General features: G+C 55.0%; 43 protein-coding genes and 1 riboswitch (1 of these 44 running past the window's edge). Of the genes, 23 read left to right on the top strand and 20 right to left on the bottom strand.

Annotation, left to right across the window (positions count from 1 at the left end):
* The 6 genes from DX909_RS11925 to DX909_RS11900 form a co-directional block, all read right to left on the bottom strand.
* Positions 1-268 carry the start of an RluA family pseudouridine synthase gene (locus DX909_RS11925; protein ID WP_128545411.1) on the bottom strand. Its footprint begins 458 nt before the window's first position, so only the first 268 of its 726 coding nucleotides appear in the window; its start codon is at positions 266-268; its stop codon lies beyond the left edge, outside the window.
* Between the two features lies 1 nt (position 269).
* Positions 270-1088, bottom strand: coding sequence for a 3-methyl-2-oxobutanoate hydroxymethyltransferase (panB, locus tag DX909_RS11920; RefSeq protein ID WP_128545410.1), 819 nt, complete (start codon positions 1086-1088; stop codon positions 270-272).
* A 94-nt stretch (positions 1089-1182) separates the two neighbouring features.
* On the bottom strand, positions 1183-2607 hold the full coding sequence (locus DX909_RS11915; RefSeq protein WP_128545409.1) for a murein hydrolase activator EnvC family protein: 1425 nt from the start codon (positions 2605-2607) through the stop codon (positions 1183-1185).
* 22 nt (positions 2608-2629) lie between these two features.
* Entirely contained in the window at positions 2630-3475 is an 846-nt protein-coding gene (lolB1, locus tag DX909_RS11910) for a lipoprotein insertase outer membrane protein LolB1 (protein WP_128545408.1), read from the bottom strand.
* Entirely contained in the window at positions 3468-5216 is a 1749-nt protein-coding gene (locus tag DX909_RS11905) for a tetratricopeptide repeat protein (protein ID WP_128545407.1), read from the bottom strand. Before DX909_RS11905 ends, lolB1 begins: the two co-directional genes overlap by 8 nt.
* 190 nt (positions 5217-5406) lie before the next feature.
* Positions 5407-6051: an AlbA family DNA-binding domain-containing protein gene (locus tag DX909_RS11900; protein WP_128545406.1), complete on the bottom strand. Its 645-nt coding sequence runs from the start codon at positions 6049-6051 to the stop codon at positions 5407-5409.
* A 194-nt stretch (positions 6052-6245) separates the two neighbouring features.
* Here DX909_RS11900 and DX909_RS11895 point away from each other — a divergent pair, with 194 nt between their 5' ends.
* Positions 6246-6692 carry a sterol desaturase family protein gene (locus DX909_RS11895; protein ID WP_128545405.1) on the top strand — a complete coding sequence of 149 codons (447 nt, stop codon included), beginning with the start codon at positions 6246-6248 and terminating at the stop codon, positions 6690-6692.
* A 68-nt stretch (positions 6693-6760) separates the two neighbouring features.
* Here DX909_RS11895 and DX909_RS11890 read toward each other — a convergent pair whose 3' ends face one another.
* Positions 6761-6982 carry a DUF2795 domain-containing protein gene (locus tag DX909_RS11890; protein WP_009284883.1) on the bottom strand — a complete coding sequence of 74 codons (222 nt, stop codon included), beginning with the start codon at positions 6980-6982 and terminating at the stop codon, positions 6761-6763.
* Positions 6983-7176: 194 nt separating this feature from the next.
* Here DX909_RS11890 and DX909_RS11885 point away from each other — a divergent pair, with 194 nt between their 5' ends.
* Positions 7177-7905: a copper homeostasis protein CutC gene (locus DX909_RS11885; RefSeq protein ID WP_128545404.1), complete on the top strand. Its 729-nt coding sequence runs from the start codon at positions 7177-7179 to the stop codon at positions 7903-7905.
* Positions 7906-7964: 59 nt separating this feature from the next.
* Here DX909_RS11885 and DX909_RS11880 read toward each other — a convergent pair whose 3' ends face one another.
* The 4 genes from DX909_RS11880 to purU form a co-directional block, all read right to left on the bottom strand.
* Entirely contained in the window at positions 7965-9560 is a 1596-nt protein-coding gene (locus DX909_RS11880) for a sodium/sugar symporter (protein ID WP_128545403.1), read from the bottom strand.
* Positions 9561-9690: 130 nt separating this feature from the next.
* Entirely contained in the window at positions 9691-10734 is a 1044-nt protein-coding gene (locus DX909_RS11875) for a DUF4421 domain-containing protein (protein ID WP_164851270.1), read from the bottom strand.
* The gene (locus tag DX909_RS11870; protein ID WP_128545401.1) at positions 10731-13565 is read right to left on the bottom strand and encodes an AsmA family protein; all 2835 of its coding nucleotides are present in this window, start codon (positions 13563-13565) and stop codon (positions 10731-10733) included. The genes DX909_RS11875 and DX909_RS11870 overlap by 4 nt, the downstream gene beginning before the upstream one ends.
* Positions 13566-13661: 96 nt before the next feature.
* Complete coding sequence (gene purU / locus DX909_RS11865) at positions 13662-14501, bottom strand: formyltetrahydrofolate deformylase (RefSeq protein WP_128545400.1); 840 nt, start codon at positions 14499-14501, stop codon at positions 13662-13664.
* Between the two features lie 191 nt (positions 14502-14692).
* Between purU and DX909_RS11860 the strand changes: the two genes are divergently transcribed.
* Positions 14693-16507, top strand: a complete 1815-nt coding sequence (locus tag DX909_RS11860; protein ID WP_128545399.1) for a glycosyltransferase — start codon at positions 14693-14695, stop codon at positions 16505-16507.
* Positions 16508-16608: 101 nt separating this feature from the next.
* Here the strand turns inward: DX909_RS11860 and DX909_RS11855 are convergent, their stop codons facing one another.
* Complete coding sequence (locus tag DX909_RS11855; protein ID WP_128545398.1) at positions 16609-17973, bottom strand: DUF349 domain-containing protein; 1365 nt, start codon at positions 17971-17973, stop codon at positions 16609-16611.
* A gap of 72 nt (positions 17974-18045) precedes the next feature.
* Between DX909_RS11855 and ettA the strand changes: the two genes are divergently transcribed.
* Positions 18046-19713, top strand: coding sequence for an energy-dependent translational throttle protein EttA (gene ettA / locus DX909_RS11850; protein ID WP_128545397.1), 1668 nt, complete (start codon positions 18046-18048; stop codon positions 19711-19713).
* 45 nt (positions 19714-19758) lie between these two features.
* On the top strand, positions 19759-20577 hold the full coding sequence (locus tag DX909_RS11845) for an aminotransferase class IV (protein WP_128545396.1): 819 nt from the start codon (positions 19759-19761) through the stop codon (positions 20575-20577).
* 52 nt (positions 20578-20629) lie between these two features.
* On the opposite strand, the gene DX909_RS11840 is transcribed toward DX909_RS11845, so the two are convergent.
* Entirely contained in the window at positions 20630-21184 is a 555-nt protein-coding gene (locus tag DX909_RS11840; RefSeq protein WP_128545395.1) for a KdsC family phosphatase, read from the bottom strand.
* A 105-nt stretch (positions 21185-21289) separates the two neighbouring features.
* Here DX909_RS11840 and DX909_RS11835 point away from each other — a divergent pair, with 105 nt between their 5' ends.
* Positions 21290-22495, top strand: a complete 1206-nt coding sequence (locus tag DX909_RS11835; RefSeq protein WP_128545394.1) for an AGE family epimerase/isomerase — start codon at positions 21290-21292, stop codon at positions 22493-22495.
* A 16-nt stretch (positions 22496-22511) separates the two neighbouring features.
* On the opposite strand, the gene DX909_RS11830 is transcribed toward DX909_RS11835, so the two are convergent.
* A complete protein-coding gene (locus tag DX909_RS11830) occupies positions 22512-23324 on the bottom strand; it encodes a Rossmann-like and DUF2520 domain-containing protein (protein ID WP_128545393.1) in 813 nt (270 codons plus the stop codon).
* Positions 23325-23471: 147 nt separating this feature from the next.
* Between DX909_RS11830 and DX909_RS11825 the strand changes: the two genes are divergently transcribed.
* On the top strand, positions 23472-25019 hold the full coding sequence (locus DX909_RS11825) for a cellulose synthase family protein (RefSeq protein WP_128545392.1): 1548 nt from the start codon (positions 23472-23474) through the stop codon (positions 25017-25019).
* Positions 25020-25034: 15 nt separating this feature from the next.
* Here DX909_RS11825 and DX909_RS11820 read toward each other — a convergent pair whose 3' ends face one another.
* On the bottom strand, positions 25035-26714 hold the full coding sequence (locus tag DX909_RS11820; RefSeq protein ID WP_128545391.1) for a hypothetical protein: 1680 nt from the start codon (positions 26712-26714) through the stop codon (positions 25035-25037).
* Between the two features lie 226 nt (positions 26715-26940).
* Entirely contained in the window at positions 26941-28341 is a 1401-nt protein-coding gene (gene lpdA, locus DX909_RS11815) for a dihydrolipoyl dehydrogenase (RefSeq protein WP_128545390.1), read from the bottom strand.
* Positions 28342-28599: 258 nt separating this feature from the next.
* Between lpdA and prfB the strand changes: the two genes are divergently transcribed.
* Both prfB and DX909_RS11805 read left to right on the top strand, forming a co-directional pair.
* A protein-coding gene (prfB, locus tag DX909_RS11810) for a peptide chain release factor 2 (RefSeq protein ID WP_128545389.1) occupies positions 28600-29677 on the top strand; the annotation gives its coding sequence in 2 pieces (ribosomal slippage) (positions 28600-28659 and positions 28661-29677; 1077 coding nt in all).
* A 36-nt stretch (positions 29678-29713) separates the two neighbouring features.
* Entirely contained in the window at positions 29714-30472 is a 759-nt protein-coding gene (locus DX909_RS11805) for an alpha/beta hydrolase (RefSeq protein WP_128545388.1), read from the top strand.
* On the opposite strand, the gene DX909_RS11800 is transcribed toward DX909_RS11805, so the two are convergent.
* A complete protein-coding gene (locus DX909_RS11800) occupies positions 30469-31146 on the bottom strand; it encodes a TVP38/TMEM64 family protein (RefSeq protein ID WP_128545387.1) in 678 nt (225 codons plus the stop codon). The genes DX909_RS11805 and DX909_RS11800 overlap by 4 nt on opposite strands.
* A gap of 64 nt (positions 31147-31210) precedes the next feature.
* Between DX909_RS11800 and DX909_RS11795 the strand changes: the two genes are divergently transcribed.
* Positions 31211-32350, top strand: coding sequence for a cystathionine gamma-synthase (locus DX909_RS11795; protein ID WP_128545386.1), 1140 nt, complete (start codon positions 31211-31213; stop codon positions 32348-32350).
* A 44-nt stretch (positions 32351-32394) separates the two neighbouring features.
* On the opposite strand, the gene DX909_RS11790 is transcribed toward DX909_RS11795, so the two are convergent.
* Positions 32395-34791 carry a TonB-dependent receptor gene (locus tag DX909_RS11790; protein WP_128545385.1) on the bottom strand — a complete coding sequence of 799 codons (2397 nt, stop codon included), beginning with the start codon at positions 34789-34791 and terminating at the stop codon, positions 32395-32397.
* Between the two features lie 110 nt (positions 34792-34901).
* Positions 34902-34999: riboswitch (TPP riboswitch) on the bottom strand.
* Positions 35000-35129: 130 nt separating this feature from the next.
* Between DX909_RS11790 and DX909_RS11785 the strand changes: the two genes are divergently transcribed.
* The 6 genes from DX909_RS11785 to gldJ all read left to right on the top strand — a co-directional run bounded on the left by DX909_RS11785 (position 35130) and on the right by gldJ (position 42511).
* Complete coding sequence (locus DX909_RS11785) at positions 35130-36071, top strand: ring-cleaving dioxygenase (RefSeq protein WP_128545384.1); 942 nt, start codon at positions 35130-35132, stop codon at positions 36069-36071.
* A 113-nt stretch (positions 36072-36184) separates the two neighbouring features.
* Positions 36185-36850, top strand: a complete 666-nt coding sequence (locus DX909_RS11780; RefSeq protein WP_128545383.1) for an alpha/beta hydrolase — start codon at positions 36185-36187, stop codon at positions 36848-36850.
* Positions 36851-36862: 12 nt separating this feature from the next.
* Complete coding sequence (locus DX909_RS11775) at positions 36863-37159, top strand: muconolactone Delta-isomerase family protein (protein ID WP_128545382.1); 297 nt, start codon at positions 36863-36865, stop codon at positions 37157-37159.
* Entirely contained in the window at positions 37160-37597 is a 438-nt protein-coding gene (locus tag DX909_RS11770; protein ID WP_128545381.1) for a barstar family protein, read from the top strand. It abuts the gene before it with no gap.
* A gap of 147 nt (positions 37598-37744) precedes the next feature.
* Positions 37745-41158, top strand: a complete 3414-nt coding sequence (gene mfd / locus DX909_RS11765) for a transcription-repair coupling factor (protein WP_128545380.1) — start codon at positions 37745-37747, stop codon at positions 41156-41158.
* Positions 41159-41248: 90 nt separating this feature from the next.
* Positions 41249-42511, top strand: coding sequence for a gliding motility lipoprotein GldJ (gene gldJ, locus DX909_RS11760; protein WP_128545379.1), 1263 nt, complete (start codon positions 41249-41251; stop codon positions 42509-42511).
* 48 nt (positions 42512-42559) lie between these two features.
* Here the strand turns inward: gldJ and DX909_RS11755 are convergent, their stop codons facing one another.
* Positions 42560-43270, bottom strand: a complete 711-nt coding sequence (locus DX909_RS11755) for a ComF family protein (RefSeq protein ID WP_128545378.1) — start codon at positions 43268-43270, stop codon at positions 42560-42562.
* Positions 43271-43425: 155 nt separating this feature from the next.
* Here DX909_RS11755 and DX909_RS11750 point away from each other — a divergent pair, with 155 nt between their 5' ends.
* The 6 genes from DX909_RS11750 (at position 43426) to DX909_RS11725 (ending at position 54271) form a co-directional block, all read left to right on the top strand.
* Entirely contained in the window at positions 43426-43794 is a 369-nt protein-coding gene (locus tag DX909_RS11750; protein WP_128545377.1) for a hypothetical protein, read from the top strand.
* A 130-nt stretch (positions 43795-43924) separates the two neighbouring features.
* Positions 43925-47419 (top strand): DUF4175 family protein, encoded by a 3495-nt coding sequence (locus DX909_RS11745; protein ID WP_128545376.1) that lies wholly within the window; start codon positions 43925-43927, stop codon positions 47417-47419.
* 178 nt (positions 47420-47597) lie between these two features.
* Entirely contained in the window at positions 47598-49460 is a 1863-nt protein-coding gene (mnmG, locus tag DX909_RS11740) for a tRNA uridine-5-carboxymethylaminomethyl(34) synthesis enzyme MnmG (protein ID WP_128545375.1), read from the top strand.
* A gap of 4 nt (positions 49461-49464) precedes the next feature.
* Positions 49465-50355, top strand: a complete 891-nt coding sequence (locus tag DX909_RS11735) for a class I SAM-dependent methyltransferase (RefSeq protein WP_128545374.1) — start codon at positions 49465-49467, stop codon at positions 50353-50355.
* A 59-nt stretch (positions 50356-50414) separates the two neighbouring features.
* Positions 50415-52019, top strand: a complete 1605-nt coding sequence (locus DX909_RS11730) for an Ig-like domain-containing domain (protein ID WP_128545373.1) — start codon at positions 50415-50417, stop codon at positions 52017-52019.
* Between the two features lie 467 nt (positions 52020-52486).
* Positions 52487-54271 (top strand): tetratricopeptide repeat protein, encoded by a 1785-nt coding sequence (locus DX909_RS11725; protein WP_128545372.1) that lies wholly within the window; start codon positions 52487-52489, stop codon positions 54269-54271.
* A 31-nt stretch (positions 54272-54302) separates the two neighbouring features.
* On the opposite strand, the gene thrC is transcribed toward DX909_RS11725, so the two are convergent.
* Positions 54303-55607, bottom strand: a complete 1305-nt coding sequence (thrC, locus tag DX909_RS11720) for a threonine synthase (protein WP_128545371.1) — start codon at positions 55605-55607, stop codon at positions 54303-54305.
* A gap of 159 nt (positions 55608-55766) precedes the next feature.
* Here thrC and pruA point away from each other — a divergent pair, with 159 nt between their 5' ends.
* Positions 55767-57398 (top strand): L-glutamate gamma-semialdehyde dehydrogenase, encoded by a 1632-nt coding sequence (gene pruA / locus DX909_RS11715; protein WP_128545370.1) that lies wholly within the window; start codon positions 55767-55769, stop codon positions 57396-57398.
* Positions 57399-57671 lie beyond the last annotated feature (273 nt).

Below are 57671 nucleotides of genomic sequence, written 5' to 3'. Positions count from 1 at the left end.
CCTGCCGTTTCCGGAACACCTCGTTCATGCGCTCCAGCGCCTTCGAGGTACGGGCAAACACGACCAGCCCGCTGACGGGCCGGTCCAGCCGATGAACGGTTCCGAGAAACACGTCTCCCGGTTTATTGTACTTCTCCCGGATATAATCCTTGACCATATCCAGCAGGGTCCGATCGCCCGTCCGGTCGCTCTGCACGAGCACACCGGGCTCCTTGTTGACCACGATCAGGTGATTATCTTCGTATACGACGACGTATTTCTTTTTCATTTCAGTAAGCTTCTTCCGGACTCGGAAACTCCCGGTCCTTGATGTCATCCACATAATGGCCGATGGCATCGGTAATGACCGTGTGCAAATCGGCGTACCGGCGCAGAAAACGCGGTTTAAACTCCTTAGTGATGCCCAGCAGATCGTGGAGTACCAGAATCTGGCCGTCGGCATGCGGGCCGGCCCCGATCCCGATGGTGGGAATGGTCAGGCTTTCGGATACCTGTTTCGTCAGGGCCGCCGGTATTTTTTCCAGCACGATACCGAAACAACCAATTTCTTCCAGCATTTTGGCGTCGTCGATGAGCTTCCGGGCTTCTACCTCTTCTTTGGCCCGGACCGCATACGTTCCGAACTTGTAGATCGACTGCGGGGTCAGGCCCAGATGCCCCATCACCGGGACGCCGGCGCTCAACACCCGCATGATCGACTCCTTCACCTCCAGTCCGCCTTCCAGTTTGACCGCGTGCGCCCCCGACTCCTTCATGATCCGGATGGCCGACCGCAGGGCCTCCGAGGAATTGCCCTGATAGGACCCGAACGGCAGGTCCACCACGACCAGTGCCCGCTTCACGGCCCGAACCACCGAGGTGGCATGGTAGATCATCTGGTCGAGGGTGATGGGGAGGGTGGTTTCGTAGCCGGCCATCACGTTGGAAGCGGAGTCGCCCACCAGAATCAGTTCCACCCCCGCGGCATCGACCAGCCGGGCCATCGAATAATCATACGCCGTCAGGGCCGATATTTTTTCTCCTTTATTTTTCAGCGCCTGGATGACGTGGGTAGTGATCCTTTTGATATCCGGGTTATGAACAGACATGATGATAGTAGACGGTTGGCTGAACTGACGATTGAGGTCTTCGGCTGGCAATATGGAGTAAACCAAAGTAAGCTCAAAAAGATTCTGACCGGGGTCAGCGGTCGATGAGCCACGACTCCGGGTTCATGCGGCTGGTGTTTTTCCAGACCTGGAACTGCATCTCGGCGACCCCGTCCTTATCGGTGGCGACGATACCGATGGCATCACGTGCCTTCACCCGCTGGCCGACCTGCACCGAAACGCTTTTCAGCTTGGCATACACGGTGTAATAATCGCCGTGCTGGATAGCCACGATGTTGTTCATCCCCGTCACATAAGTCGTATACTGAACGATTCCGTCATACACCGTCCGGACCGGTTCGCCGGGGTTGGTCTGGATGTCGATTCCGGGATTGTCCTGCATAACGCCTTTCAGCACCGGGTGTGGTTTGACTCCGTAGTGGTCGGAGATAAAACCCCGGGATACCGGCCAGGGCAGGCGGTTTTTGGATGCGGCAAAGGACGACGCCAGCGCCGATTCTTCCTCACTCAGCAGGGTGTTCCGGCGTTCGTCGGGTTTGCGGGAGGCCACTTCCGCTTCCGGTTCGGCGGCTTTGGGCTCGGCGGCCGGCTTGTCGGTCGTGGTTTTCCCGGCATCCGACTCGGCCGTAGCCGGTTTATTGGCTTTGGCCGCGGCTTCGGCGGCTGCCCGTTCGCGGGCGATCCGTTCGCGTTCGGCCCTCTCGCGGGCCAGACGGGCCAGTCGTTCCCGTTCTTCCCGTTCGCGGATTTCGCGCCGGATCATTTCCGTAATGGCGGATTCGAGGCTTTTCACCGCCCGGCGACTTTCGGCCAGTTCGGTCCGGAGTTCAAGCTCTTTGGCGCTCAGCTCCTCGGCTACGCGGTTTTTCTCCTCCTTGAGCCCTTCGAGCCGGGTGGTTTCCTTCACCTGAACGACCAGCGTATTCTGCTGCTGCTGTTTCTTGTTCTGGGTGGCCTGCTGTTTGGCCAGAATCTCGCCCCGTACCTTTTCGATCTGCCTTCCCTGACTTCGCCGGGCTTCCGAATATTGCTGGAGGTATTTATAGCGGGCCACCAGCTGGTTGAAGTTCTCGGAAGAGAACAGAAATCCGAGCGGATTCACCTGCTGCCGGCGCTTATCCGCCGAGTAAACCATTTCACCGTATTCGGCTTTCAGTTTTTCCAGGTCTTTCTTCAACTGGTTGCCCGTCCGCTGCAGCTCCCGAATCTCGGAGTTCATCAGTTTGACGTCTTCCTTCAGGAGGTTGATCTGTTTGGACTGGGTGGAAATCTCCTGATTCAGCGCTTTCAGCTGGCCGAGGGTTGCCTGTTTCTGGGAAGACGTCTTCTTGAGGATCGTCCGGATCTGCGACATTTTCTCGATGTTCTGCCGCTTTTCCTTTTCCAGCTGCTGACGACTCCGCTGCTGGGCCATTGCCCCGCTGCAGGCCATCCAGCACAATACGACCGGAAGGACACACCATTTCCAACCTTCAGCCCGAACCACTCTGTACTTCATATGCGTTGTGAACGCCGGGCCGTCAGGGCCTCCGCTGGTATTTGGGCGGAATGCTGAACGGGAAACCCGGATTTTTTTCGGTAAGCTCTACTTTTGTATGCCGGATCCGCAGCACCGTCTGGTACGGCATCCCGTCGTTTTCAGATTTGTAGTTGACGGTGACCAGACTGGTATACGGAAACAGGAAATTATTCAGGGCGTTGAAATCCTCATAGTCGAGGGTGAGGGTATTGCGGGTCGGCTGTTCGACCACCAGCAGCTTTTTAAGCTTCCGGTTCTCTTCCCCTATATAATTCTCCACCAGCACTTTGCCTTCCCGCTGGCGCAGAAGGAGATAGTCGTTTTCGTTTTTAACCCGCTGGGCCGGCTTCTGGGGCAGGGGCAGATTTCCCACCAGCAGCGACTGAATCAGGTCGAACGTCAGGTTGAAGTTGAACCGTCGGCTGAGGGTCGGGTAATCGTACACGGAATATTCCCGGTGAACCCGGTCGGTCACGACGACCGAATCCTTCGTGATCAGTGCCCGGGCCACTTCAACGCCGACGCCCGATACCGACAGCCAGATCAGGCTGTCCTTGGCAATCCGGAGGTTGACGTTGGCGTTGTTGATGTCCTGCTCCTTACTTTTGAAAGAAACCTTCGATTTAGCCGTCAGAAACGCAAAATCCACCTGATCGACGCTCGCCTTCGGATCGATGGAGGGCGGGGCGGAGGGGGTGGACACGCTGTCGGGCCGGACCGGAATCTTCACCGTGACGGTATCTGTCGAGGGCGGAGGGGGTGCGTTGCGAAACATTCTCCGCCGGCGACATCCCTCCGAACTGAGCAGGATCACGATGCAAATCAGCCCGACGAGGTATTTACTCATACATTTTTCCGGTTGCAATTTTCTTATCCAGCCGGTCGCTGGTTTCGCCCTTCTGTTTGGCCTTTTTCCACTGCTCGACGGCCTTTTCCCGCTCGCCCAGCTGGTACATCACGTCGCCGTAGTGCTCGATGATCGTACCGCTCACATTTTTATCCACCTGGATGGCTTTTTCGAGGAACGTACGGGCTTTGGCGTAGTCTTTCATCACGTAAAGCACCCAGGCATGGGTATCCAGGTAGGTGGCGTTGTTCTGGTTCTTCTCGACCAGCCGCTCCGACAGCTGCAGGGCCAGCGGCAGTTTTTCCTTCCGCAAGGATAGGAAATAGCTGTAATTATTCAGCACATGGTCATTCTCCGGGTCATCTTTCAGCACCAGTTCGTAAGCCTCGTCGGACTTCTGATGATCGCCCAGACCGTTGTAGGCATCGCCCAGCTGGGCATTGACGCTCTTCATCAGTTCGGCATTGGTCGCTGACAGCCGACGGGCTTCCTCCAGCGCGTCGACGGCCTCCTTGTAGTTCTTTTTAACGTATTGCGCCGATCCGTTGAAATACCAGAAAACACCCTGATTGGGGAACAGTTCCAGCGCCTGCTCGGAGTGGGTCAGGATGCTGTCCATCTGGTTCAGTTCACCGTCGATCTGAAGAATGGCGCCCCAGATTTCAAAGGTCGACTTGTCGAGCCGGGCGGCCCGGACGTAATAATCCCGCGCTTCGGCCTTATTGCCCTGCTGAAGGAGCAGTTCAGCGAAAATGGCCTGCGAACGGGCGTCTTTAGGATGAGCCGCTGCCAGCTCCTTAGCCAGCTTGAGGGCACTTTGTTTCGCTTTTTCATCCTTACCCACCATACCGATGTAGCTCGACAGGATGCGGGCCTTGATGTCGGATTCCAGATTGGGATTGGAGAAGACCTTGTCGAGTTCCTGGCTGCATTTTTCCAGATTGCCCTGCTTGCGGTAAAGATCGGCCAGCATGACGTGGGCCTGGGGGAGGTCGGTATTGACTTTCAGGGCCCGTTCGAGCCAGCTGACGGCCTGGTCGGTCCGGTCGTTGGCGATGAGCAGTTCGGCCCCTTCGAGCAGGTAGTCGGTTTCACCCGGTTCGGAGGCCGCCAGTTTTTCGGCTTCCTGCACCGCCTTGTCGACTTTGTTCTGCTTCAGATAAATCCGCTGCTTCTGGCGAATGATCTCTTCGTTGAGGCCGGTCGCCTTTTCGACGCGGTCATACATTTCCAGCGCCTTGTCGGGTTTGTCGTCGAAGAGATAGATGGCGGCCAGTTCGACGCCGTATTCGATATTGTCGGGGCTCTTTTTGATCAGATCTTCATAGAGACGCTCGGCGTCGGCATAGCGTTTCTGCTTGACGAATAACTCCGCCAGCTGAAGAACGTAGTATTTATTGGTGCCGTTGTCGAGCTGAACGGCTTTCTGGGCGAAGGGGAGGGCGTCTTCGGTCTTTCCCTGCTTCATCAGCGCCTGGGCCGCCGAATAATGGGCCGCCGGGTGTTCGGGGTAGAGCTGAATCACTTTCTGGAACTGCGCCAGGGCTTTCGAAGGCTCGTCCATCATCATGAACTTCATGCCTTCGGTGAACAGCGATTCCTCGACGCCGTGAACGCCTTCCTTCGTTTTCTCTTCTTTGGCTTTCCGTTGGGCCTGAACCGGTGTACCAAGCCCTACGATCAGGCAACTGATACCGGCAACCAGCCACTTCCGCCAATTAGGTTTTACCGGGTATTGCATTTGTTCATGAATGCTAAAAATGATACGGAACCAAGTGAGCCCGGGGGCAGGCTCCCTGAGTTCAAACGTGTTTGGTACAACCTCTATTGCAACCAAAGGCTACCATTGGTCACAATATACAAAGGTAGTGGAAAACATCGGATTAGTTACCGGCAGAACCCATTAGATGAGGATGTGGGGCAAGGCTGCCTTACCCCACACGTGGCGTAAAATGATCGACCATCTCGTCCGGGTGCACTTCCAGTACATTGGCAAGTACGAGCAGAACGAGGGTTCGGGAAGCCATTTTTCGGGGAATGTTGGCGATATTGGCGAAGCGGTCGACCGTAATGCTCTGGTTGGAGTCCAGGTGCTGCATCAACGTACGCTCCTTGTCGCCGTAGGTGAAACGGAAGTTCCGCTGAACGGATTCGCCTTTGAGAATCTCACGCACTTCCTTGCTGGCCTGAACCGCCTTATCTTCGACCCGGACATAGGCACGGCGTACCTCGTTAATCGGGTCATCTACATAGTGGGGCTTGTTTTCGCTCTCCGGCACAGTAATCACCAACACCTCTCTCTCATTGGCTAACGGCACGCGCTCGATGTGGTATTCGATCGCCGGTGTGCAGTACTTTTCGATGGCCCGGACCAGCAGAAACTCATCCTCGTCGATGTGTTTGAGTCCCTGGATGCTTTTGTCGTCGCCGATGCCGATCAGGAGTTTTCCTCCCTCCGTGTTGGCAAACGCTACCACTTCGCGAATGATCCGTTCGGGGTGATTGGACTTAAGTTTGAATTCAAGCTGCGTTCCCTCACCCTGCCTAACCAGTTCTTTGAGCGCCCTGTAGTCCATCCGTCGTGCGGCTATGTCTCAGGAAGGGATTAGCCTTCCCTTGCTTTTAAATGTAAACGTTTTACGATTATCAAAAACGATCGGAATACTATTTATTTTTGCCCTGCAGGCACACAGCAGCAAAAATCGATCCCAACCATTTTACAAACAAATGGTTTACCGAGTATCAGCAAACCCATCTACTTAACAAGAAAATGCTGCAAAACGTTGCGATAATTCTTATCACCTTCGTGGTCATGGAAGGCGTGGCCTGGTGGACTCACAAGTACATCATGCACGGCTTCATGTGGCGCTGGCACCACTCTCATCATAACCACCACAAAGGCGTTTTCGAGAAAAATGATCTGTTCAGCGCCCTCTTCAGCGGGGTGGCCGTCGGGCTGGTCGTGGTGGGGTCGGAGGTGGAGTCGCTCTGGTTCCTGGCACCGCTGGGAATCGGCGTTACACTATACGGGATCTTCTATTTTATCTTCCATGACGTCATCGTCCACCGACGCATCCGGGTCCGCTTCAAAACCGACCATCCCTATCTCCGGCGGATCATCCGGGCGCATTACGTCCATCACAAAGTGCACAAGCGCGAGGGGGCCGAAGCGTTCGGTTTTCTGTATGCCCCCAAAAAGTACGGGAAGGAAGGCTAAAATGATAAAACCCACAAAATCAGGCCCTTCAGGCAGGTTTTGTGGGTCATTCAATGCGTATGGGCCGCTTAATACTCGTCTTCGTTGAAGAAGAAGTCGTCTTTGGTTGGGTAATCGGGCCATATTTCCTCTATACTCTCGTAGGGCTGACCGTCATCCTCCAATTCCTGCAGATTTTCGACCACTTCCAACGGAGCGCCAGAACGTATCGAGTAGTCGATCAGTTCATCTTTGGTTGCCGGCCAGGGGGCATCTTCTAAATAAGATGCCAGTTCGAGTGTCCAATACATAGGCGTTTCTGCTTAACTATGACGATTAATTGTCGTAAAGTGTGCAAAAGTAAAAAAATATAAATATCCTATACATTTCCCCGATAATTCTTTGCATAGTGTGATTTACCGGTGTTCTGCCGTCATTTGCGGAATTGGCGGGCCGGGTTCTCCATCCGTGTTCCTATTACCATTTTATAACCCATAATGTTTCTATGACCGTTGAAGTTTGCGCTTTTTCGCTGGAATCCTGCCTGATCGCCCAGCGTACCGGTGCCGGGAGGGTCGAATTATGCGGGGGCGTAGGGGAGGGGGGGACTACACCCAGCTATGGTTTGATTACCCTCGCCCGCCGGCACCTCCGGATTCAGCTATACGTCATGATCCGGCCGCGCGGGGGCGATTTCCTTTACAGCGATACCGAACGGGACGTCATGCGCCGGGACATTGAACTGGCGAAGGAAGCGGGCGTCGACGGAGTGGTTCTCGGCCTGCTCAACCCCGACGGATCCGTCGATGAAACCCGGACCGCCGAACTCGTCCGGCTGGCTCACCCGCTGCCCGTGACGTTCCACCGGGCCTTCGACCTCACCCGCGATCCGCGGGAAGCCCTTGAAGCGGTGATCCGTACCGGGGCGAAGCGGATTCTGACCTCCGGCCAGCAGCCCCGTGCCGAAGCCGGCCTTCCCCTGCTGGCGGAACTGGTCCGGCAGGCTGCCGGACGCATCGAGATCATGGCCGGAGCGGGCGTCACGGCCGACAATGCGGCCCGGATCGCGGCTGCGGGCGTGGATGCGGTCCACCTGACCGGTAAACAAATCACCGAAAGCGCCATGCGCTTCCGTAACCCGCAGGTACCGATGGCTTCGGCCGCTCTGGGCGAATATGAACTGATGGGAACGGACGCCGGCATGGTTCAGGCCGTCGTCCGGGCGGTTTCCTAACACAAAGCCGGGCAGAGACCCATTCTCTGCCCGGCTTTATCAGCTGGATTCGCTGTCGATTACCAGAAATAAGCGTACAGGAAAATCAGGATCGCCACGACCACCGAAGCGCCCACGGCGAAGGTTTGGGACGTTTTGAACATGCTGGCGTCGATCTCCAGCCCCTTCGTACTCGGACGCGCCAGGCTAACCACGATCATCAGCGCCACGCAGATCAGGAAAACGATGCCCATGCGGTCGATGAACGGAATATCCGGGGTGACATACTGCATGGTGACGGCCATTACAAAACCGCCGATGATGGCGATAAGAGCTGCCGTGGAGTTGGTTTTCTTCCAGAAGAAGCCCATGACGAAGGCGGCAAACACCCCCGGCGATACCAGACCGGTCATCTCCTGAATAAACTGAAACCCGCCTTTCTTGTCGATGCCCAGATACGGCGAAATCAGGATGGCCGCCACCATCGACACGACCACCACGATACGGCCCGTCCGGACCTGGTGCCTTTCATCGGCATTCGGGTTGATGTATTTTTTGTATATATCGAGTGTAAAGATCGTCGAGATACTGTTGGCCTTCCCGGCCAGCGACGCGACGACGGCCGCCGTCAGGGCCGCGAACGACAGCCCTTTCAGCCCGGAGGGAAGCAGGTTCAGCAGAACCGGGTAGGCGTTGTCCGGCGACAGTTCCCCACCTTTCATCATTTCCTGCTGAAACAAGCCTTTCTGGTACAACATGTAGGCGGCAATACCGGGCAGAATCACGATGATCGGCATCAGCAGCTTCAGAAAGGCCGCAAACAGAATGCCTTCCCGGGCGGTCTTGAGGTCGGCGCCCAGGGCCCGCTGCGTGATGTACTGATTACAGCCCCAGTAGTTCAGGTTCACGATCCACATCCCGCCGATCAGAACGGACAGGCCCGGCAGCTGCATATAGTAGGGTTCTCCCTTGTGGAAAATCATCTGGAAATGGTCCGGAATGTTCTCCAGCATCAGCGAGAAGCCCCGCCCGACGCCCTGGGTTCCGAACTGCTCCGACACCAGGTTCAGGGCCAGATAGGTCGTGGCCAGCCCCCCCAGCACCAGGAAGAACACCTGAATGACGTCCGTATACCCGATGACGCGCATCCCGCCGACCGTAATGATGACGGCAAACAGGGCCAGCCCCCACATACAGGCCGTAAAGTCGATGCCTGAGATGGTCGTAATGGCCAGTGCGCCCAGATAAAGGATGGAAGTCAGGTTGACGACGATATACAGCAGCAGCCAGAAGATCGCCATGATCATACTGACCGTGTTGTTGTACCGCTTCGTCAGGAACTGGGGCATCGTGAAGATGTGGTTCTTCAGATAAATCGGCATGAAGAAGATCGCGACGACCAGCAGCGTGGCGGCCGCCATCCACTCGTAGGTGGCGATGGCGAGGCCCATGGAAAAGCCGTTCCCCGAAGCACCGATGAACTGTTCGGCCGAAATGTTGGAAGCAATCAGGGAGGAGCCGATCGCCCACCAGGTCAGGGCGCCTTCGGCCAGGAAAAACTCGGTGGAGGAGGTTTGTTTCGATTTCTTTCGCTGGTAAATCCAGTAGCCGTACGACGCTACGATTATGAAATAAATGAAGAAAATGACGTAGTCAAGAGTCTGTAATTTTTGCATAACAACGGCTTAAAATAGGCAAGAAATACGCGTAGGATTTTTCCGGAGCGAAAGATAACATTTTTTTGTTCCGCCACGGCCCCACTCCTGTCCGACATTTTCCAATAAAATGAGTTCCTGCCGGAAATGCCTAAATCTTGTCCATCGTTTTCCGGAAGCCGGGTCCGGGCAGAAAACGCCGGGCCACCGTAAAGCGGTAATTGCCGGTATGCACCACATACCGGTACTCCGGACTCCGCATCGACATGGCCCCGTTTACCCAGCCGACACTCACACTCCAGAAGCGGCTGTTGTACCCGGCCACGGCCCGGACGGTGAGGTCCGGGCGGATGCGCGCGTCGGTTCGGGAAAGGGAAGCTGAAAAGTCTTTACTTAGGGTGGCATTCAGCCCAACGGTAGCCGAGCCGGTAAGGAAATATTTCTCCCGGTACACATAGGTATAGGCATAGCCGGCTCCCGGCCCGACCTTTACGAAACGGATACGCCGGACGGCCAATTCCGGTTGTGTAATCTGGTAGAAGCCGGGAATCAGGGCGCTGTCGCCCCGCACGATTCCGTAAAAAAGCTGAATACCGGCCAGCCACGTTCCGGCGGAGCGTTTCTGCCACTCGTTCTGCATCCAGGCCGACCGGAACGAAAACCGCTGGTGGTTGAAGATCCGCCGGAAGGAAATCCCCAGCAGCTGGACCCGCAGGTCCGGTCGAAGATAGAACGCGTCCGGATCGTCGGGGTTGAGTCCCTTCTGGTTCAGGTGGAACCCCCGGTAGAATTGCAGAATGCCGTCGAGAACCATCTTTCGGGCATAAACGTGCGTCTGAAGATCGATGAAGCGGGTGCTGCCGCGCCGGTCGTCCCGGTTCAGGAACGGCACCCGGATGGCGGTATTGATCGTGACCGCTCCGTAGGTGGCTCCCACGCCCATGTTCAGAGAAGAGTTCGGCCGGTATCGCAGGGGCGCCGACAGCCCGAGGCCCGTTATCACCATCGAGGTATATTTCCGGGAAAGATAAAGCCGTCCGATCAGCCGCCGGGGAAACGTCCGGACGAAAGCCGTATCCACCCTGTTATCCGGCCGGGGAAGGATCTGCGCGTGCGTCTCCGGGACGAGCCACAGGAAGCCCGGCAGGATACCGGCCAGAATGAAATTCCGGAACGGCCGCAGAAGCTGCTTCATCGGGTGAAGGTCGTGTCGATGTTTTCTCTTTTCAGTTCGGATAACCATTCCCGGAGCAGAACTTCTTTCTGAAATTCGAAATCCCGCTTCCCGTACACTTTCATGCGGTATTTTCCGAGATCCCTGTACAGAAAGAGGTGGTTTTTCAGTACACTTTTCCGCCGGGTGGTATCGGCTTCCTGAATCCGCTGAATCCGGCGCCGGTTATTCCCAAACAGCAGGTCGGTGAGGCTGACCTCCACCAGAAAACTGGCTTCCTTGTTGAGCGTATAATCGCCGTCGAGCTGCAGGAACGACAGGTTGTTGTTCAGGTTGAGGTCCGGCATCAGAATCCGGTTCCGGTGCAGCAGGAACTGCGCTTCCACATCCTCGAAATAAATGTGGCTGGTTTTGGAGCGGGGCAGAAACCGCAGCGCCTGCTGAATCGGCTGGACGTCGATCAGTTCCATTCGCCGGAGGGACGCGCGCGTGTAAGCCGTCGTGTTGTCCATATTCGGCAGGAAATCTTTGTCGAGCAGGGTCCGCAGCGTGATCTGACAGTTCACTTCGCCCCGGATATTTTCACTTTTCAGCACGTCGAGGTTCATCTCTTCGGCGGCCCGGAACAGCTGGTTGAGGTTCATCTCCTGCAGCGAAACGTTCAGCCGGACCGGGTAGGAGGTAGCCTGCGGTCCGTCGAGCTTCATGGCCCCCCGGGCACCCAGCCGGCCTTCAAACGCCTGCATCGTCAGCCGTTCCAGCTGGGCCTCGTCCTCCAGCACCACGGCTTTCAGGCCGAAATTGGTCCCTTTCAGGGCATGGTAGTCCAGCTTGCCGGCCTTCACCTCCAGATCGAACCGGTAATCTTTCAGCGCTTTCGCCCGGGGTTGAACGGCCGCCGTCGGGTTGCGGTAATTCCGCTGAATGCCGTTCAGGCCGGCCAGCAGACCCAGCAGACGCTGAAGGTTCAGGCGCTCGTAGGAAAGCCGCAGCGCCCCGTAGGGCTTCTGAATACCGTTGCGGTTAAACCGGAAGTGGCCCAGACCGACAATCGTTCCGCCCAGGGTGGTGCGGAGGTGCAGGCGCGGTATCTGTACCGTCTCCCCCTTCTTTCTGATTGCGATCGAGACATTTTCCAGATTCTCGAACGACGGCAGCTTTACCTGACCGATCCGGACCAGCGCCGAATATTCGGTTCCGAACAGAAACCCGGCCAGCATACTGTCGGTCGAAGCCGTCTTCCGGGCTGCTCCTGCCGGGCCGGCCCCGGGCCGCAGCACATCCGAAAAATCAAGTTCCTCCCAATAGGCGACCAGATTGGTCCGGACCGGATGCGTGTTCTGGCTTCCGCCCAGCCAGTAGCGGAGCAGGTTCGCAATTTCTCCGTTGACCCGAAACGACCGCCCGCCCAGCTTACCGGCCACTTCTACCAGCCGGATCATGTTATTTTCCCTCACAAAATGAATATCGGCATTGAAAGCCGCCGTGGGTGCGGCCGCTCCGGGCCGCCGGATCTGGCCGTCCTTCACTTTCAGGGTACCTTTCCAGAAGGGTTCGATCGATACCGGCGGCACTTTGCCCGGAAGGAACAGCGGGCTGCGGACCTCCAGCGCGACGGCCGCCCGCCCGCCGTAAAGCGAATCGCCGGGCCAGTGCATCAGCCGCGCCAGCTGCCTCAGGGCCAGGTTGCCCTGAATCCCGGCTTCCACTACGGGCGCCGTCAGGTCAGTGAGCCGGCCCTGAACCGAGAGCGTATCCGTCCCGGACAGGATACGGAGTTTTTGCAGGGTCAGGGTGGTGGTTCGTCGTTCATGAGCCGGGCCGTTGTCGAGTTCTCCCTGCGCTTCGACGGAATGAAGGACCAGGGGCGTTTTCGGAAGGGGGTAATTCCGGGCGGAAAGCTGAAAAGCGAGATGCGTGTGGGGCCGGACGGTGGGGCTGCTCTTTCCGTCGATGCGGTATTCAAAGGAAATGAGGCCGGTCCGGGTCGTATCGGTCGGGTGGGCCGGCAGCGAGTCCGGGAAAAGCGAGGCCAGCATCGGGTGCGTCGGCTGAAGGCCCTTGAGCCGAAGGTCGAGCCAGGAGCCTTCTTCCTTTTGTAATCGGGCATGGCTGCCTGCGATCCGTATCTCCTGGCCGTTGGTCTGCAGCCGGGTGTGGTGAAAGGTGCCGGTTTTGGTGGCCGGATTGAAATCGTAGCCCACCTGGCCGGAAAATGGCTGTCCGCGGAACAGAACGGTCTGGCGGTTGGTGACGTGTCCGATGGTGCCGTCGAGGGTTCCGTTCACGTGAATGATCGGCCGGGTCATGTCGCCGGAGAGGTCCGCCTGCCGGATCAGCAGCGCAAATGCACTCTTTTTATAGGCGTTCTCGACCGTGACGGAAGCGTCTTCCAGCCGCAATTCGGGAATATTGACCGGACGGACCCGGCTTTGACCCCGGGCGTTGCCGGTTTCCCAGAGAAAGGCGGTTTTGCGGCCGGTCGAATCCACCCACTGATGAAACCGGGCACCTTTAATATATACCTTCCGAACGGTCAGGCGCTTCCGGATGAAGTCGGTCAGGCCGACGACGAAACGGGCCTGATCCATACCGATGACCTCCCGCTGCCCGTCCGTCACCGAAATATCATCGAGCTGGATGGTCAGATGGGGAAAATTGCGGAGCATGGAAAAACGGACCTGGAAATCGGCCAGCTGCTGCTGCGAATGGCGGGAAAACTGATCCCGGACGTACTGGACGATCCGATCGCCGTACACCGTGGTCAGAAGATAAGGTATGAGCAGGCCGGTAACCAGAAGGATACCCGCCACGCCAAGCACTATTTTTAAAATCAGGGGCCGTTTTGCCATACCCGAAAGCCGTGAGAATGCAACGATACCTATGCTGCCGCATCGCCGTACCTTTCTCAACTATTCCCACGGCCCGTTGGTTTACGGCCCCCGGTTTCAAAGGATGATGGTCCGGTTATGATGAATGAAAACCCGGTCGTTGAAAACGAGCTTAAGCGCCTGCGACAGCACGATTTTCTCCACGTCCTTCCCCTCGGTCGCCATGTCGGCGGCCGTGTGGCGGTGATCGACGTCCTTGATGCTCTGGGCGATGATCGGCCCCTCGTCCAGGTCGTTGTTGACGAAGTGCGCGGTGGCGCCGATGATCTTGACGCCCCGATCGTAGGCCTGCCGGTACGGATTGGCCCCGACGAACGCCGGCAGGAACGAATGGTGAATGTTGATGATCCGGTTGGGGAAGTGACGGACGAACTCCGGCGTCAGCACCCGCATGTATTTCGCCAGCACCAGGTACTCGGGTTCGTAGATGGAGAGGGTCCGCAGAAGAGCTTCCTCGTGTTCCTCCCGGGACTTATGCTCGTGCGAAATAAAATGAAACGGTATTCCGAATTTGCTGACCAGCGGCTGAAGCGTGTTGTAGTTGCTGAACACGGCCAGGATGTCGGCGTCCAGCTCGTTGAAGGCATACCGGATGAGCAGCTCGGCCAGACAATGATGCTCTTTTGTAACAAAAACGACGATATTCTTCTTTTTCTTCGGATTGATCCGGAGATGGATGCCCGCGGGCAGTGTTTTTTCCAGTTCTTCCATCAGGGCCGCCGACTCGTATTGGCCTTCAAATTCCGTCCGCATGAAAAACTGCCGGTCGGGGCTGACATATTCATCGTTGCGGATGATATTCAGGTGGTGGTGGGCCAGCACGCCCGTTACGCTGTGAATCAAACCGGTGCTGTCGGGACCATCCATTAACAGAATGTGTCGGGGATCGGAGGACATGAATTGAAACGGTAATTTGAAAGTTAGTGCAAAAGTAGTAAAATCACCTCGCTAATTGCCTGATCTGCGCAGGTGCCCTGTTTTTACATTCATAGTTCGGGTACGATAGCCACTTACCGGGAAAAGAAGTACAATTTTTGTCGGATAAGCGAAAATTGGTATGTTAGCTACCCCTAACCAATTCTACTGATTTGGAATCGCTGATCTCCACTGCCAAGCGTAAACTGCTGATTGAAGTTGCCTGGGAAGTTTGCAACCAGGTAGGCGGTATCTATACCGTCATCCGGTCCAAAGTGCCTTCCATGGTCGAGAAATGGGACACGGACTATCTACTGCTCGGCCCTTATTTTCCGCAGAAAGCCGCCGTTGAATTTGAACCGATTACGCACGACGACGGCACCGAAATCAGTCGGACCGTCGAGAAAATGCGGTCGCAGGGGCTGGATGTACAATATGGTTACTGGCTCATCACGGGCAAACCACGGGTAGTCCTCTTCGGCACCGGCAGCCTCGGCTCGGCCATCGACCGTGTCAAATACCTGCTCTGGGAACGGCACAAGATTTCGACCCTCGGCGTCGAGGACCTGGTCAATCAGGTAGTGGCTTTCGGTGAGATGGTTCGCATTTTTCTGACGGAACTGGCCGGCGAAAGCGCCCGGACCGTCGACATCGCCGTTCATTTTCACGAGTGGATGGCCAGCAGCGGCCTGCCGGATCTGCGACACGACAACGTCAAGGTCGCCACCATCTTCACCACTCATGCCACCATGCTGGGCCGGTATCTGGCGCAGAATGAAACCGGCTTCTACGGCAAACTGCCCTTTTTCGACTGGCAGCGGGAGGCCCGGCACTACGGCATCGAGGCCCAGGCGACCATCGAACGGCTTTCCGCCCAGCAATGTCATGTCTTTACGACCGTCAGCGACGTGACCTCCCGTGAGTGTGAGGTGTTCCTCGGCCGCATCCCGGACCTGATCCTGCCGAACGGCCTGAACATCATGCGGTTTACGGCGGTACACGAGTTTCAGAACCTGCACGTCAAATACAAGGAGCGCATTCATGAGTTCGTGATGGGCCACTTCTTCCAGAGCTATTCGTTCGATCTGGAGAAGACCCTGTACTTTTTCACGTCGGGCCGGTTCGAGTTCAGCAACAAGGGCTATGACCTGACGCTGGAAGCCCTCGCCCGGCTGAACTGGAAGATGCGGGAGGCCAATATGGATATGACGGTAATCATGTTCCTGATTACCAAACAGCCGTTTCAATCCATCGACCCCGACGTGCTGCACAGCCGGGCGCTGCTCGACGAAATTCAGGAAACCGCCAAGGCCATCGAACAACAGGTGGGCGAACGCTTATTCCTAAACGCGGCTTCGGGCGACGACATCACCCTTCCGGATCTGAACCAGTTCGTCGACGAATACTGGCGGCTGCGGCTCCGGCGAACCATCCAGAGTTTCAAGACCCGGAAGCTTCCGCCTTTCGTGACGCACAACCTGGTGCAGGAGGACGACATGGTTCGGTTTATCCGGCAGGTCAAGCTGGTCAACAATGACCACGACCGGGTTAAAGTCGTTTACCACCCCGATTTTATTGCCTCGACCAACCCCCTTTTCGGTCTGGATTACGGCCAGTTCGTGCGGGGCTGCCACCTCGGCATTTTCCCGAGCTATTACGAACCCTGGGGGTATACTCCGCTGGAATGCGTCGTGCGCGGTATTCCGACGGTAACGAGCGACCTCTCCGGCTTCGGCGACTTCATTATGCAGATCATGCGGGATTATGAAAACCGGGGCATTTACGTCGTCAACCGGAAAACCCAGACGTTCAACGAAGCCGCCGACCAGCTGGCCAACATCCTGTTCCGCTTTGTCCGGCTCTCCCAGCGCGACCGGATCGCCCAGCGCAACCGCGTGGAGAATATCTCCGAAGTGTTCGACTGGACCAACCTGCGTTCCTATTACGATACCGCCCACGATCTGGCCCTGAAGCGGAGGAAGCCGTAACCGGGTCAGCCATAAACCATTAAAAAGCGGAGAGGCTGTGCATTGCAGGATGGAAATCCGCAGCGCACAGCCTCTCCGCTTTTCTGGCTTTCAGCCTTATTTTAATACTGACTCAGCTCTTTATTGAACTCGGTCAGTATGACTTCCTTCATCGCGATTTTCCGCTTCTGGGTATTGATTTTGCCCATGATCATCTTGTCCATCTCCTCGTTGCGACCCATCGAGTCCACATTGCTCATAGCCAGCGCCAGATCACTCTTTTCCCGCCGGATCAGGTACTCCATTTCACGGATTTTAGTCCGTAACTGCTCCGAACGGCTTTTCAGTTCAAAGGCCGGATACTTCCGGGTGATGACCCGCTCCAGATAATTCAGCTCGAAGATCTTGTCACAGGCCGCGCGGAAGCGGTCGGACACCTGCTTGTCGACCAGCTTGAAGGGAATCTTGATCTCCTTCCACTGGTTGAGGAGTTCTTTGGCCCGGTCGGCGGCCGCGGTGATGTTCGACTGTTTGGCGAGCCGTTCGGCTTCGTCGGCCATCTTCATCTGCTGCTCGACGCGCGGGTCGATCCGTACTTTTGGCTGAATCCCGCGGGCGAGGTTATATTTATCAAAAACCGTCTTGGTGGAGCGCCGGAACCGTTTCAGGATTTTACCTGACTTCTTGATCGGCACTTCACCGACTTCCTTCCATTCGTTATTGAGGTTCCGGATGAGGTGGTAAGCTTCCGTCAGCGCCTTCATGTAGCGTTCTTCCGCGATGGCGGCCCGTTCGATGGCCTCCGGATCGGTCTGATCCCGCTTGAAGGGGCGGCTCCGGTCGGCTTCGTACACGCTTCGAACGGCCCGGTCGGCCTGCTGGATGAGGCTTTCATACTTATCCAGCCGCTCCTGAATGACCTTGTTCTGCTCGTTGAAGAATTCGCGCCGACGCTGAAAAAACCCGTCGAGGGCTTCCGTAAACCGCGTTTCGATCGTAGCATCCAGGTCTTTATCGACCGGACCCGTTTTGATCCACTTCGACTTGACCTCCTGCAGCTTATCGGCGGTATCCTTCCAGTCCGAGCTGTCGGCGATGCTTTCCGCTTCGGCGAGCAGCGCCCGCTTGATCTCCAGGTTTTTGAGCTGGTTCTTCCGAATCAGATCGATCAGCACCTCTTCCTGAGCGTCGAGTCGGTTCAGCAGGGGGACGAAGTTGCCGATGGCATCGAAGCTGACGAGTTTTTTGCGCAGCTGAACCAGTTTGGTCAGATAGGACCCTTTGTTCTGGGCTTCCTCTACCTCCTGTTCCAACTGATTGACCTTGTTCTCGGCGATGGTGAACCGATTTTTGAAATAGTCGAGCGCTTCCTGCTCGGTACGCTTGACTTCGCCGATTTGCCGGTCCGGATAGCTGAGGTAGCCCGATAAGAATACCTTTCCGTCTTTGACGTAACCGTATTCGTCTACCAATTGAGCCTGTTCCATTATTTTACTCTTTAAGGCTAAGCTAATGGGTTTTATTATCGATATTTGCCAACCACAAATTTAAGAAAATCAATGAGCCAGGAAACCATAATATTCTCCATGGCGGGTGTCAGTAAAATTATTCCGCCAAACCGACAAATCCTAAAGAATATCTACCTTTCCTTTTTTTACGGCGCAAAAATCGGCGTTTTGGGCTTAAACGGCTCGGGAAAATCCACTTTATTACGCATTATAGCGGGTATTGACAAGAACTATCAGGGGCAGGTCGTGTTCTCTCCGGGCTACTCCGTGGGCATGCTGGAACAGGAGCCGCAACTGGATCCGAACAAGACCGTGCGGGAGGTCGTGGAAGAGGGCGTGGAGGAAACCGTCCGGCTGCTGAAGGAGTTCGACCAGATCAACGAGGCCTTCGGCGACCCGGATGCCGACTTCGACAAACTGATCGCGCGGCAGGGAGAAGTGCAGGAAAAACTCGACCACCTGAACGCCTGGGAACTGGATAACCGGCTGGAAAAGGCCATGGATGCCCTTCGCTGTCCACCCTCCGACGCCCTCGTGGCTACCCTGTCCGGCGGTGAAAAACGCCGGGTGGCCCTCTGCCGCCTGCTGCTTCAGCAGCCCGACGTGCTGCTGCTCGACGAGCCGACCAACCACCTCGACGCCGAGTCGGTGTTATGGCTGGAAGAACACCTGCGCCAGTATGCCGGAACCGTCATCGCCGTGACCCACGACCGGTATTTCCTCGACAACGTCGCCGGCTGGATCCTGGAACTCGACCGGGGCGAGGGCATCCCCTGGAAAGGCAATTATTCCTCCTGGCTCGAACAGAAACAGAACCGCCTTTCTCAGGAAGAGAAACAGGAATCTAAACGACAGAAAACCCTTCAGCGCGAGTTGGAATGGGTCCGGATGGCCCCGAAAGCACGTCAGGCCAAATCCAAAGCCCGTCTGGGCGCCTACGAAAAACTGCTGAGCGAAGAAACCCGCCAGAAGGAAGACAAACTGGAGATCTTCATCCCGGCCGGCCCGCGACTCGGGTCCAAAGTGATCGAAGCGAACGATGTGGCGAAAGCCTTCGGCGACCGGCTGCTGTTCGAGCACCTGGGCTTCCAGTTACCCCAGGGCGGTATCGTCGGAATTATCGGACCGAACGGGGCCGGAAAAACGACTCTTTTCAAACTGATCACCGGCAAGGACAAAGCCGACCAGGGTTCGTTCGACGTGGGTGAAACCGTCAAATGGGCTTATGTGGATCAGGAACACGACGGGCTGGACCCCGATAAAACCGTCTTCCAGACCATTTCCGGCGGCAACGAATGGGTGATTCTCGGCGGCAAACAGGTGAACGCCCGGGCCTATGTCAGCCGGTTCAACTTCACCGGCTCCGATCAGGAAAAGAAAATCGCCAACCTGTCGGGCGGAGAGCGAAACCGGGTGCACCTGGCGATGATGCTGAAGGAAGGTGCCAACCTGCTGCTGCTCGACGAACCGACCAACGACCTGGACGTCAACACGCTCCGGGCGCTGGAGGAAGGCCTCGAAAACTTTGCGGGCTGCGCCGTCATCATCTCCCACGACCGCTGGTTCCTCGACCGCGTGGCCACTCACATTCTGGCCTTTGAAGGCGATTCGCAGGTGTACTGGTTCGAAGGAAACTTTTCCGAATACGAAGAAAACCGCCGGAAGCGGCTCGGCACCGACGCCACCCCGAAGCGGATCAAATACAAGAAACTGGTTTAATGTGTCGGGGCCGTAGGGAAAGACGGCCCCGGGCCACGGCTTGCTATGTACGGTTATTTCAACGGCACCATTCTCCCCGTCGACCAGATTTCGTTTGGAGTAACCGATCTGGGTCTGCTGCGCGGCTTCGGACTATTCGACTACTTCAGGACCTATAACGGCCGGCCCTTTCAATGGGACTGGTACTGGGGCCGTTTCGCCAATTCGGCCGTTAAAATGCACCTGACGGTTCCGGTTCAGAAAGACGAAGCCTACCGGATCGTGATGAAGCTGATTGAAAAAAGCGACATGCCGGAGGTGGGCGTCCGGTTCGTGCTGACGGGAGGCTACAGCCCCGACAGCATCAGCGTAACCCGGCCCAACCTGCTGATGATGACCGAAGAACTTCATCCGTCTCCGTCGAATCAGTATGAAGAAGGCATCAAGGTGATTCTGGACGAGTATGTCCGGGAAATGGCCGAAGTGAAGAGTACGGATTACAAACGGGTCATTCTGCTGGCGCAGGCTATCCGCTCGGCCCGGGCGTCGGATGTGCTTTATCAGAAAAACGGCGAAATCAGTGAACTGAGCCGCAGCAACTTCTTCATTTTCAAAGGAGACCGGCTCCTCACCCCCAACCGGCATATTCTGCACGGCATCACCCGCCGGACGATCATGCATCTGGCCCAGAACGACTTCAAAGTGGAAGAGTGCCCGGTGCTGCTCTCCGATCTGTACGACGCCGACGAAGCCTTCACGACCAGTTCGACCAAAAAGGTGCTGCCGATTACGCAGGTGGGCGACCTGACCATCGCCGATGGCCGGCCCGGCGAACGCACGCGGTATTTGCTTCAGGAGTTTGAAGAACTGGCCCGGAACTGGTAAACCGGTTTCCCGGAGCGCCAGGAGGTAAGCCTGTCGGTCGGGTCCGGCGGGCTTATTTTTCGTTGTGTAGTTTGAACGGTTCTTCGTTGGTCAGCCAGGAGAGCCATTTGCCCTGGGCTTTCATCACCTGTTCGATCACGTCCCGGACGGCGCCCCGGCCCCCCGGCATCGGCGAAATGTAGTCGCAGACCGCCCTGATTTCATCGGCTGCGTCGGCCGGGCAGGTGCTGAGCAGATTGGGGCGGGAAAGAACCTGATAATCCGGCAGATCGTCGCCCATATACAGCACTTCTTCTTCGAAAATTTTATCCCGATTCAGGAAACCCAGATAGGCATGGATCTTCTGTTCGGTGGGGCCGCCCATGAAGATGTCCTTTATCTTTAGAAATTCAAGCCGTTTCCGCACGCCGACCTGACTGGCTGCCGACAGAATGGCGACCCGGTAGCCGGCGTGGATGGCCCGCTCGATGCCGTAGCCGTCGCGGATGTGGAAGGTCCGGAATTGTTCTCCGGATTCGAGCGCGTTGACGCTGCCGTCGGTCATCACCCCGTCGACGTCGAAGATGAAGGTGGTAATTCGTTTGAAGCGTTCCTGTAAAGCGGTCATGCCGGAAAAGGTTGAAGCACTAAAATACGCCTTCCCTCGGTTTAATTTCCGTTTGCCCCGATTTTCTTATAGCTTCGGGTAAGTCAACTTTTGCCGAGTGCGTTCATGGAATTCAGTAAACTGGCCGCCCAGTATCAGGAAGCTCTTTTTCGAACCATTCTCCCTTTCTGGATTACCCATAGCCGCGATCTGACCTGCGGAGGATATTACAATGCCCTGACCGACCAGGGGGTGGTTTTCGATACCGACAAGCTCGTTGCGCTTCAGGCGCAGCAGGTGTGGGGCTTTTCCTTCCTGCATCATCAGGTGGATGCCATTCCCGAGTGGCTGTCTCTGGCACGGCACGGCGTGGATTTTCTGCTGAAACACGGCCGGCAACCCGACGGTCGCTGGCTGGATACGGTCGACCGGCGGGGGCGGCCCGTCACCCCGGCCCGGACCGTCGTTCCCGACTGCTCGGCCGTCATGGCCTTTGCCCGTTTTTTCCGCTGCTCGGGCGACGAGGAACACGCCCTAACCGCCCAGCAGACCCTGCACCGGCTGCTGGAAGTCCGGCAGAACCAGCGCGAACGGTGGGAAGCCGAACTCGGCGGATTCCGGCAGTTCAAACACCTCAGTGAACCGATGATGGTTTTGAAAGCCGTGATCGAATGTCAGTCTCTGCTCAGCCCGGAGTTTTTCAAACAGACGCTGGAAACCGTCATCGCCGAAATTCAGAACGAGTTTTACGACAAACGCATTAATCTGCTGCGGGAGAACGTGCTGCCCGAAGGGGCCTTCTGCGACTGCACCACCGGCCGGCGGCTGCATGGCGGTTATGTGTTTGAAACGGCAGGCTACCTGCTCGAAGCCGCCGAACTTACCGGCAATCGCCGGCTTGCGCAGCAGGCCGTTCAAATGGCACTGCACCTGGCCGAAATCTGCTGGGACGAGCCTTCGGGCGGTTTTATTCAATATGCCGATTTAAAGGACCGGCCCGGCATCTACAGCGAATGGGACCGCAAAATCTGGTGGACGCACACGGAGGCTCTTTCGGTTTTTGTGCGGGGCTACCATCATACCCGGATGAACGACTGCCTGAAGTGGTTTCAGAAGGTCCATTCTTACACCTGGCAGCATTTCCCCGACAAAGATTATAAGGAATGGTTCGGTATTCTCGACCGGAAGAACGAGCCGGTTCTGACCAGTAAGGCCACTCCCCAAAAAGGCTGTTACCATCTCATCAAAGGGCTGCACGACACCTGGAAGGGCCTGGAGCAGTGCGCCCGCATTGCCGCCCGTACCGGCGGAATCCGTACCGAACGGATCTGAAAGCCGCCCGTTTCCCTTAACTGCGCTGCGTCCGAACGACTGTCCGCTGAATACCGTCCGAAAGGAGCTGATAAACCTGGAGCAGCTCTGGTTTGTCGGACAAAAAATCCAGATGAAGGCTTATTGTATCGAGGTCCCCCCGGCGGGCCGGGCCGGTCTGCACCTGCGCCGGATGCGGGGCATCGAGGGCCTTCCGGATGGTTTCTTCAATCAGCGGTTTCAGCAGGTCGAATTCCAGTTCTTCGGCGTCGGTGAGGTCTTTGGCGACGCCGAGCAGGTAATTCGTGAAGTTGCAGGCAAAAACGGCGGCCAGGTGGAGCACCTTCCGCTCCTGAGAATCGACCAGATAGACGACCGAACTCATTTCCTGCCCCAGCGCCACGAGACGTTCTTCGGTGTCGGGGTCGTCGGCTTCGATACAGAGCGGAATGTCGTCGAAACTGAGTGCCGGAGTGCTTTCGGTGAAGGTTTGCAGGGGATAGAAGACGCCGGTCCGAACCGGAACGTCGCTGTAAATATCCATCAGCCTACGCAGCACTTCGAGCGGTTTGCTGCCCGACGTATGCACCAGAATCGCGTTTTCCGGCAGTACCAGCCGAGCCGTCACCTCCTCGATGGCATCGTCCGGAATGGCCAGAACGAACAGATCGGAGGAGCTTTCGGCAAAATTCAGGTCAGGGTTGAGCCGGGCATCATACAGCATGGAAACCAGTCTGCGGGCATGGTCGACGTCACGGCTGTATACTTCAGATACCGGGTGGCCCGCATTCTCGAACGCAATCGCCAGATGCCAGGCCAGGTTGCCGGCTCCGATGAAGGATATTTTCATGCGTTAAATATATTTTTTAACCGCCAAGACGCAAAAATTGCCCGGAATAAATCCCCTACGCCATAAAAGCACAAAATCCGGCTTTGATGAACAAAAAAGCATTCGTGCAGTTTTTCAGGTGCAAAATCATAGGGTGAACACGAAGAGATGGAAGCGTTGGTGTTGGTATTATATGGGCTGGTCGTAACGTTGCTATTTTTATACAACTGCAACCAATTGAGCCTCATATTCAGCTATATAAAGCATAAAAGAAAAAGCTATACCCGGTTTCGGGATTACGACGGCCGACCCGCCGAACAAGTTCCGTTCGTGACGATTCAGCTGCCGGTCTATAATGAGCTTTATGTGGCCGAGCGGTTGATCGATTCCATCGCGGCCCTGAACTATCCCCGTGAAAAGCTGGAAATTCAGGTCCTCGACGACTCGACGGACGAAACGGTGGACATCATTGCCCACCGGGTGGCCCACTTCCGGCGGCACGGCCTAGACATCCGGCACATCCGTCGTCCGGACCGCAAAGGCTTCAAGGCCGGAGCGCTCGCCTATGGGCTTCAGCAGGCGAAAGGGGAATTCCTCGCGATTTTCGACGCCGACTTCGTGCCGGACCCCGACTTTCTGCTGAAAACCATACCGCATTTCGAAAATCCTAAAGTCGGAATCGTGCAGACGCGCTGGACGCACCTCAACGAAGACTATTCCATTCTGACCCAGCTTCAGGCCTTCGGGCTGAATGCTCACTTTTTCGTGGAGCAGGGCGGCCGGAATGCCGACGGTTACTTTATGAACTTCAACGGCACGGCCGGCGTCTGGCGGAAACAGGCCATCCTGGAGGCCGGGGGCTGGAGCAGCGATACCATTACCGAAGACCTCGACCTCAGCTACCGCGCCCAGCTGAAAGGCTGGAAATTCGTCTACCGCGAAGACATCGGTTCGCCGGCCGAGCTGCCCGTGGCGATGAAGGCCCTTAAATCACAGCAGTACCGCTGGATGAAGGGAGCCGCCGAATGCGCCCGGAAGCTGATGCTGCGGGTACTGCGGGCGCCGGGCGTATCCCTTCGGGTCAAAATACACGCCTTTTTTCACCTGCTGAGCAGTTCGACCTTCATTCTGGTGTTCCTGCTCGGGGTACTGAGCGTGCCGGTGCTGTACATCCGGATCAGGCATCCCGAATATGACTGGGTATTCTTCCTGCTGGGTTTCTTCCAGGTGAATCTGCTGATTCTGCTCAGCTTTTACGGTATTCCCTACTGGCTCGAACGCCGGGGGCGCCTGGAACGGCTGGGGCTTTATTATTTCCCGATGTATTCGTCGCTGATGATGGGGCTGTCGCTGCACAATTCCATTGCGGTGATCGAGGGCTTCATCGGCCGGAAAACGCCGTTCGTCCGGACGCCGAAATTCAACGTCGATGCCGGGGGAAGCTCCTGGCGAACCAACAAGTATGTTCACCGTGATCTGGGGGCGAGCATCAACTGGCTGACGGTGGCGGAAGGATTACTGATGGTCTATTTCCTTTTCGGCATCGCCATGGCTTTTTATCACCAGCGTTACGACATGATCGTTTTTCACGTCATGCTGGCGGTCGGGTTCGGGCTGGTTTTCGCCTACAGCGTGTTCCATTCCGACGCCCGGGCCGGTTTTACGCTTCCAAAGGCCATAAAAAAACCGCAAAGCGTCGGCTCTGCGGTTTCATGATGGGGGAATCGCACTTTATGAAACGGTATTCCTGATCAGCAGTTTGAAGGCTTCGGCCATATAGCGGGCCTTTTCAATGTCGTCGACCTGAATCCGAACGGTGTGGACGTAGTCGGATGGCTTGCCGTCTTTCTGCGTCTTCACCAGTTTCTCTTTTCCACGGGTAATCACGTTGACATACACGTGCTTGCCGTCTACCTCGAAGGTGGTGGCATCGGCGTTCAGATCCTTCAAAACGAGGTCGTACACCAGCTCGGAAGCCTTGCGGCCGCTCAGGGCGACGGCCAGCTTCAGCCGACCCGGCTCGCTTTCTGCGGCAAGGGTCTGTTTGATTTCTTCGGCCGGTACGGTTTCCAGCTGTTTGATGATCCAGTCGAGTCGGGCCTGCTGGTTGCCGGCCGGGACCGGGCTTTTCCGCGACTGGTTACAGGCCTGAACGGCTTTCTCGAATGCCTGCGAAACGAACCGGACCGCTTCGAGGTTGTCGGCCGCCAGTTCGACGCTGGAGACGTAGTTCTGCCGGACGCCGTTCTTGACGTAACCGATCAGCTTCTGGTTATCCCGGGCCTTGACGTCGATGGCGTACAGCTCCTTATCGACGCCCAGCCGGACGCCTTTCTCCGACAGGTCGGACAGGTTGAACTCGTAGATTTCCTCCGTATTGTTCTTGTTGCTGGTTTCCCGGCGGGTGTAGGTGCAGATACAGTCGGGTTTCAGCGTCTGTTCGATGGTGCGGTCGTTGGTTTTAGCGGCATGAATGCTGGTTTCCAGGTATTTCTGGACGCCCGCCAGGTTGTTGAAGGCCGGGCGCTGGGCTTCCAGCTGCTTGACGGCCAGCGGAATCAGCTTGCGCCAGGCGCCGGCGATGTCGCGGATGCGGTCGGGGTCGGAGCTGATGATCTCGAAATGGCTCACGACGTTATCCAGCTTCCCGTCTTTGGCGTAGCCCATGAATTTCTGTTTTTGCAGAACGTTGACCGTCAGCTCGAAGCGGCTGCCCCGGGTCTCGATCTGGAGACCTTCCAGGCCCAGGTCGCCGAGGTTGAACGAATAGGTTTCCTGCGTGGCCGCCCCTTTGCCGTTGATCTCGCTGCGCCGGAAAATCGCCCGCAGCGGGTTTTCGGCTTCGAACACGACCGACTGCTCGAACTTATCCGAACCGATGGATTCCGTACCGACGTTGGTTTTCAGCCACTGCCGCAGGCCGTCGATGGTGTCGGGCGTGCGGGAGGGAGTGTAGGCTTTCTCGGCCGCCACGATGGCGCTTTTCAGGCTTTCGACCAGCGCCTTGGCAATTTCTGGGTTGTCGGCATACAGCTTCACGCGGTCGGTGAGGTTCTTCGGCTCGCCGTTTTCACTGTAGCGGACGTATTTGCGGTGCTGTTTGGTATCGGCCAGGACGGCGATGACGTCCCTTTCCACTTTGTAGACGACCGTCGAGGGGTCGAGGTCCGACAGGTTCAGAAAATAGGCGTCTTCATTGCTTTTGCCCTTGTTATCGGTTTTACTGACCGAGAGCGTCGCCCGGTAGGAGGGGCTGGCGGCTTCGACTTTCTGAACATACTGGGCGCTGCCGGTTTTGACGGGCTGCAGCTTTGCCGACAGACCGGCGAGGGCGCCCGACATGGGGTCGTTGTTCGCCATGCCGGCAAAGCCGGCGAAAGCCGCCAGGCAGAAAAGTACAGTCTTTTTCATAGAGGTTCAATCGTAGTTGTTGTCGGCCTGCCGGAAGCGCTGAACCTCCGGGAAGGTTCAGCAAAATTACGGGCGCAGGGAGGGAATGAAAGGGAAGGCGGCCGAAAACGGAAGTTTGGCAGGACCAAGCGTTACTTTCCTTATCTGAACTGTGAAAAACAAAACCCGCCGGAATGGATTCCGGCGGGTTTTCAGGCGGTATTCCGCCCTTGTATATGGGTTTGGCTTACAGGTGAATGGCTTCCCCGTAGGCGGCTTCCGTAGCATCTTTCACGGCTTCCGACATGGTCGGGTGGGGGTGAACGGCTTTCAGAATTTCATGGCCGGTGGTTTCGAGTTTACGGGCGGCCACCACCTCGGCGATCATCTCCGTGACGTTATGACCGATGAAATGCGCACCCAGCCACTCGCCGTATTTCTTGTCGAAGATCACCTTCACGAACCCTTCCGGTGCCCCGGCGGCCTTGGCCTTCCCGGAAGCTGAGAACGGAAACTTGCCGACGAGAATATCGAAACCCGCTTCTTTGGCGGCTTTTTCGGTATACCCGACCGATGCGATCTCCGGCTGGCAGTACGTACAGCCCGGAATGTTGTTGTAGTTCAGCGGCTCGACGTGATCCAGACCGGCAATTTTCTCGACGCAGATGATGGCTTCGGCCGAAGCGACGTGGGCCAGGGCCTGTCCTTTCGTACAGTCGCCGATGGCGTAGTAGCCTTCTACGCTCGTGCGGTAATAGTCGTCGGTGGAAATTTTACCGCGTTCTACGGCAATTCCGACGTCCTCCAGACCGATATTTTCAATGTTGGCGACCACCCCGGCGGCCGACAGGACCACGTCCACGTCGAAGGTTTTTTCACCGTCCGGCGTCTTGACGAAGACCTTGCAGCCTTTTCCGCCCGTATCGACCTTCGTTACTTCCGAGTTGGTAAAGATATCGACGCCCAGCTTCTTGTACTGCTTGGCAAGTTCCTTCGAGATTTCCTCATCTTCGACTGGAACCACGTTCGGCAGGAACTCTACGATGGTCACTTTCGTGCCCATGGAAGCGTACACGTAAGCGAATTCGACGCCAATGGCCCCGGACCCGATGACCAGCATCGTGGCCGGCTGCTGTTCGAGCGTCATGGCTTTGCGGTATTCGATCACCTTCTGGCCGTCAATGGGCACGGCAGGGAGCTGCCGCGCGCGGCTGCCGGTGGCAATGATGATGTGTTTGGCTTCGTATTCGGTGGCTTTCCCGTCTTTATCGGTCACTTCGACCTTCCGGCCCGGCTTTACTTTTCCGTTGCCGCTCAGCACATCGATTTTATTTTTTCGCATCAGGAAGTTCACCCCTTTGCTCATGGAATCGGCAACCCCGCGGCTCCGCTTGATCACCGCCCCGAAGTCGGGGCTGGCGTTTCCGCTGACCTTGATACCGTAGTCTTCCGAATGTTTGATGTATTCAAACACCTGGGCGCTTTTCAGCAGGGCTTTCGTGGGAATACAACCCCAGTTCAGACAGATCCCGCCCAGACTTTCGCGTTCGACGACGGCGGTCTTCAGCCCCAGCTGCGACGCACGGATGGCGGCTACGTAGCCACCCGGCCCGCTGCCAACGACAATTACATCATATTGTGATGCCATTTTTCAGGTATGTATAATGTAGAATGAATAGAATATACTGCACTCCGACAGGGGAACGCAAAGTTAATTTGAAAAGTTGATTAACCTATTTCATTCTCAACCGCCTTCGCCGGCATGAAGGCGACCTGAACCCCGCTCTCAATTATTGGGTTATCTTTCCGGTAAAGAGCCTTTTAATTGTATTTTTGTGTCCCCTGTTCCGTCGGAGCGGTTCTGCCGGAAGGGGCTGAATCATCACTAAATCATTTCACAACACCAATGACGACCGACCAGCTAAAGGACGTGAGGGCCAGAGTAGAGGCCCTGAGGGGGTATCTTTGACTACGATAACAAGAAAGAACAATTAGCTGACTTAGAGCAGCGTACATCCCAGCCCGAGTTCTGGCAGGATGCCGAGGGCGCCGAAAAGACCATGAAGCAGGTCCGGGCGCTGAAAGGCTGGACCGGCGGCTACGAAAAGGTCGACGGTATGCTGAGCGACCTGGAAACGCTCTATGAGTTTTACGAGGCCGGCGACGTTTCGGAAGAGGAAATCGATGCCGAAGGCGGGAAAGTGAAGGCCGCCCTGGAAGAACTCGAACTGAAAAAGATGCTCAGCAACGAGGAGGACCAGCTCAGCGCGGTGCTGGAAATCAACTCCGGTGCGGGCGGTACCGAAAGCCAGGACTGGGCCGATATGCTCTACCGGATGTACCTGATGTGGTCCGAAAAACACGGCTACAAGGTAAAGCAGGTCGACTATCAGCCGGGCGACGGCGCCGGAATCAAGTCGGCGACGCTGGAGGTGGAAGGTCCGCTCGCCTACGGCTATCTGAAGTCGGAAAACGGCGTTCACCGGCTGGTGCGGGTGTCGCCCTTCGACGCCAACGCCCGGCGTCACACGTCGTTTGCCTCGGTATTCGCCTATCCGCTGATCGACGATACGATTCAGATCGAGGTCAATATGGCCGACATCGAATGGGATACGTTCCGGTCGGGCGGGGCCGGCGGGCAGAACGTCAACAAGGTTGAAACGGCCGTGCGGCTGCGTCACAAACCGTCGGGCATCATCATCGAATGCCAGCAGGAGCGGAGCCAGCTTCAGAACAAGGAGGTAGCCATCCGGCTGCTGAAGTCGAAGCTGTACCAGATCGAGGTCGAGAAGCGCAATGCCGCCCGGGCAGAGGTGGAAGCGGGCAAGAAAAGAATCGAGTGGGGTTCACAGATCCGCAGCTACGTCCTGGACGACCGGCGGGTGAAAGACCACCGCACCGGCTTTCAGACGTCCAACACCGAAGCCGTGCTGGACGGTGATCTGGATGGCTTTATCAAGGCCTTTTTATTGATGCAGGATTGATTCCTTCCCGGCAGTTTACCCACTGCCGGGTTTTCTATGCTTTCCGTTCATCAGCTATCCACCGGCCCGGTTGCCTTACTGGCTTTCCACGGCATCGGCCAGGACCACCGCTGCTTCGAGCCGCTGGCCCGGGCCGTCGAGGGCCGGTATGCTCTCTTTGCCTTCGACCTGTTCTTTCATGGAGAGCCGCCGGTGCAGTTCATGGGGGAGGTGCTGACCAAAACCGCCTGGCGTCAGTATATTCAGAACTTTCTCGATCAGTATCGGATCGAACGCTTCGCGGTGATCGGCTTCAGCATGGGGGGGCGGTTTGCACTCGCCACGGCCCAACTCTTCCCGAAACAAACCGCCGAACTGATCCTGCTGGCCCCGGACGGAATTACCGTCAGCCCGTGGTATCGGCTGGCGACGGGCTCGACGTTCGGCCGGATGCTGTTCCGGTTTTTTCTCCGACACCTGCCCACCTTCCATGTCGCCGGAGAGTTTCTGCAAAACCTGCGGCTGGTCGACAAGTCGGTGCTGCGGTTTGCCGAGAGTACGCTGGCCTCCCCCATCCAGCGGGAGCGGGTTTACCGGTCCTGGATCGGTTTTCGGAAACTTTTCTTCAAACCCGAGCGCCTGGGCAAAACCCTGACGCTGCACCCCATCCGGGTCCGGTTTTTTCTGGGTTACTACGACCGGGTGCTGCCGGCCGACTACATTCTTCCGCTCACGCACCGGCTGTACGCCTACGAGCTGACGGTCCTGAAGACCGGCCATAACCGGCTGATCGAGAAGGTGGCCGAGGTGCTTTAACGGGGAATCGCCCGCCGGATGACGAAGTACAGACCGGCAACCGATGCGATCAGCAGTCCGCCGATGGCCAGCTGCATCCCGCTTCCTGCATTCGGATTTTCCAGGAGGGTACGGATTTCCCGCGCCTGTCGCCCTGCCCAGACCGCCAGCACCGTGCGCGGCACCATCCCCAGAAAACCGCCCAGTAAGATATTCCGTAATCTGGCTCCCGACAGTGCGAAAACGAGGTTAGTCAGGGCGAAGGGCAGCACCGGGGAGAGCTTCGTAAAAAAGATCACCTTCCGTTCTTCCCGCCGAATACCGTCCAGCACGTTCCGGGCTTTCGGGTTCTGCTCTATAAAATGGACAAAACGGTCCCGGTCGATCCAGTGAACCAGGCGGTTGACAAGCAGGATAGCCCCCATGTTCAGGGCAAAAACCGGCAGCAGGGCTCCCCAGCCCAGAAAATACCCGAAAACAAGAGCCAGAAAGGTAGGGGGCGTCAGGGCAAAAGTGGAGGTAATCCCGCAGAAAACCGTCAGGGCGGCCCATTGCAGAGCGTCAAAACCGGCAACACGGCTTTCGTTTGCAATCGTATAGTAGGTCAGGGCCGAACTGAAGAGGAGAGGAGCACCACTCAGGAGAAGCCCCGCCAGCGCCGGGCCGGATAGTTTTTTAAGCAGGGAATCGGGCATTCGATCGGTTGGAATCCGGTTTCAATAAGAGCACAAAATTGGGAAAACCCTATTATTTTCGAGCATGAAATTCGCAACAAAAGCCATCCACGCCGGGGTTGAACCCGACCCCACGACGGGCGCCATCATGACGCCCATCTACCAGACCTCGACGTACGTGCAGGAATCGCCGGGCAAACACAAGGGCTATGAATACGCCCGCACCCAGAACCCGACCCGGACGGTATTGCAGAATAACCTGGCCGCCATCGAAAACGGGAAGCACGGCATTTGCTACTCCTCCGGCCTGGGCGCAACGGACGCCATCCTGAAGCTGTTCAAACCGGGCGACGAGATCATCGCCAGCAGCGACCTCTACGGCGGCACGTACCGCATTATGGCCAAGGTATTTCAGGATTTCGGGCTGAAATTCAAGTTCATCGGTCTGGAAGACCCGGCCGTACTGGAAGCCGCCCTGACGCCCCGGACGAAGATGGTTTGGCTCGAAACGCCGACCAACCCGATGCTCCGGATCGTCGATATCGAAGCAATTGCCGCCATCACCCGCGCCCGGAACATCCTCCTGACCGTCGACAACACGTTTGCCTCTCCGTATTTGCAAAACCCGCTCGACCTCGGCGCCGACATCGTGATGCACTCGGTCACGAAATACCTCGGCGGCCACTCCGACACGGTGATGGGCGCCATCGTCCTGAACGACGACGAAATTGCCCGGCAACTGACGTTCATTCAGAACGCCTGCGGGGCCGTGCCGGGGCCGCAGGATTGTTTTCTGGTGCTGCGGGGCATTAAAACCCTGCACCTCCGGATGCAGCGGCACTCCGAGAACGCGCTGAAAATCGCCCGGTTTCTCAGTGAACACCCCAAAGTCAGTCAGGTAAATTATCCGGGGCTGGAAACCCACCCGCAGCACGAACTGGCCAGGCGGCAGATGCGTGACTTCGGCGGCATGGTGTCTTTCACGCTCCACGGCGATTCGCTGCCGGAAGCGGTCAAAGTGATGGAAAGCTTTCAGGTGTTTTCGCTGGGCGAATCCCTGGGCGGGGTCGAATCCCTCTGCACCCACCCGGCTTCGATGACCCACGCGAGCATCCCGAAGGAAGAACGCGAGAAGAACGGCCTGAAAGATACGCTGATCCGCCTGAGTGTCGGGGTCGAGGACGCCGACGATCTGATCGAGGACCTGCGGCAGGCCATCGGTTGAAAACGAAAAAGCCGGGTCGCTGAAGCGACCCGGCTTCTTCGTTTTCAGAACCGGATGTGCAACCCGGCGAGAAAGTTTCGGCCGGCCTGCGGGTAATAATAATTCTCGGTCGTATTGCGGCCTTCGGCAATATAGCTGAAGCTATAGCCGTTCGACTCGTAGCGTTCGTTCAGCACGTTGTTCAGCAGGATTGTGAACGTCAGCTCGTTCATGAATCGGGGCTTCAGGGTGTAGATGACCCGGATGTCGTTGACGAAGTAAGGGTCCAGTTTACGGCCCTCGTTCGAAGTGTTGTCCAGATACTGCTTCCCAACGTATTTCGATAACAGACCTACCTCCAGGCCCTTCACGGGTGTATACAGGAGCTGCGAGCCGGCGATGAGGTCCGGGGAAAAGCTGATGTCGGTTTCCCGGTATGACCGGCTCTGCTGCTCGCCGGTATCGTAATTATCGACATACTCCGTAAAGTTCTTCACCTTGTTGCGGCTGAAGGTCGCGTTGACGTTCCAGCGGAGGGCTTTCGCCAGCAGCGCCCCGGCTTCGAGTTCGATCCCCGCCCGATAGCTGTCGGGAATATTGACGCGGTTATAGGCTCCTACGTCATTGATCTGGCCCGTCAGTACCAGTTGATTGCGGTATTTCATGTAGTAGCCGTTGGCCGTAAAGGCCAGCCGGTCGGTGCCGGTTTTATAGCCGGCTTCCCAGTCGTAGAGCGTTTCGGCTTTCGGGCGGCTGGCCGGGGTCGACTGGGTGTAGTCGTCCCGGTTCGGCTCCTTGTTGCCGACGCCGTAGGAAGCATACACCGAGCTTCGGTCGTTGAGTGTATAGGTCAGACCGGCTTTGGGGTTGAAAAAGACCAGCTGGTCGTCCTGCTGCACGTTCCGAAGCTGGTTGTCGAAGCCCAGAAAGCTGTAATCGACGGTTCGGACCTGCAAATCTACATAGGCATTCAGCTTCGGCGTAAACTGGTAAAATGCCTTGCCGTAGAGGTTAAAGTCGGTTTTGGTGGCGTCGTTGTCGTAATACCGCTGGCGGATGCTGCCTGTGCTCGCAAACTGCGCCCAGATCACTTCGCCGAAGTGTTTGCCCTGATACCGGTTCCAGCCCCCGCCGAGGTTGGCCGTCAGTTTGCCGTAGCTGTTGTAATCGATCGAGAAAACCCCGCCGTAGAAGTCGTTGTCAAGCCACCGGCGCCGAACCAGGTCGGTCTGGCGGATGGTCGAATCGCGGATGACGACCGGCGGTAGGCCGTAGTCGGCCAGGTCGTCGTCTTCCCGGAACTGCTCGTAGTAGCCTTTCCCTTTCGTATAGTGCAGAGAGGCATTCAGCCGCCAGTTTTTACTCAGCTCCGTCGAAGAGATCAGCTGATAATGATCCTGCTGGTAGTTATCGGTTTCATTGTCGTAGGTATACGGGTTGAAGGTCCGGTTGGTTTTCAGTAGGTTTTCCGGCACCCCGCCCCACGACTGATAGGTCCGCTCCTGGCCCGAGAATACATTGAGCCGGATAAAGCTTTTGCTGGTGTAATATCCTCCGGAAACATAAAATGACTTGAGATTGGAAGATGCCCGGTCGATGTAGCCGTCGGAGACCACCCGGGAGAGCCGCGCATCGACCACGAAATGGTTGTTCAACAGCCCGGTCCCGGCCAGAATGTTGGTTTTCAGGGTATTGAACGAGCCGGCCGACACGTTGCTTTCCGCATAGGCTTCCTTCTGGAGCGAATTGGTCTGCACGTTGACCGTAGCTCCGAACGCCCCCGCCCCGTTGGTGGAGGTCCCGACGCCCCGCTGCACCTGAATGCTGCTTACGGAGGAGGCAAAATCCGGCATATTGACCCAGAACGTGCCCTGCGACTCGGCATCGTTGTAGGGAATGCCGTTCAGGGTCACGTTGATCCGGGTGGCGTCGGAGCCGCGAATGCGGATGCCGGTATACCCGACGCCGGCGCCGGCGTCGGAGGTGGTCACCAAAGATGGCGTAAAATTGAGCAGGAACGGCAAATCCTGGCCGAGATTCAGCTTTTTAAGGTCTTTTCGGGTCACGTCCGTATAGGCGACGCCGGATTTCTGGTTAGCCCGTGTAGCGCTGACCACCACCTCATCCATCACCACGACGCTTTTGGCAAGCGTCACGTTCAACACCGCATTCTGACCGACCTCCACTGACTGCTGCACCGGCTCGAAGCCCAGCAACGACACCCGGACCTGCACCGGACCCGGTTTCAGGCTGGTCAGCCGGTAGGCACCTGCGGCATCGGTGAACGTTCCCTTGTAGGTTCCTTCGAGCGTCACGGCGGCTCCGGGCAGCACCCCGCCTTCCGCATCCTTCACCGTTCCCGAAAGGGTAAATTGCGCCCAAACCGGCCCGCAAAGCTGCAACAGAACCATCGTCAGGGTAACCAGACAGACATACTTTCTCCAGGTCGTATCTTTTTTCATAATGAATAAAAGGCTACGATAGGCAAGGGGCGACCCTATCTTCGGTTAAAATCCAGTTGTATATTGAAAAACACGGTCCGTCAGGATTATTTTTATCCCCCGCGTCAGCGGTCCGACCGTCATACATTTCCCTTCGCCGGCATTACCCGGATCAGGTTCAATGGGTATAATCTCAGCCCGTTATATTAGGGCACCCCTGTATAAGATTAGGTCACAAAGATACGATTATTTGATGCCATAAGAATTGAACGAAAATTTTATTTTCAATGTATATACATTAAATGTAATTACACTTAAATTTGCCAAACATTTTCCCACGCATTCAAATTGATACGATTATGGAAACCCTCATCAATGGCTTACACCATGTTACTGCCCTGGCCGGCGATGCCCAGCAGAACGTCGAATTTTATACCCGGATTCTGGGCCTGCGGCTGGTCAAACGGACGATCAACTTCGACGCGCCGGATGTTTACCACCTCTACTATGGGGACGAAGCGGGTTCGCCGGGTACCATCCTGACCTTCTTCCCGTACGGAAGCCGCCTGCCGCGGGGCCGGAAGGGTGGGGGACAGCTGACCTATACGGCTTTTTCCATCCCGTCAGCTTCGCTCAACTACTGGATCGACCGCCTGCGGCAGCATAACATTCCCTTTGCCGGACCTTACCAGCGGTTCAGCGAAACCTACCTGCGGTTCGATGATCCGGACGGCATGGGTGTTGAACTGGTGACGAGCGATGACGACCGGCGGACGGGCTGGGTCGGCGGGTCGGTTCCGGCCGAACATGCCGTCCGGGGCTTCCATACCGTATCGCTGAACGAATTCAAAGTCGACAATACCGTCAAACTGCTGACCGATTGGATGGGCCACACGCTCGTCGCGGAGGAAGAGGGTCGGTTCCGGTTCAGCGCTGGCGTCGGCGGTCCCGGCAATTTTGTGGATGTCCTGCATGCCCCGAACGACGTGCGCGCGCACCAGGGAGCCGGTTCCGTCCACCACGTTGCTTTTTCGACCGACACCGACGATACGCAGCTGGCGATTCACGAGCGACTGCTGGATGCGGGTTTCAACGTGACGCCGGTGCAGGACCGAAATTATTTCCACAGCATTTATTTTCGGGAGCCGGGCGGTATTCTGTTCGAAGTAGCCACCAACCCGCCGGGCTTCGCCGTCGACGAACCGGTTGCGGAGTTGGGCAAAACACTTAAATTACCGCAGTGGTACGAACCCCGGCGTGCGCAGATCGAGGGCGCGCTGCCGAAAATCGAAGTTTTTTAACGGAATACTCAAACTCTTTTACCCCCAGCCCCTGGAGGGGAGTTTGCTTCTCCTTTTAAGCTTTCCTTCAGGTGCTGGGGGTAAACGGGATTGGGGGTTAATATAGAAGGCATATGATCCATAACCCAAATAATTTCATTACGGCCGGCAAACCGCTGGAAGAAGCCGGAAAAGTGATGGTCATGGTACATGGCCGGGGCGGGTCGGCGCAGGACATCCTGTCGCTGTCCCAATACATCGAGGACGACGAATTTGCCTTTGTCGCTCCCCAGGCGGCCCAGAATACCTGGTACCCGCACTCTTTCCTGCGGCCGGTCGAGGAGAATGAACCGAACCTGTCGTCGGCGCTGCAGGTACTGACGATGCTGCGGGCCCGGCTGCAATCGGACTACAATTTCAAACCGCCCCAGATCTACTGGCTGGGTTTTTCGCAGGGCGCCTGTCTGGCGCTGGAGTTCGTGGCCCGCAATGCCATGCCCTATGGGGGGATTTTCGGCCTGAGTGGTGGTCTGATCGGCCCGCCGGGTACGCCGAGACTGTATGAAGGGGAGTTTGAGGAAACGCCGGTTTTTCTGGGCTGCAGCGACATCGACCCTCACATTCCGAAAGAACGCGTCATCGAGTCGGAGGGCGTCTTCCGGGCGCTGGGCGCGGAGGTGACGATGAAATTATACCCGAATTTTCCACATTCCGTCAACGAAGATGAGCTGAAGATTGTTAATCAGTTAATTGCCGGTTCACCGACTTCAGGAGCCGCTGTCCGGGAGTTGTACTCATAAACTTCTGTTTGTATGAGCCAGTACATGGTAGAGTTCGATCTTCCGCAGGAAATGACGGAAGACTTCCTGATGAAAATACCGCTCCAGCGGCTGAAAGTAAACGAACTGATGGAGAACGGAAAGCTTCTTTCCTATGCGTTGTCCATTGACCGGCACCGGCTGTGGTGCGTGGTCAAGGCGCAGACGGAGGTGGAAGTGATGGAAATCGTCTCGGAATTTCCGCTGATCAGCTACATGGACCCCACCGTTACGGAACTGATGTTCAATAATGTCGTTTCTTTGCGGGTTCCTTTATTTTCGCTGAATTAAATGGCCAATTTCAAATTTATTGAATCGAAAGAAGATCTGAAGGCATTTGCCGGCTTCCGGATGGCGGAGATCGATGGGGAGAAGGCACGGACGATGAAGGAGTTTTTCGGGCAGATCGCCCGGGCGCTGGATTTTCCGGAGGAATTCGATCATAGCCTGGAATCGCTCGATGACCTGCTGAACGATTTAAGCTGGCTCGAAGAAGACCGTATCCTGTTATTCATTTCCCATTCCGATGCGTTTCTGAGCCAGGAAAAAAACCGGGACAAAATTACGGAAGTATTTAATTTACTGGATATTACGGCAGAGGACTGGAAGTGGGTGGATGACGAAGTAGAAGCGGAAAGTCCCCGCGAATTCGTAATTCTGATCGAGCCGAGCCAGCAGTTGACCACCCTGTTCGATCAGGAAGGCATCGCCTACGAGCCGATCGCTTAATTTTGCAACAAAATCAAAAGGAGGGGTGTTACTTCTCTGACCTATGCCGCATGGAAAACCCTTCCCTGCGGCTTTTAGTGTTATTCTGCTCCTGTTTCCATACACACCGAACACACCTGAATTGTCACACATTCACTGCCTTTTACATTGAAAGTAACTGAATTACTTAGCCTGTATACCGAGGATAGCTTTATCCGGATCATTGGTGAACAGTTCCAGCAGCCGAGCGGGGGAGAACCGGTCCGGATTCAGTTGAAAGGAGTTGCCGGCAGTCTCGATGCCGTTCTCGCAGCCGCCGTCTATCGCCTGAATCCCGGCACTCATCTCTTCGTCCTCAGCGACAAGGAAGAAGCCTCCTATTTTTATAACGATCTGCAGAACCTGCTGGGCCAGGACGTCCTGTTTTTCCCGATGTCCTACAAAAAACCGTATCAGTACGAGGAAATCGAGAACGCCAACGTGCTGATGCGGGCCGAGGTCCTGAACAAGCTGAATGCGGCTTCGAAAACGGGGGCGCTGATCGTCTCTTATCCCGAAGCGCTGTCGGAGAAGGTGATCAACAAACGCTCGCTGCGGGCCAATACCCTCTCGGTCCGGATCGGCGACCGGCTCGATTCCAACTTCATCAACGAGCTGCTCAACAGCTACGACTTCGAGAAAACCGACTTTGTCTACGAAGCCGGGCAGTTCTCCATTCGCGGGGGCATTATCGACGTCTTCTCCTTCGCCAGCGAATTTCCCTACCGGATCGAGCTTTTCGGAGACGAGGTCGACAGCATTCGGACCTTCAACCCGGAATCGCAGTTATCCACCGACCCTGTAGACAGCATCAGCATCATTCCCAACATCGAGAACAAGCTGATTCATGAAATCCGGGAGCCTTTTCTGGAGTTTCTGCCCGAAACGGCGACGCTCTGGTTCAAGGATGTGGAGCTTACGCTCGAAATCATCGAGAAAAGCTTCGAGAGAGCCGAGCAAAGTCTGGCCGGCATCATGGGCGGCAGCGGAGGCATTCAGGTGGTGTCGGATCCCAACGCTCTGTTCGAAACCCGGCGGGGGCTGCTCAATCAGATCAAATCGTTCCGGACGGTGGAATTCGGCCGGCGGTTTTACTTCAAGGCGAAAAAGAAGGGGCCGGAAGCCGATTCAAACGGCGAGGATACTTCCGCACCGGCCACCCTCCGGACGCAGCAGTACTCCTCGAAAGCACAGCCCTCCTTCAATAAGGATTTCAAGCGCCTGGTCGAGAATCTCGGCGAAAACCAGGGCAAAGGTTACACGAACATCATTGCGGCCGAATCCTACAAACAGCAGGAACGGCTGAATACCATCTTCGAGGAACTGGACCCGTTCGTCAAGTTCCAGCCGCTGCCTGTTTCCCTCCGGGAGGGCTTCGTCGACGAGCAGCTGAAGATCGTCTGCTACACCGACCACCAGATTTTCGACCGCTATTATAAATACCGGGTCCGGGATAAATTCTCGAAATCCAAGGCGCTGACCCTCCGCGAACTGAAGACGCTCCAGCCCGGCGATTACGTCACCCACGTCGACCATGGTATCGGGCGGTTTGCAGGCATGGAGAAAGTCGACGTCGGCGGCCGGGAGCAGGAAGCCATCCGTCTGATCTACCGCGACAACGACGTGCTGCTGGTGAGCATTCACAGTCTGCACAAGATTGCCAAATATACCGGAAAGGAGGGCACCCCGCCCGTGATGAGCAAACTCGGCTCCCAGGAGTGGGAATTGAAGAAATCGCGGGTTAAGAAGCAGGTCAAGGACATTGCCAAGGAACTGATTTCCCTCTATGCCAAACGCCGGCAGGCGCCCGGCTTTTCCTTCTCCCACGACAGTTTCCTTCAGGCCGAACTGGAATCCTCCTTTATTTATGAGGACACGCCCGACCAGGCTAAAGCGACCACGGACGTGAAGGCCGACATGGAACAGGCCCACCCGATGGACCGGCTGGTGTGCGGAGACGTCGGTTTCGGGAAAACGGAAGTGGCCATCCGGGCGGCCTTCAAAGCCGTTGCGGACAACAAGCAGGTGGCCATTCTGGTCCCGACCACGATCCTGGCGATGCAGCATTTTCATACGTTTTCCGAGCGGCTGGCCAATTTCCCGGTCAAGGTCGAATACATCAACCGGTTCCGCTCGACGGCCCAGATCAAAGAGACGCTCAGGCGGGTGGAGTCGGGTGAAACCGGCATTCTGATCGGGACGCACCGGATCGTGAACAAAGACGTCAAGTTCAAGGACCTGGGGCTGCTGGTGGTGGATGAAGAGCAGAAGTTCGGGGTAAAAACGAAGGAACGGCTGAAGGAAATGCGCTTCAACGTGGACGTGCTGACCCTGACGGCAACACCCATCCCGCGCACGCTGCACTTCTCGCTCATGGGCGCCCGCGACCTCTCCGTGATCGCCACGCCCCCGCCGAACCGCCAGCCGGTAACGACGGAGGTCCACGTATTTAACGAGGCCCTGATCCGCGACGCCGTCAGCTACGAAATCCGGCGCGGAGGTCAGGTGTTTTTCGTGCATAACCGGGTCAACGACATCGAATCTCTGGCCAACCTGATCATCCGGCTGGTTCCGGACGCCCGCGTGACGGTCGCCCACGGGCAGATGGAAGGGGAGCGGCTGGAACGGGTCATGACCAAATACATCGAGGGTGATTACGACGTGCTGGTTTCGACCAACATCATCGAATCCGGCCTGGATATTCCGAACGCCAATACGATCATCATTCACCAGGCGCATATGTTCGGGCTGTCGGACCTGCACCAGATGCGCGGTCGGGTAGGGCGGTCCAACAAAAAAGCCTTCTGTTATCTGCTGACCCCGCCGGTTTCGAACATCACGACCGACGCCCGCAAGCGCCTGCAAACGCTGGAAGACTTTTCCGAACTGGGCGAAGGCTTCAAGATCGCCATGCGCGACCTCGACATCCGGGGCGCGGGCAACCTGCTGGGGGCCGAACAGAGCGGTTTTATCAACGATCTCGGTTTTGAAATGTACCACCGGATTCTGGACGAAGCCGTCCAGGAACTGAAGGAAACCGAGTTCAAAAATCTCTTCATGCCCGACGAGGACGCCGTCCGCAGTCTTCAGTTGCCGGACACGCTGATCGAGACCGATCTGCAGGTGCTGATTCCGGAAGCGTATGTAGCCAACATTTCCGAAAGGCTGTCGTTGTATAATCAGCTGGACAACATCCGGACCGAGCAGGAACTGGAGACGTTCCGGCGGGGAATGGTCGATCGGTTCGGGCCGCTTCCCGAAGAAGTCGAAAACCTGATCAAACTGGTGACTGTCCGCTGGAAAGCAGAGCGTTTACAACTCGAAAAATTGACGCTGAAGAATAATATCCTGAAGGGAACGTTCGTTTCTTCTGGGAATGACGAATTCTTTAATTCCGGCCAGTTTGGCAAAGTAATTGATTACGTGAAGAAAAATCCGGCCAAATGCTCATTGAAGGACCTGAAGGGCAAGCTCGTGCTGACGCGACAGGAGGTGGATACGGTCGATGAGATGAACGAAATTCTGAGTCAGATGCTGGGCTGACGAACCAAAACCGGCTTCCCGGTTCCGAATGGTCTGGGAAGTTTGACCGACAAACTATAACTTTGAACTTCTATTAGTTACGTTATCACAATGAATCAACATCAACCGTTACGCTCGATTGTCTATCTGCTGGCGTTTATGGCGTTATTAGGCGCCTGTAAATCCAAACGCCCGACCAGTGTGAACCCTGGAAAGAAGAGTACGGCCACCGGTATCGGGTACAACCAGGAGAGCGGGTTTCAGGTAGCGAAGTACAGAGGGCAGTCTGCCGGTCCGAACCTTGTGTTTATCGAAGGCGGCCGGTTCACGATGGGTGCCCTGGAGGAGGATGTGATGAATTCCCGGGATAACCGCGAACGGACGGTCAGCATTCAGTCGTTCTATATGGACGAAACCGAAATCGCCAACATTCACTATCTCGAGTATCTGGATGCCATTCAGCGGGACTCTTCCGAGGAATTCTACAAGGCGGCCCTTCCCGATACCAACGTCTGGACGAACCCGCTTTCCTACAATGACCCCTATGTAACCCAATACCTGCGCTTCCCCGGTTTCCGGTATTATCCGGTCGTCGGTGTATCCTGGGTGCAGGCCAACGACTACAGTATCTGGCGGACCAACGCCGTCAATGCCAACCTGGCGAAAGGCGGTGGACAGAAGCAGAAAAAAGGGTTCTCCCTGAAACGCAAGAAAAAAGGCGAAGAAGCGCCGGCCGCCGAAGGCGAGCAGGTAGCTAAAAACTCACAGACGACCTACGCCATGGAAAGCGGCAACATTCTGCCGAACTACCGCCTGCCGTCGGAGGCCGAGTGGGAGTATGCCGCCAAAGCCATGATCGGTACGCAGTATATCGACGAAAACCAGTCGAACCAGCGGATTTATCCCTGGGACGGTTCCTCGGTCCGCAACTCGAAAAAAGGCCGGAAGCAGGGCCAGATGCTGGCGAACTTCAAACGCGGTCGTGGTGACTATGCCGGTATCGCCGGAAAATCCAACGATGCGGCCATCATCACCGCCGAGATCTACGAATATCCGCCGAACGACTTCGGTCTTTACAACATGGCCGGCAACGTGAACGAGTGGGTGTATGACGTCTACCGTCCGCTGTCTTATCAGGATGTGAACGACCTGAACCCGCTGCGCCGGAACGGCTACCTCGACGAGGAGAAAAACTACGATACGAAGAACATGAACTCGGTGATCAACGACAAGCTCCGCGTCTACAAAGGCGGTTCCTGGTCGGATGTCGCCTACTGGCTGGCTCCGGGAACGCGCCGGTTTATGGATCAGGATTCGGCTACGGCTACGATCGGCTTCCGCTGCGCAATGATCGCCGGCGGTCGCAACAAATAATTCACCGGTCGGCCCAGGTCATACCGGTTTCGGATAGCGGCTACCTGCTCAGCGGGTAGCCGCTATCGTTATAATCCCTACCGACCGACAATTGGAGGCCAGTAAGGCGGTCGTACAGGCCTCCAGTGTCGCTCCGGTAGTCAGGACGTCATCGACAAGCAGAATGCGCTTATTTTCGATGAAATCGGCCTGCATCACGCTGAAGACGGAACTGACGTTCCGCCATCGGTTCAGACGATCTTTGCCGGTCTGGCTGACGGTAAAGTGGTTTCTTGCCAGAACCCGGTCGCTCCACGGTATTTCGAGGACTTCGGACAGGCCCCGGGCGAACCAGTCGCTCTGGTTATACCCTCGCTGCCGATGCCGGGCCGGATGCAGCGGAACGCCGACGATCAGGTCGATTTGATGCTGTAGTTCACATTCGGTTCGGAGCTGATGTCCATACCAGCGACCGAGCAGGCTGCCCAGTTCTTTTTTGTTGCGGTATTTCAACTGGTGAATTAATCGCTGCGTGCGGCTTCCCTTGGCGAAATACAGATACGAATAGACAAACGTTACCGGCACTTTCCCGGCAAATTTGTTTTCGCCCGTTGTCGGAGCCATCCCCCGGTGCTGTCCGGTTTCGGGCAGGTCGAGCCGGCAGTGGGTACAGACGAATTCCTCCTGTTCCTGAAGAACGCGGTCGCACAGCAGACAGGGATTCGGGTAAAACAGATTTAGGAGGTCATCGAACGACCTCTTGATTAATTTTCCAATCATTTTCACGAACTTAAATAACCGAACCGTCGGCACGGATTGTTTTAGGAGAGGATGCAGCGAACCCGCCAAAATTCTCCTCTTTACGATATGAATTTGTGACGCCGGAAAACGTTTAAAGTCATATAAGCGGGTGACTTTTTTTCTTTTTCAAAATCATGATTACCGAAGAAATAGAACAGGACTGGGAGCGAGTGCTGGATTACCTCCAGGAAGCCATCGGAAAGCGCCCAACCGATTTAAATAGTGTCCTTTTTCTGGTTGGGGTTCAGGAACTGGGCAACGGAGCTAAATTTTTCACGAAAGAACAGAAACAGGATCTGATGCACGTCGGCATCTGCAAGGTGCTCAGTCTTTCGGGTTATTATCAATTGTCGGGGACCGATCAGGACGGGTGGCCCCACTGGCAACTGGTACGGAAGCTGCCCTATGTCGATTTGCTGACCCAGGAAAATCTGCTTAAGCTCCATGTCGTAAAGTATTTCAGTGAATACATGGGTCCTCTCGGGTCAAACGAACAGGTCTGAGGCCCTTCAGATAAAAAAGTGCAACGATATTTTTCGTTACCTCATCGGATAAAGCGGCCCATTTTGTATCTTGATTAGGTTTTACAGGTATGATTGTCAGAGCAGTATCAACATTTTTACGAATACACCAATGCAGATGAATGAATCGATTCAAACGCTGCTGCTGCGTATTGCAGAATATCGGAGAAAATTTTATCTGAATCAGATTGCCAAGGGTGCCATTTTCTTCATCGCGTTTACGCTCTCGGTCTACCTGGTCATGAATACGGCGGAGTTTTTCGGCCGGTTCAGTTCACCGGTCCGGGCGGCTCTTTTCTTCGGATCGCTCGGGATTCTCGGGTTCGCCCTGTTCCGCTGGATCATCAATCCGCTGATTCATCTGTACGGCATCGGAAAGTCCCTGAGCAACGAGGAAGCGGCCCAGCAGATCGGGACGTATTTTCCCGAGATAGGGGATAAGCTGCTGAATACCCTTCAGCTCCGGGCGCTTTCCCGGCAGCAGAGCGACCTGCTCGAAGCCAGTCTGAACCAGCGATCCAGACAACTGCTGATCGTGCGGTTTGCCGATGCGATTCAACTCAATCAAAACCGGCGGTTCGTCAAATTTGCCCTTATCCCTGCCCTGGTCATCGGTGGATTGCTGCTGCTTTATCCGCCCTTCCTGACCAGCACTTCCAATAGGATAATTCGGTATGATGAGGAGTTTGCCGAAGAGGCACCGTTCCAGTTCCTGCTTCGCAATAGGAAATTGCAGGCCTTCCGGAATGAGGATTTTACTCTGGTACTTCAGCTTCAGGGACAGGTGCTGCCTCAGGATGTTTATCTGGTTTCCAATAATACCCGGTTCAAGCTGAACAATGCCGGTAAAGGCACGTATTCCTACACCTTCGACAACGTTCAGCGGAACATTCCCTTCCGGTTTGAAGCCGCGGGCTATAAGTCCTCCTTATATGAACTTTCTGTCCTGGATCGGCCCGGTCTCTTATCATTCGATGTGAGCCTGGTCTATCCGGCGTATCTCAATAAGCCTTCCGAGCAGTTATCCAATGCCGGAAATATGCTGGTTCCGGAAGGCACGATCGTCACGTGGCGGTTTTCGGCCACCAATACGGATTCCGTGCTGGTGCGTTTCGGCACTGATTCCCGGCCGATGGTGGCGGAGAAACATTCGGCCGACGAGTTCGAATTTACCCGTACGGCGAAGCGGTCGTCTTCCTATTCGGTTTCTTTGAAGAACCGGGTGGCCGCCAGCCGGGACAACATCCAGTATACACTCAACGTAGTTCCGGATAAGTTTCCGCAGGTTTCTCTGGAGAACTTCCGTGATACGACCTTTTATAATTACGTGATGCTGGGCGGCACGATTACGGACGATTATGGTTTCTCTAATCTGAAAGTTCAGTACAAAGTCATTCGGGCCGGCCAGAACCCTCCGGATAAATTCATTGCCCGAACCATTCCCTTTAATCGGTCGGCCGCCACGCAGAATTTCTATTACCAGTGGGGTCTCGACAGCCTTAAAATGCAGCCGGGAGACCGTCTCGAATATTTTGTGCAGGTATGGGACAACGACGCCGTCAACGGCTTTAAAAGCGCCCGGTCTACCTTTGCCCAATTTGCCGTTCCGGATCGTAGTAAGCTGGAAGCCGACGCCGAGAAGTCGGCCGAGAAGACCGAGAGCCAGATCAGCAAAACGCTTTCCAAGGCTCAGCAACTTAAGCGGGATCTGAACACGATGGAAAACCGCCTGCAAACCAAGAAAAATCTGGATTATCAGGATAAAAAGCAGGCGGAAGAATTGCTGAAGAAGCGGGAGGAACTGATGCAGGAACTGAAGGAACTTCAGGAACAGAACAAGGTCAACAACGAGCGGCAGCAACGATTCAGTAACCAGAATCCGGAGTTGCTTCAGAAGTTCGAGCAGCTTCAGAAACTCATGAACGATCTGATGGACCCTGAAACCCAGAAGCTCTATGAAGAACTGAAGAAGATGCTCGACCAGAAACAGGATGAGCGAATGATCGATATGCTCGATCGACTGAAGAATAAAGAGAAGAACCTGGAGAAGGAACTGGAGCGTGCCCTTGAGCTTTTCAAACAGCTGCAGATGGACCAGAAGATGGAAAATACCATCAAGGAGCTGGAAAAACAGGCCGAAAAGCAGGACAAACTTGCTGATCAATCGAAAGAGAAGGCTCCTAAAGAAGAGAGTCAATCCTCGAAAAAAGACAGCACGAATTCCAAGAAAGACGATAAACAAGCGGCAAAAGAAGATCCGAATGCCAAAAAAGACGATTCTGACGGCAAAAAAGACGAAAATGCCGGTGATAATAAGGAGCAGAATAAAGACAATAAAGAGAATTCTGATTTATCTAAGGAGCAGGAGCAGCTGAATAAGGAATTCGAAAAGACGAAGGAGGATTTAAAGGAGATTGAAAAGATGGCCGAGGAGATGAAAGACGGCGAAAAACCGGACACCCGGCAGGATCTTCAAAAGGATATTAGTGAACAGCAGCAGCAAAGCCAGCAGCAACTGAATCAGAAGCAGAACAATAAAGCTTCTCAGTCTCAGAAGAATGCGGCTAAACAGATGAAGAATCTGAGCCAGCAGCTTCAGCAGCAGATGGAGTCCCAGGAGATGGAGGAGTCGCAGGAAAATATGGATGATCTTCGTGACATCCTCGAAAACCTGATTCAGCTTTCCTTTGATCAGGAGCGTGTCATGAAAGATTTTAAGGCGGTTTCTCTGCAGGATCCCCGGTTCGTGAAACTGGCCCAGGAACAGTTGAAGCTGCAGGACGACGCTAAAATCATTGAGGATAGCCTTTATGCGCTGGCCAACCGCGTTTTGCAGATTCAGTCGTTTGTCACTCGCGAGTTGAACAATATGAAAGGGTACATGGATGAAAGTGTCAAATATATCCGGGAACGCCGGCTTAACGTGGCTACTGCCAAACAACAATTTGCGATGACTTCCATAAACAATCTGGCCTTAATGCTTAGCGACGTTTTCAAGCAGATGCAGGAACAAATGAGTCAGATGTCTATGTCTGCTTCCGGAAAAGGCAAGAAAAAAGGCAAGAACCAGAGTATGGGAATGGGAGAGATGCAGAAGAAGCTCAATCAGCAGATGCAGCAGCTTATGCAGCAGCTTATGCAGCAGCAGGGCCAGCAGATCGGTAAGGGCGGCCGCGGAATGTCTGAAGAACTTTCCCGTCTTGCAGCTGAGCAGGCCATGATCCGAAAAATGCTGAAAGAACTTCAGGATACTCAAAAAGGTACGGAATTGGGCAAGAAGCTGGGTAACGAAATGCAGGAGCTGATGAACAAGATGGATGAAACGGAAACGGATTTGGTTAACAAACGGGTCAATCAGAACACCATCAACCGTCAGCAGGAGGTTTTGACACGTTTGCTTGAATCTGAAAAAGCGATGAAGGAACAGGAGGAGGATATGCAGCGGAAAGCGGAAACGGCAAAACCGGTTATGCGAAAACCACCTCCGCAATATGAGCAGTTGGTTAAGGATAAGCAGAAGCAGGTTGAATTGCTTCGTTCCGTTCCACCAGATTTTTCTCCATTTTATAAACAGGAGGTGGATTCTTACATGAAAAAGTTAAGATAAGGGATCAGGGGCTTCGGCCCCTTTTCTTTTTGAATCATTTCATTTCTCTCCATGTTGAATAAAATAACCGAAATCTTTCAGACTTCTTTATTTTATTAATTTTGTATCTACTTTTTTCATAGCTGAGAAATGTTTCCACGTGGAACATTTTTTCAAACTATGCGAAACCCAAAAATATATGTTTAATAAGTACAATGTCATTGTCATCGGGGCCGGCCATGCCGGTTGTGAAGCAGCTGCAGCCGCAGCCACAATGGGCTCTTCGGTGCTGCTGATTACGATGAATATGCAGACCATTGCACAAATGTCGTGTAATCCGGCAATGGGTGGAGTTGCCAAAGGACAAATTGTGCGGGAGATTGATGCGCTGGGAGGACGATCAGGAATCATCAGTGATAAATCGATGATTCAGTTCAGGATGCTGAACCGATCGAAAGGCCCGGCCATGTGGAGTCCGCGCTGCCAGAGTGACCGAATGATGTTTGCCGCCGAGTGGAGAAAGCACCTGGAGGAAACGCCCAACATTGATTTCTGGCAGGACACGGCAAAAGAATTGATCGTAAAAAACAAAAAAGTGGTAGGCGTGAAAACGGAAATGGGAATGGAGATCCAGGCCCAAACCGTAGTGCTCACCAACGGCACCTTCCTGAATGGCCGCATTTTTATAGGCGAAAAAACGTTTGGAGGAGGAAGGACCGCCGAGCGGGCCGCCACTGGTTTGACCGAACAACTGGTCCAGCTGGGCTTCGAATCCGGACGAATGAAAACCGGAACTCCGCCCCGAATCGATGGCCGTAGTTTAAATTACAACCGCATGGAAGCCCAGCCCGGCGACGACCAGCCCGGTAAATTTTCCTACCTCGACACTCCGGCTTTGATGAAACAAAGAAACTGCTGGATTACCTACACCAACGAGGAAGTGCATGAAATCTTAAGGACTGGGTTTGAAAGATCGCCCATGTTCACCGGCCGAATTAAAGGGCTGGGGCCGCGCTACTGCCCCTCGGTGGAGGATAAAATCAACCGGTTTGCCGACAAAGACCGGCACCAGATCTTTGTAGAACCGGAAGGCTGGGATACTGTAGAAGTGTATGTCAACGGCTTCTCAACCTCTCTGCCGGAGGACGTACAGATCAATGCCCTGCGCAAAATATCCGGCTTTGAAAATGCCAAAATGTTTCGTCCAGGCTATGCCGTGGAATATGATTACTTCCCGCCGACCCAGCTGAAGCAAACCCTCGAAACCCAACTGATCGACGGCCTGTTTTTCGCCGGCCAGATCAACGGAACCACCGGGTATGAAGAAGCAGCGTGCCAGGGCCTGATGGCCGGTATCAATGCCCATAACAAAGCGAAAGATTTAGGTGAATTCACCTTAAAGCGTTCGGAAGCCTACATCGGTGTCCTGATCGACGACCTGATCACCAAAGGGACGGAAGAACCGTACCGGATGTTTACGTCCAGAGCCGAATACCGTACGCTTCTACGTCAGGATAATGCCGATCTCAGGCTGACGGAAAAAGGCTATGGAATCGGCCTGGCTTCCCAGGAGCGGTATGAACGGATGCAGACAAAGAGAGCAGGAGTCCACGAAATTCTGGAAGAACTGAAAAGGATGCGGGTAAATCCGGAGGAGGTGAATGGTTTGTTGGAGTCGTTGGGAAGCGCCCCGATTCGTGAGAAAACGTCCCCCTACCATATCCTGAAACGGCCGGAAATGAACCTGGAGGAGTTACAAAAACTGGGTGAAACCGTAACCGGATACCTAAGCCGGTTCGACCAGGAGACCATGGAAGAAGCGGTCATATCCGTGAAGTACGAAAGCTACGTGGAGAAAGAACAGCTACTGGTGGAGAAAATGGAGAAGCTCGAAAACCTGTCGATCCACCCCCAATTCGATTATGATCGTCTGGCCGCATTATCATTTGAAGGACGCGAAAAACTGAAACGGGTCCGTCCTCAAACCATCGGTCAGGCTTCCCGGATCAGCGGGGTGAGCCCGTCCGATATCTCAATTCTGATGGTGTATTTAGGTCGTTAACCGTATGTCGACTGAGCAACTAACGGAATGTCCGGTCTGCGGAAATCATGGCTTTTCACATTGGCTTACCTGTAAAGACTTTCTGGTTTCGGAGCAGGAATTTACGATTCAGGCTTGTCAGAAATGCGGCTTTAAAGTAACCAGCCCCCGGCCGGCACCGCAGGAAATCGGCCAGTATTATCAGTCCGAACAGTATATTTCACATAGCGATACCCGGGAAGGATTGGTTAGCCGGCTCTATCATTCGGTCCGAAATATTACCGTCCGACAGAAGGTATCCTTGATTGGAAAGCTTGTTCCGACGCCGGGACGATTGCTGGATATCGGCTGCGGGTCCGGCTATTTTCTCCAAGAAGCCGCCCGGGAAGGGTGGAGCATTCACGGAGTAGAACCGGATCAGAGCGCCAGACGGCAGGCGGAGGAACGTACGAAAATGCCGATCGTTCCTTCCATTGATCAACTGGAATTAATCCAGCCGGTGGACGTGATTACCATGTGGCACGTGCTGGAGCACGTCCATTCGTTGTCCGAAACACTGGAATGGATGAGAGCCCATACGGTTCAGAAAGGCTACGCGGTGATTGCCGTTCCCAACCACCTGTCGTGGGATGCAGAGCAATACCGCCAGTATTGGGCGGCTTACGACGTTCCACGGCACCTATACCATTTCACGCCGGCGCATATGGAATCCCTGCTGCAACGGTATGGGTACCGACCGGCCGGCCGTCGTCCGATGTGGTTCGATGCCTTTTACGTGAATTTGCTCAGTACTAAAAACCGTGACGGAAAACCGGCCTACCTTGAAAGTTTCTGGAACGGATTTCGTTCTAATTGGGCGGCCCAAAGAAACGGTGGAAATTATTCGAGCCTGATTTATATCGCTCAGGCGCACTGAAACAAACCATTTTTCACGGCCCTGATATCTTCCTATTCAGGGTTTTTCGTTGCCAGAAAATGAAACAGGCACTGCTACTATTCGCTCTTATCCTCGTTTTTCTCAATTCCTGTTCTCAGTACGCAGCCCCGATCGGCGGTAAAAAAGATACGCTGGCACCCGTCCTGGTCAAGAGCATGCCGGTAAATAAACAGAAGAATTTTGACGGCCGGACCCTCGACCTGACCTTCAATGAATACATTCGGGTGGAGAACCCGAACCAGAAAATTTTGATAACCCCCGAGCCGGAAGCGCCCTTTAAATACCGGGCCAGGCCGAACAGCCTCCGCCTGATTTTCGACAAACCATTTAAGGAAAATACAACCTATACCTTCAACTTTTCCGATGCCGTCAAGGATGTAACGGAGAATAATCCGACCACCGATCTGAAGCTCGTGTTCAGCACCGGCAGTACGATCGACTCACTTCGGGTAGGGGGGAAGGTTACGGATATTCAAACCGGTCAGCCCGTGCTGAATACCCTGGTCGGCCTGTATATTCCAACCGATACGCTGACACCGACCAAAATAAAGCCCTATTACTTCACGCGCACCGATAGTTCCGGCAACTTTTTGATCGAAAACGTGAAGGACGGCCGGTATAAAATTTACGCTTTTGATGACAAAAACCTCAACCTGACCCTGAATCCGGCCACCGAAAAGGTCGCCTTTCTGAAACAGGATGTACTGCTTGCCGCAAACATCGATACCTTAAAGCTAACGTTGTTTCCCTACTACAATACTCCTCCACGTTCTGTCCGGACCGAGCAGCGGGTCACGACTTATACCTACATTTTCGACCGTGGAATCGAATCCTTTACCGTCAAATTCTCGAATCCTCAGGACAGCATTCCCGCCTATTTCCGAACCCCAACTGAGCTGACTTTTTTTAACGGTAAAGCCTCGACCGATACCATTCGGGTTCAACTGACGGTTACCGACTCCCTAAAAAATACCTCCGAACTCAGCCAGCGGTTCCGGTTTCGTACTCCCACACGGCGTGAAAATCCGGACCCGGTAACCTTCACGGCCAGGCCTGCGAACAGTGAAGACGTTGACCGAAACCTCCGCGTCGAACTAAAATTCAATAAGCCGATCCGAGGGATTACTGCTGACTCCATCCAGATCATCAGCGACAGCACGACCCGCCAGATCGTAACCGCTCAGGATTATAAATGGGATGAAAACCAAACCCGGTTCATTCTGACCAAAGCCACCAACACCCGGAGCCGGGTGGAGATCCGCCTGGGAAAGGGTGCCTTCATCAGCGTCCTGAACGACTCGACGGCCGCCGGCATTCTGAGCTATAACCTGCGTGATCCGGAACGGTATGGAACGCTGTCGGGTCGGATCAACACTTCTGCCCGCCAGCTCATCATCGAACTGCTCGATGATGAGTTCAAGGTCATCGACCGTCAGTTGAACAACCCGAGCTACCGGTTCACGATGATCAAGCCGGGGAAATATCGGATACGGGTCATCATCGATGAGAATGGAAACGGTCGATGGGACAGCGGCAATCTCACGGAGGGCCGTCTCCCTGAACCCATCTTTTTCCACAATACCCGCCCTGTCTCCATCAAGGCCAATTTCGACATCAGCGACATCAATGTGGATGCCTTGTAAAAAGGTCAATTCTAAATTAAAAAAGCACAAACTTTTCGTGGATAAGTCGGTGGATAAGTGGAAATATCCTGTGTATAGTTTGTGAAAAGACGGGACTGTCGCGGTGGAGAAATTTGGGGCCTGTGTGGATAAACGTTTTTCTCCGGTGGATACGTTTAAAAATAGGGCATTTTCCACAAGCCGTCCAGCCGGAAATCAACATGTGGAAATGTAGAGAAGTGAGCCTGTGGAAATGTGCTCAATAAGTATTCAAAATCCACAATGGTGTGTTGATAAGTAAAAAATATGCTGTAAATCAGTATATTACATGTGGATAACTATTTTGAACCTGTGGATAAGACACTTTACCTTTCCACATTTTATGAACAAAAGTGTGAATAAAAAACTTGTCCACATATCCACAGGCAACTATTCCTCTATTTCTTTATTTTTAAGTTAAAAAAGATAAAATGAAAAAGGTTATTGGGATGTTGGCAACACTACTGATACTTGGGTGGTCGGTAGCTGTTGCTCAGGAAGGCCCCGAGCTGGCCGAGGAATACTTCAAGAAAGGGGAATTCGAAAAAGCCTATACCATCTACCAGCGACTCCTTAAAAACGACGCCGGGAAGCAAATTGTTAACCGGTATGTGGAAAGCGCCGTCAAATTGAATAAAATCGGTGAAGCCGAAAAGGTCATCCGGCGGCTGGTGAAAACCGAAGACCGGAATCCGTATGTGTTCCTGCAGGCAGGCATTCTGGAGGAAAGCCGCAAGGATTCGGCTAAAGCGGAGGATTATTTCAATAAGGCGATCTCCGTGGCAGGCAATAATGTTCCGGCCCTGGCGGAGCTCTCCCAGGACTTTGCCGAGAAGGTGAAGCATGACTGGGCCATTAAAGCCCTCCGGAAAGCCCGTGAAGCCAGCAAAGATCCATTGGCCTACGCCGGAGAGCTGGCGCGGCTATACGGGGCCGTAGGCCAGAAAGAAAGCATGATCGATGAGTTGCTCCAGTGGGGGCTGATTCCGGGCAACCGGGATAATGTACAGGCCACTCTGCAGGATAACCTGAAAGAAGCCGATCAGAAACTGCTGGAAACCGTCCTGTATAAAAAAGTGCAGGAGAGCCCCAATGAGATGTTCTATACCGAGATGCTCGTCTGGTACCTGACGCAGAAGAAGGATTTTTATAAAGCGTTTATTCAGGAAAGAGCCCTTGACAAGCGATTGAAGTTAACGGGGGTAAGAGTATACGATTTAGGTGCGGTCGCCCTTCAGAACAAAGATTATCGCAACGCAGCAGCCATGTTTGAGTATGTGGCGAAAGAGTATCCGCAGGGCCAGCTGTACCCGTTTGCCCGCCGGCTGGTGATCAAGGCCCGCGAGGAGCAGGTTAAGAACACGTATCCCGTCGATAATGCCGAGATCCGGAAGCTGATTGCCGATTACCAGAAAATGTTTCAGGAACTGGGTAAAAACAACCGAACCCTGGAAGCGCTGCGGAGTACGGCCAGTCTGTATGCCTTCTTCCTGAACGAGAAAGATACCGCCCTGACGATTCTGACCCTGGCTACCGATATCGGTAAAAACGAAAAAGGCTTCGTCGACCGCTGTAAACTGGACATGGGGGATATTTACCTGCTGAAGAGCGAACCCTGGGAAGCCACTCTGCTGTATTCACAGGTCGAAAAGTCCCAGAAAGAAGAGCCGCTGGGGTATGAAGCCAAGCTGAAAAACGCCCGGCTGCACTATTACAAAGGCGAATTTTCCCTGGCGAAGGAGATTCTGGACATTCTCAAGCAGGCCACGACCCGGGAAATTGCCAATGATGCCAGCGCCCTGAGCCTGCTGATCATGGACAACACGGGCCTGGACAGTACGGAAACCGCCATGCGGGAATATGCCGCCATAGACCTCATGTTGTTTCAGAACAAGGTGGATTCTGCCGCGATGCAATTGAGCCGTCTGTATACGAAATACCGCGATCACAGCCTGGCGGACGACATTCTCTGGCTGCGGGCCAATACCCTGCTGAAACAGAACAAAGTCGATGACGCCCTGCAGGACCTCCAGAAAATTACCGCCGACTACTCATTCGACGTCCTGGGCGACGATGCTCTGTTCCTGACGGCAAAAACCTTTGAGGAAAGCAGAAAAGACAAGCCGAAAGCCATGGAATTATATAACCAGCTGCTCCAGAAATACCCCGGGAGCATTTTTGGCGCCGAGGCCCGGAAACGATTCCGGCTCCTGCGGGGAGACGTCATCAACTAAAGAAAAGGCCCGCTTCCGGCGGGCCTTTTCTTTAGGCGGTCTGCATCAGATAATCCTTTATCTCGTCGAAGCCGACGCCCAGCCGGATGCTATGTTTCGGCCGGTTCATCAGTTCTTCCAGCGCCGGCGGTATTTCCACAGGGGTGTGGATAACTGACTCGACCAGGTCTTTAAACTTGGCCGGATGCGCCGTAGCCAGTGCTATTCCACAGGTATCTTCACCAGATTGTTGATAACGGCGTAATCCCAGATAACCGACGGCCGTATGCGGGCACATCACGTAACCGTACTGCCGGTAGACATCCAGCATGGCCTCCCGGGTCTGCCCATCGTCGAAGTAATATCCGCTCACGCTGGCTTTCAACTCCTCGAAACTATCGTCGAAAAGGTGGGTTAAACGGACAAAATTACTCGGGTTTCCCACATCCATCGCGTTAGAGATCGTTTCAATCGAAGGATTGGGCGTGTACGTACCGTTTTCGAGATAAGTCGGAACCGCCCGGTTCAGATTGGTCGAGGCTATGAAACGGTGAACCGGTAAGCCCATCTTGTGGGCCAGAACACCGGCGCTCAGATTGCCGAAGTTTCCACTGGGTGTGGAAAACACGACCGGTTTTCCATACTGCTTCACCTGACCATAAGCCCGCACATAGTAAAATCCTTGCGGGATCAGCCGGAAAATATTGATCGAGTTGGCGGAGGCAAGCCGTTGCTGCCGGTTCAGATCCGGATCGGCGAAAGCCATTTTCACGAGTGCCTGACAGTCGTCGAACGATCCGTCCACCTCGATGGCCGTGATGTTCCGGCCGAGCGTGGTCAGCTGTTTTTCCTGAAGCTCACTGACCCGGCCGCTCGGATACAAAATCGTTACTTTAATGCCTGGAACCCCCAGAAACCCCATGGCCACGGCCCCGCCGGTATCCCCGGAAGTGGCCACCAGGATATGCACCTCCTGACTGCTCTGCTCCAGAAAATACCCCATCATAGCCGCCATATACCGGGCACCCACATCCTTGAACGCCAGGGAAGGGCCGTGGAACAGTTCCAGAACGTGACTTTTACCGTTTTCCAGACCTACTACCGGGGTGTCGAAAGGAAACGCCCGGTGAACCAGGTCTTGTAGCTTCCCGGTCGGAATAGACGGGCCGAAAAGCGCCGAACTGACCTCAAAGGCGATGTCGGCCAGCGAGCCGTCGGAGATTCGCCGGAAGAAATCGGCGCCCATAAACGGAATTTTTTCCGGCATATACAGGCCCCGATCCTTTGGCATACTCCTCAGCAAAGCTTCTTCCATGGAAACCCGCAGGGAAGTATCGTTCGTACTGTAAAAATTCATAGCAGGTAGTTAAAAAATTGCCGCAAGTTACGAAAGCCCAAACCGTTAACCGAACAATTACCGGGATAAAAGCGAGAAACGGCCACCAGGCTACCGAAGGGAACCTAAACGCTTTCCTTTCAATTACCTATTTTAGCACACTTCAAAATCAACGAACGTATGTCCGCAGGCTTTTTTCAGGTACCGGTTCCCCACAATGAGCCGGTAAAAGAATACCGTCCCGGTTCGGAAGAGCGCGCCCGACTCAAAGCCGCCCTTACCGAAGCATCCTCTAAAACCGTCGATATTCCCATGTACATCGGCGGGGAGGAGGTACGAACCGAAACGCGAATCCCCTTGGTAGCTCCTCATAACCGTAAACAGGTACTGGCCCATTTTCACGAAGGAGACCAGACGCACGTCGAGCAGGCTATTACCGCAGCTCTGAATGCCCGGGAACAATGGGCCGGCCTCCCCTGGGAGCAGCGGGCCGGAATATTTCTTAAAGCCGCCGAATTGCTGGCCGGCCCATACCGCTACAAGGTCAATGCCGCCACCATGCTCGGCCAGTCGAAGAACGCCTATCAGGCCGAGATCGACTCCGCCTGTGAAATGATCGACTTCCTTCGGTTCAATGTACAATACATGACGGAGATCTACAGCCAGCAACCCCGGTCGTCCGCGGGCTACTGGAACCGGGAAGAATACCGTCCCCTGGAAGGCTTCGTCTTTGCTTTGACCCCATTCAACTTTACGGCCATTGCCGGCAACCTGCCCTCGGCCCCGGCCATGATGGGCAATACCGTCATCTGGAAACCGGCCACCCAGCAGATCTATTCGGCGCAGGTGTTGATGGAGGTTTTCCGGAAAGCCGGGCTGCCCGACGGAGTCATCAACCTGATTTATGTCGACGGTCCGCTGGCGGGAGATATTATCTTCAGACATCCCGATTTTGCCGGAATTCATTTTACCGGAAGCACGGGCGTCTTCCAGCAAATCTGGAAAACCATCGGTGAAAACATTCACCAGTATAAAAGCTATCCGAGAATCGTGGGCGAAACCGGCGGCAAGGACTTTGTGCTGGTTCATGAGTCGGCCGACCCGAAAGAAGTAGCAACGGCCCTCGTGCGGGGCGCTTTCGAATACCAGGGACAGAAATGTTCGGCCGCATCCCGGGCCTACATTCCGTCCAGCCTGTGGGAGCAGATCCGGGAGTATATCCTGGCCGATCTTCGGGAGATAAAAACCGGAACCGTCGAAGATTTCTCCAACTTTGTCAACGCCGTCATCGACGAAAGGGCCTTCGATAAGATCAGTAAATACATTTCCGAAGCCAAAAATGATCCGAGGGTCGAAGTCATCGCGGGCGGAACGTTCGATAAGACCGACGGCTTCTTCATCCAGCCGACCGTCCTGCTGGCCCGGGATCCGCAATATGTGACGATGTGCGAGGAAATCTTCGGCCCCGTCCTGACGGTATATATCTACCATCCGGATCATTTTGAGGAAACCGTTCAACTGGTAGATCAGACGTCACCCTACGCGCTGACCGGGTCATTATTTGCCAGGGACCGGTATGTTATCGAAGAAGTCTCCCAAAAGCTGGTGAATGCGGCCGGCAACTATTACATCAACGACAAACCGACCGGGGCGGTCGTAGGTCAGCAGCCGTTTGGCGGAGCCCGGGCCTCCGGGACGAATGATAAAGCCGGCTCTTCGTTGAATCTGTTGCGGTGGGTATCGGCCCGGGTGATCAAGGAGACTTTTGTCCCGCCCGTCGACTTCCGGTATCCCTTTATGGAGACCGAATAAGGCAGAAAATGTGTTTTGCACAGTTTCAATTGTGCCGTAAAAAGAAAATTGAATTTAAGGGGCTTTTTTCAGAAAAGGACTTGCGTTAAGCATTGGAAACCCCTATCTTTGCAGTCCCAAATCGATAAAACGGCTGGACGAAACCACGTTCAGCCACCGTTTTCCAAACGAGGAAAACACGTTCTTTGACAATCTGACCAAGATAAGTAAGAGTAAGGAACCTGCGTAAAAGTACAATTAGCATTTACAATGGAGAGTTTGATCCTGGCTCAG

Source organism: Larkinella soli, assembly GCF_003703975.1.
Taxonomy (GTDB): Bacteria; Bacteroidota; Bacteroidia; order Cytophagales; family Spirosomataceae; genus Larkinella; species Larkinella soli.
This window is presented reverse-complemented; position numbering and strand designations above follow the sequence as displayed.

Excerpts from the sequence above, each read along its gene's own strand:
- panB (WP_128545410.1), bottom strand. The coding sequence starts at position 1,088 with ATGTCTGTTCATAACCCGGATATCAAAAGGATCACTACCCACGTCATC.
- DX909_RS11915 (WP_128545409.1), bottom strand. The coding sequence starts at position 2,607 with ATGAAGTACAGAGTGGTTCGGGCTGAAGGTTGGAAATGGTGTGTCCTT.
- lolB1 (WP_128545408.1), bottom strand. The coding sequence starts at position 3,475 with ATGAGTAAATACCTCGTCGGGCTGATTTGCATCGTGATCCTGCTCAGT.
- DX909_RS11905 (WP_128545407.1), bottom strand. The coding sequence starts at position 5,216 with ATGCAATACCCGGTAAAACCTAATTGGCGGAAGTGGCTGGTTGCCGGT.
- DX909_RS11900 (WP_128545406.1), bottom strand. The coding sequence starts at position 6,051 with ATGGACTACAGGGCGCTCAAAGAACTGGTTAGGCAGGGTGAGGGAACG.
- DX909_RS11895 (WP_128545405.1), top strand. The coding sequence starts at position 6,246 with ATGCTGCAAAACGTTGCGATAATTCTTATCACCTTCGTGGTCATGGAA.
- DX909_RS11890 (WP_009284883.1), bottom strand. The coding sequence starts at position 6,982 with ATGTATTGGACACTCGAACTGGCATCTTATTTAGAAGATGCCCCCTGG.
- DX909_RS11885 (WP_128545404.1), top strand. The coding sequence starts at position 7,177 with ATGACCGTTGAAGTTTGCGCTTTTTCGCTGGAATCCTGCCTGATCGCC.
- DX909_RS11880 (WP_128545403.1), bottom strand. The coding sequence starts at position 9,560 with ATGCAAAAATTACAGACTCTTGACTACGTCATTTTCTTCATTTATTTC.
- DX909_RS11875 (WP_164851270.1), bottom strand. The coding sequence starts at position 10,734 with ATGAAGCAGCTTCTGCGGCCGTTCCGGAATTTCATTCTGGCCGGTATC.
- DX909_RS11870 (WP_128545401.1), bottom strand. The coding sequence starts at position 13,565 with ATGGCAAAACGGCCCCTGATTTTAAAAATAGTGCTTGGCGTGGCGGGT.
- purU (WP_128545400.1), bottom strand. The coding sequence starts at position 14,501 with ATGTCCTCCGATCCCCGACACATTCTGTTAATGGATGGTCCCGACAGC.
- DX909_RS11855 (WP_128545398.1), bottom strand. The coding sequence starts at position 17,973 with ATGGAACAGGCTCAATTGGTAGACGAATACGGTTACGTCAAAGACGGA.
- ettA (WP_128545397.1), top strand. The coding sequence starts at position 18,046 with ATGAGCCAGGAAACCATAATATTCTCCATGGCGGGTGTCAGTAAAATT.
- DX909_RS11845 (WP_128545396.1), top strand. The coding sequence starts at position 19,759 with ATGTACGGTTATTTCAACGGCACCATTCTCCCCGTCGACCAGATTTCG.
- DX909_RS11840 (WP_128545395.1), bottom strand. The coding sequence starts at position 21,184 with ATGACCGCTTTACAGGAACGCTTCAAACGAATTACCACCTTCATCTTC.
- DX909_RS11835 (WP_128545394.1), top strand. The coding sequence starts at position 21,290 with ATGGAATTCAGTAAACTGGCCGCCCAGTATCAGGAAGCTCTTTTTCGA.
- DX909_RS11830 (WP_128545393.1), bottom strand. The coding sequence starts at position 23,324 with ATGAAAATATCCTTCATCGGAGCCGGCAACCTGGCCTGGCATCTGGCG.
- DX909_RS11825 (WP_128545392.1), top strand. The coding sequence starts at position 23,472 with ATGGAAGCGTTGGTGTTGGTATTATATGGGCTGGTCGTAACGTTGCTA.
- DX909_RS11820 (WP_128545391.1), bottom strand. The coding sequence starts at position 26,714 with ATGAAAAAGACTGTACTTTTCTGCCTGGCGGCTTTCGCCGGCTTTGCC.
- lpdA (WP_128545390.1), bottom strand. The coding sequence starts at position 28,341 with ATGGCATCACAATATGATGTAATTGTCGTTGGCAGCGGGCCGGGTGGC.
- DX909_RS11805 (WP_128545388.1), top strand. The coding sequence starts at position 29,714 with ATGCTTTCCGTTCATCAGCTATCCACCGGCCCGGTTGCCTTACTGGCT.
- DX909_RS11800 (WP_128545387.1), bottom strand. The coding sequence starts at position 31,146 with ATGCCCGATTCCCTGCTTAAAAAACTATCCGGCCCGGCGCTGGCGGGG.
- DX909_RS11795 (WP_128545386.1), top strand. The coding sequence starts at position 31,211 with ATGAAATTCGCAACAAAAGCCATCCACGCCGGGGTTGAACCCGACCCC.
- DX909_RS11790 (WP_128545385.1), bottom strand. The coding sequence starts at position 34,791 with ATGAAAAAAGATACGACCTGGAGAAAGTATGTCTGTCTGGTTACCCTG.
- DX909_RS11785 (WP_128545384.1), top strand. The coding sequence starts at position 35,130 with ATGGAAACCCTCATCAATGGCTTACACCATGTTACTGCCCTGGCCGGC.
- DX909_RS11780 (WP_128545383.1), top strand. The coding sequence starts at position 36,185 with ATGATCCATAACCCAAATAATTTCATTACGGCCGGCAAACCGCTGGAA.
- DX909_RS11775 (WP_128545382.1), top strand. The coding sequence starts at position 36,863 with ATGAGCCAGTACATGGTAGAGTTCGATCTTCCGCAGGAAATGACGGAA.
- DX909_RS11770 (WP_128545381.1), top strand. The coding sequence starts at position 37,160 with ATGGCCAATTTCAAATTTATTGAATCGAAAGAAGATCTGAAGGCATTT.
- gldJ (WP_128545379.1), top strand. The coding sequence starts at position 41,249 with ATGAATCAACATCAACCGTTACGCTCGATTGTCTATCTGCTGGCGTTT.
- DX909_RS11755 (WP_128545378.1), bottom strand. The coding sequence starts at position 43,270 with ATGATTGGAAAATTAATCAAGAGGTCGTTCGATGACCTCCTAAATCTG.
- DX909_RS11750 (WP_128545377.1), top strand. The coding sequence starts at position 43,426 with ATGATTACCGAAGAAATAGAACAGGACTGGGAGCGAGTGCTGGATTAC.
- DX909_RS11745 (WP_128545376.1), top strand. The coding sequence starts at position 43,925 with ATGCAGATGAATGAATCGATTCAAACGCTGCTGCTGCGTATTGCAGAA.
- mnmG (WP_128545375.1), top strand. The coding sequence starts at position 47,598 with ATGTTTAATAAGTACAATGTCATTGTCATCGGGGCCGGCCATGCCGGT.
- DX909_RS11735 (WP_128545374.1), top strand. The coding sequence starts at position 49,465 with ATGTCGACTGAGCAACTAACGGAATGTCCGGTCTGCGGAAATCATGGC.
- DX909_RS11730 (WP_128545373.1), top strand. The coding sequence starts at position 50,415 with ATGAAACAGGCACTGCTACTATTCGCTCTTATCCTCGTTTTTCTCAAT.
- DX909_RS11725 (WP_128545372.1), top strand. The coding sequence starts at position 52,487 with ATGTTGGCAACACTACTGATACTTGGGTGGTCGGTAGCTGTTGCTCAG.
- thrC (WP_128545371.1), bottom strand. The coding sequence starts at position 55,607 with ATGAATTTTTACAGTACGAACGATACTTCCCTGCGGGTTTCCATGGAA.
- pruA (WP_128545370.1), top strand. The coding sequence starts at position 55,767 with ATGTCCGCAGGCTTTTTTCAGGTACCGGTTCCCCACAATGAGCCGGTA.